This window comes from Kitasatospora sp. NPDC089913 (genome assembly GCF_044748625.1).
GTDB lineage: Bacteria > Actinomycetota > Actinomycetes > Streptomycetales > Streptomycetaceae > Kitasatospora.
The window spans coordinates 351761-408913 of record NZ_JBIVGI010000002.1; the positions used below are offsets into that span (position 1 = coordinate 351761).

At 75.0% G+C, this 57153-nt stretch carries 45 protein-coding genes and 1 pseudogene (2 of these 46 only partly in view); 15 read left to right on the plus strand and 31 right to left on the minus strand.

From position 1 onward, the window contains the following. A protein-coding gene (locus ACIPYS_RS05670) for a hypothetical protein (protein WP_400743519.1) crosses the window boundary here: on the plus strand, positions 1-435 show its 3' portion. 111 nt of this gene lie to the left of the window's left edge; 435 of the gene's 546 nt are visible here — the last part of the coding sequence; the start codon falls outside the window, past its left edge; its stop codon occupies positions 433-435. Positions 436-575: 140 nt separating this feature from the next. On the opposite strand, the gene ACIPYS_RS05675 is transcribed toward ACIPYS_RS05670, so the two are convergent. The 5 genes from ACIPYS_RS05675 to ACIPYS_RS05695 are packed head-to-tail and all read right to left on the minus strand — an operon-like array spanning position 576 to position 8937. Continuing rightward, a complete protein-coding gene (locus tag ACIPYS_RS05675) occupies positions 576-3974 on the minus strand; it encodes a hypothetical protein (protein ID WP_400743522.1) in 3399 nt (1132 codons plus the stop codon). A gap of 29 nt (positions 3975-4003) precedes the next feature. Beyond that, positions 4004-4654: an FHA domain-containing protein gene (locus ACIPYS_RS05680; RefSeq protein ID WP_400743525.1), complete on the minus strand. Its 651-nt coding sequence runs from the start codon at positions 4652-4654 to the stop codon at positions 4004-4006. Then, positions 4642-5415 carry a 4Fe-4S cluster-binding domain-containing protein gene (locus ACIPYS_RS05685; protein WP_400743528.1) on the minus strand — a complete coding sequence of 258 codons (774 nt, stop codon included), beginning with the start codon at positions 5413-5415 and terminating at the stop codon, positions 4642-4644. The genes ACIPYS_RS05680 and ACIPYS_RS05685 overlap by 13 nt, the downstream gene beginning before the upstream one ends. Beyond that, the gene (locus tag ACIPYS_RS05690) at positions 5412-7541 is read right to left on the minus strand and encodes an AAA family ATPase (RefSeq protein ID WP_400743531.1); all 2130 of its coding nucleotides are present in this window, start codon (positions 7539-7541) and stop codon (positions 5412-5414) included. Before ACIPYS_RS05690 ends, ACIPYS_RS05685 begins: the two co-directional genes overlap by 4 nt. Continuing rightward, entirely contained in the window at positions 7531-8937 is a 1407-nt protein-coding gene (locus ACIPYS_RS05695) for a hypothetical protein (RefSeq protein ID WP_400743534.1), read from the minus strand. Before ACIPYS_RS05695 ends, ACIPYS_RS05690 begins: the two co-directional genes overlap by 11 nt. Before the next feature lie 296 nt (positions 8938-9233). Here ACIPYS_RS05695 and ACIPYS_RS05700 point away from each other — a divergent pair, with 296 nt between their 5' ends. The 3 genes from ACIPYS_RS05700 (at position 9234) to ACIPYS_RS05710 (ending at position 11618) form a co-directional block, all read left to right on the plus strand. Beyond that, on the plus strand, positions 9234-9938 hold the full coding sequence (locus ACIPYS_RS05700) for a hypothetical protein (protein WP_400743537.1): 705 nt from the start codon (positions 9234-9236) through the stop codon (positions 9936-9938). A 4-nt stretch (positions 9939-9942) separates the two neighbouring features. Continuing rightward, the gene (locus tag ACIPYS_RS05705; protein WP_093863289.1) at positions 9943-10617 is read left to right on the plus strand and encodes an RES family NAD+ phosphorylase; all 675 of its coding nucleotides are present in this window, start codon (positions 9943-9945) and stop codon (positions 10615-10617) included. Positions 10618-10724: 107 nt separating this feature from the next. Continuing rightward, entirely contained in the window at positions 10725-11618 is an 894-nt protein-coding gene (locus tag ACIPYS_RS05710) for an alpha/beta fold hydrolase (protein WP_400743986.1), read from the plus strand. A gap of 205 nt (positions 11619-11823) precedes the next feature. Here the strand turns inward: ACIPYS_RS05710 and ACIPYS_RS05715 are convergent, their stop codons facing one another. Together ACIPYS_RS05715 and ACIPYS_RS05720 are read right to left on the minus strand one after the other, a co-directional pair. Then, on the minus strand, positions 11824-12999 hold the full coding sequence (locus ACIPYS_RS05715; protein ID WP_400743542.1) for a PQQ-binding-like beta-propeller repeat protein: 1176 nt from the start codon (positions 12997-12999) through the stop codon (positions 11824-11826). A 155-nt stretch (positions 13000-13154) separates the two neighbouring features. After that, on the minus strand, positions 13155-13955 hold the full coding sequence (locus ACIPYS_RS05720; RefSeq protein WP_400743545.1) for a siderophore-interacting protein: 801 nt from the start codon (positions 13953-13955) through the stop codon (positions 13155-13157). 424 nt (positions 13956-14379) lie between these two features. Here ACIPYS_RS05720 and ACIPYS_RS05725 point away from each other — a divergent pair, with 424 nt between their 5' ends. Further along, positions 14380-15219: a TioE family transcriptional regulator gene (locus ACIPYS_RS05725; protein ID WP_400743546.1), complete on the plus strand. Its 840-nt coding sequence runs from the start codon at positions 14380-14382 to the stop codon at positions 15217-15219. Here ACIPYS_RS05725 and ACIPYS_RS05730 read toward each other — a convergent pair. Then, entirely contained in the window at positions 15120-15860 is a 741-nt protein-coding gene (locus ACIPYS_RS05730) for a hypothetical protein (RefSeq protein ID WP_231978011.1), read from the minus strand. The two genes, ACIPYS_RS05725 and ACIPYS_RS05730, sit on opposite strands and share 100 nt — an antisense overlap. Before the next feature lie 147 nt (positions 15861-16007). On the opposite strand from ACIPYS_RS05730, the gene ACIPYS_RS05735 reads away from it, so the two are divergent. After that, entirely contained in the window at positions 16008-16793 is a 786-nt protein-coding gene (locus ACIPYS_RS05735; protein WP_400743548.1) for an ATP-grasp domain-containing protein, read from the plus strand. A 28-nt stretch (positions 16794-16821) separates the two neighbouring features. Here the strand turns inward: ACIPYS_RS05735 and ACIPYS_RS05740 are convergent, their stop codons facing one another. Further along, positions 16822-17364, minus strand: a complete 543-nt coding sequence (locus ACIPYS_RS05740) for an MOSC domain-containing protein (RefSeq protein WP_093863283.1) — start codon at positions 17362-17364, stop codon at positions 16822-16824. A gap of 80 nt (positions 17365-17444) precedes the next feature. Between ACIPYS_RS05740 and ACIPYS_RS05745 the strand changes: the two genes are divergently transcribed. From ACIPYS_RS05745 to ACIPYS_RS05755, 3 genes are all read left to right on the plus strand, one after another. Then, positions 17445-18062: a hypothetical protein gene (locus ACIPYS_RS05745; RefSeq protein WP_400743551.1), complete on the plus strand. Its 618-nt coding sequence runs from the start codon at positions 17445-17447 to the stop codon at positions 18060-18062. A gap of 205 nt (positions 18063-18267) precedes the next feature. After that, the gene (locus ACIPYS_RS05750; protein ID WP_400743554.1) at positions 18268-18639 is read left to right on the plus strand and encodes a hypothetical protein; all 372 of its coding nucleotides are present in this window, start codon (positions 18268-18270) and stop codon (positions 18637-18639) included. 136 nt (positions 18640-18775) lie between these two features. Continuing rightward, entirely contained in the window at positions 18776-19459 is a 684-nt protein-coding gene (locus tag ACIPYS_RS05755) for a hypothetical protein (RefSeq protein ID WP_400743557.1), read from the plus strand. 179 nt (positions 19460-19638) lie between these two features. Here ACIPYS_RS05755 and ACIPYS_RS05760 read toward each other — a convergent pair whose 3' ends face one another. Then, positions 19639-20172: a MarR family winged helix-turn-helix transcriptional regulator gene (locus tag ACIPYS_RS05760; RefSeq protein ID WP_400743559.1), complete on the minus strand. Its 534-nt coding sequence runs from the start codon at positions 20170-20172 to the stop codon at positions 19639-19641. Positions 20173-20270: 98 nt separating this feature from the next. Here ACIPYS_RS05760 and ACIPYS_RS05765 point away from each other — a divergent pair, with 98 nt between their 5' ends. Beyond that, positions 20271-21149: an NAD-dependent epimerase/dehydratase family protein gene (locus ACIPYS_RS05765; RefSeq protein WP_400743562.1), complete on the plus strand. Its 879-nt coding sequence runs from the start codon at positions 20271-20273 to the stop codon at positions 21147-21149. Between the two features lie 113 nt (positions 21150-21262). Here the strand turns inward: ACIPYS_RS05765 and ACIPYS_RS05770 are convergent, their stop codons facing one another. The 6 genes from ACIPYS_RS05770 to ACIPYS_RS05795 form a co-directional block, all read right to left on the minus strand. Beyond that, positions 21263-21802, minus strand: a complete 540-nt coding sequence (locus ACIPYS_RS05770; protein ID WP_093863277.1) for a GNAT family N-acetyltransferase — start codon at positions 21800-21802, stop codon at positions 21263-21265. A gap of 65 nt (positions 21803-21867) precedes the next feature. Next, complete coding sequence (locus ACIPYS_RS05775) at positions 21868-22440, minus strand: hypothetical protein (RefSeq protein WP_093863276.1); 573 nt, start codon at positions 22438-22440, stop codon at positions 21868-21870. Positions 22441-22571: 131 nt separating this feature from the next. Then, positions 22572-23981 carry a hypothetical protein gene (locus tag ACIPYS_RS05780; RefSeq protein WP_400743566.1) on the minus strand — a complete coding sequence of 470 codons (1410 nt, stop codon included), beginning with the start codon at positions 23979-23981 and terminating at the stop codon, positions 22572-22574. Continuing rightward, complete coding sequence (locus ACIPYS_RS05785) at positions 23978-24787, minus strand: ATP-binding cassette domain-containing protein (protein ID WP_400743569.1); 810 nt, start codon at positions 24785-24787, stop codon at positions 23978-23980. Before ACIPYS_RS05785 ends, ACIPYS_RS05780 begins: the two co-directional genes overlap by 4 nt. Before the next feature lie 56 nt (positions 24788-24843). Then, positions 24844-25665, minus strand: a complete 822-nt coding sequence (locus ACIPYS_RS05790) for a zf-HC2 domain-containing protein (protein WP_400743572.1) — start codon at positions 25663-25665, stop codon at positions 24844-24846. Beyond that, on the minus strand, positions 25662-26165 hold the full coding sequence (locus ACIPYS_RS05795; RefSeq protein WP_400743989.1) for an RNA polymerase sigma factor: 504 nt from the start codon (positions 26163-26165) through the stop codon (positions 25662-25664). The genes ACIPYS_RS05790 and ACIPYS_RS05795 overlap by 4 nt, the downstream gene beginning before the upstream one ends. A 375-nt stretch (positions 26166-26540) precedes the next feature. Here ACIPYS_RS05795 and ACIPYS_RS05800 point away from each other — a divergent pair, with 375 nt between their 5' ends. Further along, the gene (locus tag ACIPYS_RS05800; protein ID WP_400743575.1) at positions 26541-27158 is read left to right on the plus strand and encodes a hypothetical protein; all 618 of its coding nucleotides are present in this window, start codon (positions 26541-26543) and stop codon (positions 27156-27158) included. A gap of 112 nt (positions 27159-27270) precedes the next feature. On the opposite strand, the gene ACIPYS_RS05805 is transcribed toward ACIPYS_RS05800, so the two are convergent. Both ACIPYS_RS05805 and ACIPYS_RS05810 read right to left on the minus strand, forming a co-directional pair. Continuing rightward, entirely contained in the window at positions 27271-27885 is a 615-nt protein-coding gene (locus ACIPYS_RS05805; protein ID WP_400743578.1) for a YdeI family protein, read from the minus strand. Positions 27886-28204: 319 nt separating this feature from the next. Further along, complete coding sequence (locus tag ACIPYS_RS05810; RefSeq protein WP_400743581.1) at positions 28205-29035, minus strand: isocitrate lyase/phosphoenolpyruvate mutase family protein; 831 nt, start codon at positions 29033-29035, stop codon at positions 28205-28207. A gap of 131 nt (positions 29036-29166) precedes the next feature. Here ACIPYS_RS05810 and ACIPYS_RS05815 point away from each other — a divergent pair, with 131 nt between their 5' ends. Together ACIPYS_RS05815 and ACIPYS_RS05820 are read left to right on the plus strand one after the other, a co-directional pair. Beyond that, on the plus strand, positions 29167-30153 hold the full coding sequence (locus ACIPYS_RS05815; protein WP_400743584.1) for a LysR family transcriptional regulator: 987 nt from the start codon (positions 29167-29169) through the stop codon (positions 30151-30153). 278 nt (positions 30154-30431) lie between these two features. Continuing rightward, positions 30432-30965 carry a DUF6985 domain-containing protein gene (locus tag ACIPYS_RS05820; RefSeq protein WP_400743587.1) on the plus strand — a complete coding sequence of 178 codons (534 nt, stop codon included), beginning with the start codon at positions 30432-30434 and terminating at the stop codon, positions 30963-30965. A 642-nt stretch (positions 30966-31607) separates the two neighbouring features. On the opposite strand, the gene ACIPYS_RS05825 is transcribed toward ACIPYS_RS05820, so the two are convergent. Genes ACIPYS_RS05825 through ACIPYS_RS05835 form a run of 3 tightly spaced genes read right to left on the minus strand, consistent with a single transcriptional unit; the run spans position 31608 to position 32501 of the window. Continuing rightward, complete coding sequence (locus ACIPYS_RS05825) at positions 31608-32045, minus strand: NUDIX domain-containing protein (protein ID WP_400743590.1); 438 nt, start codon at positions 32043-32045, stop codon at positions 31608-31610. 19 nt (positions 32046-32064) lie between these two features. Next, a complete protein-coding gene (locus ACIPYS_RS05830) occupies positions 32065-32268 on the minus strand; it encodes a hypothetical protein (RefSeq protein WP_400743597.1) in 204 nt (67 codons plus the stop codon). Next, on the minus strand, positions 32265-32501 hold the full coding sequence (locus ACIPYS_RS05835; RefSeq protein ID WP_400743600.1) for a hypothetical protein: 237 nt from the start codon (positions 32499-32501) through the stop codon (positions 32265-32267). The genes ACIPYS_RS05830 and ACIPYS_RS05835 overlap by 4 nt, the downstream gene beginning before the upstream one ends. Before the next feature lie 124 nt (positions 32502-32625). Between ACIPYS_RS05835 and ACIPYS_RS05840 the strand changes: the two genes are divergently transcribed. After that, positions 32626-33459, plus strand: a complete 834-nt coding sequence (locus ACIPYS_RS05840; RefSeq protein ID WP_400743603.1) for a helix-turn-helix domain-containing protein — start codon at positions 32626-32628, stop codon at positions 33457-33459. After that, complete coding sequence (locus ACIPYS_RS05845) at positions 33449-33655, plus strand: DUF397 domain-containing protein (RefSeq protein ID WP_400743606.1); 207 nt, start codon at positions 33449-33451, stop codon at positions 33653-33655. The genes ACIPYS_RS05840 and ACIPYS_RS05845 overlap by 11 nt, the downstream gene beginning before the upstream one ends. Before the next feature lie 53 nt (positions 33656-33708). Here ACIPYS_RS05845 and ACIPYS_RS05850 read toward each other — a convergent pair whose 3' ends face one another. From ACIPYS_RS05850 to ACIPYS_RS05895, 10 genes and pseudogenes are all read right to left on the minus strand, one after another. Beyond that, complete coding sequence (locus ACIPYS_RS05850) at positions 33709-34590, minus strand: metallophosphoesterase (RefSeq protein ID WP_093863266.1); 882 nt, start codon at positions 34588-34590, stop codon at positions 33709-33711. Then, positions 34587-36407 (minus strand): dipeptide ABC transporter ATP-binding protein, encoded by a 1821-nt coding sequence (locus ACIPYS_RS05855; protein ID WP_400743610.1) that lies wholly within the window; start codon positions 36405-36407, stop codon positions 34587-34589. The genes ACIPYS_RS05850 and ACIPYS_RS05855 overlap by 4 nt, the downstream gene beginning before the upstream one ends. Next, a complete protein-coding gene (locus tag ACIPYS_RS05860) occupies positions 36404-37297 on the minus strand; it encodes an ABC transporter permease (protein WP_400743613.1) in 894 nt (297 codons plus the stop codon). The genes ACIPYS_RS05855 and ACIPYS_RS05860 overlap by 4 nt, the downstream gene beginning before the upstream one ends. Before the next feature lie 6 nt (positions 37298-37303). Next, positions 37304-38299 carry an ABC transporter permease gene (locus ACIPYS_RS05865; RefSeq protein WP_400743616.1) on the minus strand — a complete coding sequence of 332 codons (996 nt, stop codon included), beginning with the start codon at positions 38297-38299 and terminating at the stop codon, positions 37304-37306. Beyond that, a complete protein-coding gene (locus tag ACIPYS_RS05870; protein ID WP_400743619.1) occupies positions 38296-39972 on the minus strand; it encodes an ABC transporter substrate-binding protein in 1677 nt (558 codons plus the stop codon). The genes ACIPYS_RS05865 and ACIPYS_RS05870 overlap by 4 nt, the downstream gene beginning before the upstream one ends. A gap of 294 nt (positions 39973-40266) precedes the next feature. Continuing rightward, positions 40267-40677: a nuclear transport factor 2 family protein gene (locus ACIPYS_RS05875; RefSeq protein ID WP_093863262.1), complete on the minus strand. Its 411-nt coding sequence runs from the start codon at positions 40675-40677 to the stop codon at positions 40267-40269. Positions 40678-40776: 99 nt separating this feature from the next. Beyond that, a complete protein-coding gene (locus ACIPYS_RS05880; RefSeq protein ID WP_030398551.1) occupies positions 40777-41196 on the minus strand; it encodes an ester cyclase in 420 nt (139 codons plus the stop codon). A gap of 81 nt (positions 41197-41277) precedes the next feature. Continuing rightward, positions 41278-42048, minus strand: a complete 771-nt coding sequence (locus ACIPYS_RS05885; RefSeq protein ID WP_093863261.1) for an SDR family NAD(P)-dependent oxidoreductase — start codon at positions 42046-42048, stop codon at positions 41278-41280. A 49-nt stretch (positions 42049-42097) separates the two neighbouring features. Beyond that, positions 42098-48115: pseudogene (locus ACIPYS_RS05890) on the minus strand (SDR family NAD(P)-dependent oxidoreductase); the annotation flags it as partial. A gap of 113 nt (positions 48116-48228) precedes the next feature. Continuing rightward, positions 48229-57153: the 3' portion of a type I polyketide synthase gene (locus tag ACIPYS_RS05895; protein ID WP_400743624.1), read on the minus strand. 4383 nt of this gene lie beyond the right edge of the window; the window shows 8925 of its 13308 coding nt (coding positions 4384-13308); its start codon lies off the right edge, out of view; it ends in the stop codon at positions 48229-48231.

Below are 57153 nucleotides of genomic sequence, written 5' to 3' on the forward strand. Positions count from 1 at the left end.
GCGAGCGGCCCCGCCGCCACCGCCCCCGCCGCTTCCGGAGCCGCCGCGTCGAACGCCGACCAGACCGTCATCCTGGCCACCGCCGGCCTGAGCCGGGGCCAGAGCTGGTCCTCACCGGACGGCAGCACCGTGCTGTACCAGCAGTACGACGGCCACGTGGTGCTGTACAAGAACGGTGTCGCCATCTGGACGGCCGTCGGCACCTACGGCCTCGGCTCCTACTTCTACGTCCAGGCCGACGGCAACCTCACCGCCTACGACGCCGCCTGGCGCCCCCTGTGGGAGAGCCGCACCGCCAACCACCCCGGCGCCTACCTCGCCATCCAGAACGGCGGCAACCTGGTCGTGTACTCGGGCAGCAGGCCCCTGTGGTGGTCCAACTACCCGCCGCTCAACCCCGAGCCCGAGTGCCGCCCCGGCCGTCTCTGCCCGTAGCCCGGAACGGCCGCGTGCCGGTGCCCCGCCCGGGCCATGGGTCCCGGGCGGGGCACCGGCACGGGGCCGGCGCGGGGCCGGCGCGGGGCCGGCGCGGGGCCGGCGCGGGGCCGGCGCGGGAAGTCGGACCGGCCGACTTCCTAATCGCGGATCCGGCGGGAGGTCCAGACGGCCAGGTAGCACGCGAGCGGGAGCATCACCAGGACCGCCGCCCAGAAGGACGCGTGGCCCCAGACCTCGGCGAGCGAGCGGAACCACGGACCCAGGACGGGGATGCGCAGCGCCTCCAACGGGCCGAGCGGCGGGGGCCAGGCGCCGAGGACGGCCGTGCCGACCGCCGCGACCGCCAGCAGGCGGCGGGCCGCGCCCGGGACGACCGCCGAGGCGACGAGGGCGAGGAAGGCCAGCAGGAGGAGGTAGTCGGCCTGGTAGGCCGCGCCGACCTGGCCGGTTCCCCAGGACTCCGGGCTCGGGTGGTGGTCACGGTGGACCACCGCCAGCCGGACCTCGACCGCCGCCCAGAGCACCAGGGTGAGCACCAGCGTCCCGCCGAGCCAGAACAGCAGCCGGTCCCGGTGGCCGTCCCGGCCGGGCCGCCAGCCCCGGGCCGCCGCGGTGCCGTTGCCCCGGGCGCGGCGGCGAGCGGTGAGGTTGCGGCGGTCTCCGGCCGCCCGTCCCGCGGCCTCGTGCGCCGGGGTGAGCAGCCAGCGCACCGAGCGGCCGTTGACGAACAGCACCAGCACGGGCGTCACCGTCGCGGCCACACCGGCCCAGCTCGCCGTGCCGCCCTCGAACACGACCACCCGGTCGATCACCGCTTGCGGCGGCCGCAGCACGGTCATCGGCGGCCCGAGGTGCAGATAGCCGATGGCGAAGGAGGCGGCGGCGGCGAGGAAGAGGATCCGGCGCCCGATCCTGGCCGGGAACGCGGCCACCGCGACGGCGGCGACCAGGGCGGCGCCGAGCTGACCGGCCGTCGCGCGCGCGGCGGCCTCCCCCGCCGTCCGCAGCGGGCCGCCGAACGCGCCGCCGGGGGCCACGGCCCCGCCCACCCCGGCGTCGACGGAGATCCGCCAGACCGCGCCCGCCCAGAGGGTGAGGGCGAGGCAGAGGAACAGCAGCACGCCGGCGACCGCGCGCCGGGGCAGCGCGCCCTGGGCGCCGCTCCACCAGGCGCGCAGGTCCGCCTTCCACGCCCCCCGGTTCCGGCCCCGGCGCGCGCCGCCGGAACGGACGCTCCGTACCTGGAGCACGGCTGCCGCCGCGAGCACGCCCCGGCCGTCGGCCGTCGCCGGGTCGGCGGTGAGCGCCCGGCGGCGCAGCTCCGCCCAGTTGCGGCGGAACCGCTCCCGGCCGCCGCCGCGCACCCGTGCCGCCACCGCGCCCGCCCCGTCGGCGACCGCGGTCACGGTCGAGTGGACCGGCGCAGGCAGGGCGCCCAGCGGGCCGGGCAGGGCGGAGAGACGGCGGACCAGGGCGCGCCGCTGCCCGTCCGGTTGCAGGGTGAGCAGCAGGATCCAGCGGCGGGCGGCCTTGCGTTCGGCGGCGGTGAGGCGGCCGTCGCCGTCGGAAGTGCCGTGGGGGTTGCCGTTGCGGCCGCCGAGGGTGCGGGCCTCGCGTTCGACCCGGTTCAGCACGGCGGCCGCCTCGGTGAGCCCGAGCAGCCGGGCGCACGCCCGCTCCGGGCAGGCCTGGTGGCCGCAGTGGAAGCGCGCGGCGAGCCCGAGCAGCCCGGCCGCGACCAGCTCGTCGACCACGGTCAACGCGTCCGGCCGCTCGGCCAGTTCCACCAGCCCGGCCGCGTCCACCCGGCGGTCCCGCGCGTACGGGACCGCCTCGGGGGTGAACGCGGCACCGAGGGCCAGCACGGCCCGGGACGCCGCCGCCGACTTCCCGGCGGAGGTGCCGCGTTCGACGTCCTCGAGGTAGTGCAGATCGAGGACGGTGTCCTTGACCTCGTCCCGGAGCCAGTCGCGCAGCCGCCGCGCGCCACCGCTGACCAGCCAGGCCGCCGCGTCCGCGGAGCGCTTGAGCAACGCCTCGGCGAGCGCCGCCGGTTCGCGGAAGTCCTCGCCCCGGAAGGCGATCGGACGGTGCTTGGGCCCGGACGGCGGGGTCGGTCCGGGCGGCGGCTGGACGACCCGGCTGCGGACCACCTCCGGGCTCTCCCCCTTCAGCCAGGCCCGGACCTGCGGCGCCGTCCACCGGTCGGCCGGGTCCTTGGTGAACAGGCCCTGGAGCAACAGCCGGTGGCGCTCCCCGGGAACGGCGGTGAGGTCCACCTCGTCGTCCATCACCAGCCGGAACTGCAGGGCCTCGTCGCTGACCAGGCCGCCGTCCGCGCGCCGGTAGCGGCTCGCGCCCGTGAACACCTCGTAGAGGATGGTGCCGAGCGCCCACCACGGCCCGGCCGGGTCGTTGCTCCCCGCCAGTTGTTCCGGTGCCATGTAGGCGACGGTGACCTGCATGTCGGTGGAGAAGCGACGGCTCGCGGTGAGCTTGGCGACGCCGCCGAAGTCGGCCACCACGAACTCGTCGGCGGAGCCGCCGTTCCGGCCGCCCCGGCGGACCAGGATGTTGGCGGGCTTGAAGTCGACCGGGTTGCGCTTGATCGTCACCTGCCAGAACTCGAGCAGGTCGACGAGTTCGCGGACGATCCGCTCGGTCTCGCCGCGACGGCCGAGACGGCCCTGCGAGCGCAGCGCGGCCACGTGGTCGGCGAGGGTGAGGGGGAGGTACTCCATCGCCAGCCAGTCGCAGAGCGCGCCCGCGTGCTCGACCTGGCCGTGGCCGAGGATCTCGGGGACGTGGCGGCGGAACAGCGGGTCGCCGGCGAGGTGGGCGAGGAGTTCGGTGTCCGCCCGCACACCCGGGTTGCCGACCTTCACGGCCGCGTCGGCGCCGGTCGCCCCGCTGCTGGCGCCGGTCCCGCGGCTCTTCCTGCCGGCGCCGCTGCCGCGTCCTCCGCCGCCGCCACGGGCGTCGGCGCGGCGGGCGTGCCAGACGGTGCCCTCGCTGCCGGAGCCGACCCGGCCGACGGGGTGGTAGCGGTCGGTGAGGGCGGCGGGGAAGTCGCCGGGACCGGCGGGCGGGACGGTGGACGGCGGGGTGGCGGCAGGCGTAGTGGCGGTGGGCGGAGCAACGACGGGCGGAGTAACGGCGGGCGACGGTTCGGCCGGGGTGCTGGGCGGGACCGGGCCGCCCGGGCGCTGGACGCGGGTGCGCGCGCCGGGAACGGTGCCCGACGCGGCGGGACCGCCGGGGTCGGTCCTCGGACGTTGCACCCGGGTGCGCGGACTCTCGGCGGCACCGGGCTCGGCCTTCGGACGCTGCACCCGCGTGCGCGGACTCTCGGCGGCACCGGGCTCGGCCTTCGGACGCTGCACCCGCGTGCGCGGACTCTCCGTGGCGGCACCACCGGTCCCGTCCGACGGCGGTTCCTGCCCCTGCGCCTGGCTCTGCGCCTGCCCCTGCCCCTTGGCCCGGCCGGGCCGCTGGACGCGGGTGGGCGGGCCGGGCTCCGGCGGTGTCTCGGCCATCGCGCCGTTCTCCTCCTCACGGCCCCGGCTCACCGGGGCGCGCCGAACTCGTCGATCTCGACCACCTGGACGTCCAGGTCCAGCGCGAACCTCAACCGGTGCCCCGGTCCGATCCGGGTCGGTCCCTCGATCCGGCGGCCGTCGACGAAGGTGCCGTTGGTCGACCGCAGGTCCTCCACGTACAGCGCGCCGTCGATCCAGCGCAGCCGGGCGTGGTGCCGGGAGAGCTGGTCGAGGCCGGCCAGGCCGGGGATCGCCGCGCAGTCGGGCTCGTCGCGGCCGATCGCCAGTCCGCCGCCGCCGCGCCGGTGTTCGGCGGCGACCGGCAGCAGCACCCCGGCGACGAGCAGGGCCAGCCGGACCACCGGCGGCCGGGCGGGGCGCGGCTGCCGCCCCTGCTGCTGCCCCTGGTGCGGTCGCGGGCCGGGAGCACGCCGCGGCTCGGCCGGGCGCGCCGGCCGGGTCACCGCCTCCGGATCGGTGCCCGGCCCGGGGCCGGGACGAACCGGAGCCCCGGCCGGCGGAGCATCGGTCGGCGGGGCGTCGACCGGCGGGGCGTCCTCCACCGGTTCGTAGCGTTCCAGTTGCTGGAACATGTGCACCTGGCAGTACCCCCGGTTGGCGGAGGGCGGGCACTCCCCCGGGGCTCCCACCGGGCAGCGGTAGATCACGGTCGCCACGAGGTCTCCCGGAGGGTCACGCCGCGTCGGACCAGGTCCCGTTCGATCCGGCCCAGGTCACCGGGGCGCGGCACCCCGATCACCCGGACCTCGCCCTCGCTCACCCGCACCTGGAGCTCGGGCCGTTCCGGCCGGTGGTCCAGGTAGGGCGCGTACCGCTCCCGCCCGAGCGGCGTGCGGGTGGTCAGCCGCTGGTTGGCCGAGCCGCGCCAGGCCAGCCGGGTGGGCAGGCCCGCCCGGTAGCGGCCGGTGATCACCGCGTCCGCGCCCTCCAGCGCGGCGGCGGTGGCCGGGTCGGCGGCCAGCTCCTCCGGTTCCCAGCCCGTGTACACCAGCAGGTCGGCCGGGCGTCCGGCGCGGCGGCGCCCGGCGTCGGCGGCGGCGAGCAGCGCGGCGAGGGCGGCCGGCTGCTCCAGCGGTTCACCGCCGCTGACGGTGAGACCGTCGAGGCCGTCGTCGAGCGCCGACCGCCACAGGGCGGCGAACCGCTCGACGGTCAACTCCCGTCCGCCGGCGGCCGTCCAGGTGTGCCGGGACATGCATCCGGCGCAGGCCAGCGTGCAGCCCTGGAACCAGACGCCGAGCCGTCGGCCGGGCCCGAGCGAGGTCACCGGCCGGTAGACCTGTGCGACGAGGGCCGCGACGTCGGCGGCGGTCGCGACGCCGCCGGCGGTCGCGACGTCGGCGGCGGTCGGGACGCCGGCAACGACCGCGGCGCCGCCGGCGGCCGGGACGCCACCGGCCGGGCTCGGCCCTGTCACCGCTCGACCTCCAGCCGGTAGCCCTCGCCGTCCCCGTCGCCCTCGATCGCGACCACCCGGAGCCGCTCGCCCCGCCGGGGCGGGGTCCGGAAGACCTCTCCGGCGAGCGGGTTGACCAGCGCCGACTCGACGGCGGTCAGCACCCCCCGGCCACCGTGGTCCAGCCGCCTGTTCGCCTCGACCCGCAGCACCTCCCACGCGTCGTCGGCGAGCGTCAACTCGGCGCCGTGGGCCTCCAGGACGCGGCCCGCGACGGAGGCGATGGCCTTGTCGAGGATCTGCGGCACCCACTTCTCCTGCATGAAGTCCATCGGGATGAAGTTGTCACCGAAGCGGTTGCGCAGTTCGGGCCGCTTGATGGTGTCGTTGAAGAAGATGTCGAAGGCTTCCCGCAGGCTCCGGCGGACGATCGTCGGATCGTCGTGGCGGCTCAGTCGGCGCCGGCCGGTTCGGGGAGCGGTCCCGGTGGCGCCGCTGCTCCCGGCACCGTCGGCGACGGCACCCGCAACGCCGTCCGTCGTACCCGCGGCGCCGTCCGCCTCGCCGGCGCCCGCACCGCCCTTCGGCAACTCGTCCTCCACGGAGGCCGCGACGCCGAGGTTCGAGGTGAAGATCAGCACGCACTCGGTGAAGTACACGGTGGCGCCCCGGCCGTCGGTGAGCCGGCCGTCCTCCAGGATCTGGAGGAAGAGGTCGAACAGCCGGGGGTTCGCCTTGTCGATCTCGTCGAAGAGCAGCACGCTCATCGGGTTCGCCCGGACGGCGTTGGTGAGTTCACCGCCGGCGTCGTGACCGACGAAGCCGGGCGGGGCGCCGATCAGCCGGTCCCGGGCGTGCTCCTCGGCGAACTCGCTCATGTCGAAACGGATCGGCCGGGCGTCCTTGCCGAGGATCATCTCGGCCACGCCCTTGGCGAGTTCGGTCTTTCCGACACCGGTCGGACCGGAGAGGAACAGGGTGCCGCGCGGCCGGCTCGGCGAGCTGGACGCCTGGGCGCCGTTCAGCCCGGCCGCCGAGCGCATGAAGATCTCCAGGGTGCGGCGCACCGCGTACGGCTGGCCGATCACCTTGCCGTTGAGGAACTCCTCGCCCGCGGCGATGCGTTCACGCAGTTCGGCGGTGGCCCACGGATTGTCGAGCACGCCGATCCGGTAGAGGCGGGCGGCCTCGTCCAGCCGCTGCACCGGCAGGTTCCGGTCCAGGGCCATCCGGCCGATCGCCATCACCTCCGAACTGCCCATGCCGTGCGAGGAGTCGGCGAGCGCCTTGGCGGCCGCCGCGGTCTCGGCCCCGGTGAGGGCCGGTCCGCCGGTCGCCGCCTGGTAGCGGGACAGCCCGCCGACCACGTGCCGGGCGACGGCGAGCCGCTGGTCGTGCGGCGGCTGCGGGACGCTGATCACCCGCACCGCCCGGCTGCCGACCGCGAACTCCCGGGGCAGCTCCTCCTGCCGTTCCACCACCCAGAACACCGTGTTGTACGGGGTGACGGCGCTCGCGCCCTGCACCGGCCGGGCGGTGTGGCCCAGTTCCTCGGCGGCCGCGAACAGCCGGGCGGCCTCCCCGGCGACGGGTGCCTGCGGCGAACCGAGCCGGCCGGAGTAGGGCACGACCAGGCCGATCGGCGGGCCGGGGTGGTGCACGACACCCACCATGGCGTCGCGCAGCCGGTCCAGCATCTCCGGCTCGTCCTCGTCGTCGCCGCCGTCCGCGCCCCGACCGTCCCGGCCGCGCCGCCATTTCTCGTCCTGTTCGGCGAACTCCCGCAGCACCGCGGGCATCTGGTCGACGGTCGCGCTCAGCCGCAGCAGCGTGATCCGCTCGTGAACCTGGTCGAGGAAGGCGAGCGCGCCGTAACCCCGGGCGGCGCAGAGCGACTCGATCACCCCGCCGAGGCTGTACGGCGCGAGGGTGGCACTGCTGCCGGCCGCGTGGTCGTCGGGCAGCAGGTACTGGTCCCGGACGTTCCCGGTCAGCAGTACCTGCGGGTGGACGGTGAGCGCCATGTCCAGCTCGCGGATCCAACTCGGTGTCACGGGGCCGGGGTCGGCCTCGGTGGCACCGGAGCCGGGCGGCGGCGCGTCCTTGCGCAGGCCGTCCGGCCCGTTCCCCTGCTGCTCAGCGCTCACGGCCACGCTCCTGCGGCTTGCGGACGGCGGCGGCCGCGCCGGTCCCGGCGCGCTTGCCGCGGCGGCGGCGCGGGGTCGCGGCGGACGGCGGCCACGACCCGCCGGGGACGAGGCCCGCGGCCATCGCACCCGGCGCCATCGCGGACGTCCGCTCCAGCCGCACGCCCTGGAGCCGGACGCCCTCCTCGATCGCGGGCAACTGCTCCTCGCAGAACCACTGCTGGACGCTCTCGTCCTGCTCCTCGTCCTGCCAGGCGTCACCGGTCCCGGCGTCCTCCCGGCGGACCACCGCCGTGGACAGGGTCGCCCGGTCCGGGGCCAGCACCAGGCGCAGCCCGTACCCGGCGGCCGGCGGCTCGCCGCCGTCCTCGGCCCGGCCGTCACCGGACTGTCCGGTCCGCTCCGGGTCCGGGTCGCCGAACGGCACCACCACCTCGCCCTCGGCGGCGAGCAGGTCCTCGAAGTCCTCGCCGACCAGGTAGTCCCGCTCGCGCAGCACCTCGGCGAGCGCCGCCGCCACCGGTACCCGGTTGCGGCGGGCGTCGGCCCGCGCGACGGCCTTCTCGACGGCGGGCCGCAGGAAGGCCGGGTCCTCGGCGGCGGCGAGGTCGGCGAGCAGCCGGTCCCGCTCGGACGGATCCGCCTCCCGCGCCAACTCGGAGAGCGCGGAACGCAGTTCGGCCCGCTCCTCGTCCCGGGCACGGCGCGCCACCGAATGCTGGACCAGCGCGGCCAGGTCGGTGAGCGTGGCCCGGACATCGGGGACGGTGGCGGCGGCCCCGAGGGCGCGGACCAGGCCCGCCACCCGTTCCAGGTCGGCCGGGTCGCAGCGGGGCACGTCGCGGTCCAGGACCGCCTGGGCCTCGGCCAGCGCACCGGCCCGGACCCGCTCGACGCGCTCGGCCTGCTCGGCCCGGGCCCGCTCGGCGGCCTCGGCCCCGGCCTCGGCGTCCGCCTTCGCTTCCGCGGCACCGCGGCGCTTCTCGGCGCGGGTCGGCCGCGCACGCTCCGGTTCGGCCACCGCCTCCGGCAGCACCGCCGACCACACGTCCCGCACCGCCTCGGCCAGTTCCACGGCGGCCCGCGCGTTCGCCGCCCGCGCCCGCTCGACCGCCCGCGTCAGCTCGGCCTCGTCCGCCCCGGCCCCGACGGTCACCGTCTCCACCGTGACCCGGGCCGTGCGGTACGCGCGCCGCAGCTGCCCGGCCTCCCCGCGCAGCCCCTGGGCCTGCTCGTTCAGCTCGCCCAGCCGGGCCCGCAGCTCGGCCCGCCGCGCCTCGGCCCGGCGCAGGTTCTCGGCCCGCTGCGCCTCGGCGGCCAGGCGGGCGCGCAACTGCCGCCGGCGCTCGGCCTCCTGGTCGACATAGGACCACCCGTATCCCGCGGAACTGCTCACCGGCCGCCCTCCGAGCGCGATTCGTGTACCTGCGGGGCGCACCGACCGGGCGCCGGCACCGGTCCGGTTCTCACCCCCCGCGCGCACCGGGGCCGGTACGGGTCGTGTACGGGACATCTCGACCGCGCGCGAACCGGCACCACCCCCGACGTGCTGCTGAGGGCCCATCATGCCGCAGATCGGCGAGAGGCGTTCCGCCTTTGCGAATCCGGGATCACCGCCCGCGAGCGGCGCCGGCACGCTACATTGGCGCACGGCCGACGGACACGGGACACCGGAGTGGAGGGCGAGGGGCGATGGCGCTGACCGACGTCCTCGACGTCCTGCGCGAGCACTGGGACGAGGTCCGGGAGTATCTCGACGAGTCCGCCAGGGCCGCCGTCGTGGCGCTGCTGGACGCGCCGTCCGCCGATCCGGAGCGGACCGCCCGGAGGATCGTGCGGCTGGTGCTGGCGGCCCTCCCGGACGGGCACCCGGTGCGTGCCGCGCTCGACGACTCGGTGCGCTACTCACGGGCCGTCAGGGTCGAATCGGCGAACCGTGACGCCGTCCTCCAGGTGCTCGGCCTGGTTCGCGGGCGGGCGGACGGCGGGCGGCAGGCGGACGCCGGGCGGCCCGGGATGCCCCCCGAGCCCGAGGCCGATGCCCTGCCCGGCCCGCCCGACGACGCCGACGACTGGCTGCTCGCCGCGGACTCCGTCAGCGCCGCCGACTACCGGTCCGGCGGGCACGACCCCGCCGATCCCGACCTGATCCGGCTGACCGACCGCCAGGGCACCGTCCGCCTGCCGTCGTTCCAGTTCGACGGCGCCTCCGGCCGTCCGCTGCCCGTCGTGGTCGCCGTCAACCGCCTGCTCGACGCCGACGACGACCCGTGGGGGGTGGCCGACTGGTGGCTCGGCGCCAACGCCTGGCTGGACGCCGTCCCCGCCCGACTGCTGGGCACGCCGGGCGAGCACGGTCTGCTCGCCGCCGCCCGCGCCGAGATCGCGGAGTGGTGACCGCATGCCCGACGTGAAGGTCCCCGGCCCGGCCGCGCGCGCCACCCCGCACCTCGAGGTGCTGCCCGCCGGCACCGTGCTGCACCGGGTGCACCCGGCCGCCTACCCGGCCACCTCGTTCAACCCGCACCCCTCCGACAGCCACTACGAGGGCGGCCGGTTCTGCTCCTACCAGGGCGACGGCAGCCATCTGCCGTACCTGTACGCGGGGTTCTCGCAGCGCACGGCCGTGATGGAGACGCTGGTCCGGAGCATTCCCTTCGACGAGAGCGGCTGGCGCCGGATCAGGCGCGCCTCGGTCCGGGGACGGGTGCTCTCGCGGATCGAGACCACCTGCGACATCACACTGGTCGGCCTGATGACGCTGGACCAGCTCGCGGCCGTCCACCAGGACGAGTGGCTGATCCACTCCACCCCGGACGAGTACCCGCGCACCCGCCGCTGGGCCGCCTGGATCCGCGGCCGGGCACCGGAGGCGCTCGGCCTGCACTGGCCGTCCAAGCGGGACCTGGGCGGCAGTTCCTGCATCCTCTACGAACACGAGGACGCCGCCGCCCTGGTGAAGCCGGCCGACGTCGCCCCCGTCCCGCTGGACACCGCCGAGGGCGCCGCGCTGCTCAACCAGTTGCTCGCCCCCGCCCGCACCCGCGTCGAACCGCCGCGACGGCAGGGCTCGTAGCCGATCCGCCGGACGGCCGTTCCTCGTTCGACGAGCGCGTTCACGCGCTCCGAACAGGCTCTTCCCACCACTCGGAACGGCGTTCCCCGCTCCCCGGCGGCCGCGTACTGTGCACGGATCCACGTGATCGTTCCACCAGGGGGAGACAGAACGGCCACGCACGTCACCACAGCGGGCACCACCACGGCCTCGGTGCGTTCCGCCGACGGCACCACCATCGGCTACCGCACCACCGGCTCCGGTCCCGGGCTCCTGCTGGTGCCCGGGGCGTTCGCGCTCGCGGCCGACTTCGACGGTCTGGCGGCGGAGTTGGCGGACCGCTCCAGGTGCACACCGTCGAGCGGCGGGGGCGGGGGACGAGCGGCCCCCAGGGTGACGCCTACAGCGCGGCCGCCGAGTGCGCGGACATCGAGGCCGTCCGCGCGGCCACCGGGGCGCGGTTCGTGTTCGGCCACAGCTTCGGCGGCTTCCTCACCCTGGAGGCCGCGTCGGCCGGCTCCGCCTTCGAGCGGATCGCCGTCTACGAGCCCGGTGTGTCGGTCGACGGCTCCATCCCCTTCGACTGGGCCGGGCGCTGCCGCCGCGAACTCGACGCCGGGAAGCCGGCCGAGGCGTTCCTGACCTTCGTCCGCGGCGTCAACCCCGGGACCAGCGGCAAGGCACCGCGCTGGCTGCTGCGGCTGATCCTCCCGCTCGCCCTCAAGAAGCCCGAGCGGCTGCAGAAGCACGCGCTGCTGCCCGCCGCGATCCGCGAGCACGCCGAGATCGCCGCCCGGGACAGCACCTTCCGGGAGTACGGACGGCTCGACCGGCCCGTGCTGCTGATGGCGGGCAAGGAGGCCCGCAGCACCGGGGCGGGCCGGGCGGCGGCGGCCGTGCACGAGGTGCTGCCCGGCTCCCGGCTGCTGCTCCCCCGGCTGGACCACTTCGGGCCCGAGACGGATCCCGCGGCCGTCGCCCCGGCGTTGGCGGACTTCTTCCTGGGGTCCTCCGCCGGGTAGCGGTCGGGCCGGGCGGCGGTCGGGCCGCACAGCGGTCGCCGGCCGGGCAGGGTCGGGCCGCACAGCGGTCGCCGGCCGAGGACCGCTGCCGGGCGACCTCACCACCGCACAAGTGGGTCGACCGCATGCGTGCGCTCGACCCCGGGCGGGCGGTGGCCTGCCCCGTGCACGCGCGGGGCAGACCAAGTGCGGGCGGGTCGCGCCGTCAGGCGGCCGGGAGGGTGCCGAGGGCCTGGATGCCGGTGCGGCCGGCCCGGAAGACGGCGGGGCCGACGGCGGCCAGGGCGATCCGGGTGTACTCGGTGTCGGCGGCGAGGCGGTCCGGTTCGTCACGCCAGTGGAGCCGGCCCGTGGCGAGGTCGTGGGCGAAGACGCGGTAGTCGTTCGTCCCGATGTAGACCACGCCGCCCGCCGCTGCCGCCGTGCTCATGCCCCGGCCCAGGCCCCTGGGGACGGTGGCGGTCCAACGGGTGTCGCCCGAAGCCGCGTCCAGGGCGGTCAGATCGCTGCCGCTCAACAGGCACACCGTCCCGTCGGCCACCGCGAGTTCGCCCAGGGCACGGCGCTGCGCGCGCCGCCACAGCGGCCGGCCCGAGGCCGCGTCCAGGGCGTGCACGGTCGACCCTCCCGTCGCGGGGTCGTTGCTCACCGTGTGGAGGAAGCCCCGGTGCGCGGTCGGCGCGAAGTCGACCGGGCCGACCGCGTCCTGCGCCCAGCGCTGCGCACCGCTCTGCGTGTCGAAGGCGAACAGTCCGCCCGTCCGGCCGGGGACGTACACGGTGTCGCCGGCCACGAGCGGCAACGGCGAGACGTTCGCCGGAGTGCTCCAGCGGACCTCGCCGGTGGCCAGGTCGTGACAGCGGAGGGCGTTCCCGTACCCCGTCAGGACGCGGTCGCCGACGACCACGACGCCCTGTTCCGCCGGAAGGTCCCGCCAGTCCGGGACCGGGACCTCCCAACGCACCTGCCCCGACGCCGCGTCGAGGGCCCGGACGCCGGTCGCGGAGTTCACGCAGACCGTGCCGTTCCCGGCGGCGAGCGGCCAGCCGCCCGGGGAGTCGGCGGCGTCGGCGGTGGTCACCGCCCGGCTCCAGCGGACGGTGCCGGTGTGCGGGTCGTGGGCCCGGACGGCGCCGTCGTACCCCGACACGTAGAGGCTCTCGCGCGGCCCCGAGGGAAGGACCATCCGCCCACCGGTGGCGGCCGTGCTCCAGATCCGGGGGCCGCGCACGGGCACCCGGTCCGCCCACCACCGGACGCCGGCCGGGACGGCGAGGGCGCCGAGGCCGCCGACGGTGCTGAGCAGCAATCGGCGGCGGTGGATCGCGGGCCGGGCGCCGACGGGGGTCGCGGGCTCGGCGGGGTGCGGGTCAGGGGTCACGTCGGAGGTCACCTCCGGTAGGACTTCGTGCACCGACCGGACGGTTCCCGTCCGTGCGGAGGTCGGCCCTTTCGGGCAGAGCGCCCGGGGGCCGGGCCCCCCGGGCGCGCGGTGCCGGGCACCGGGCACCCGATGCCGGACACCGGGTGCCGGGGTCAGTCGGCGTCCGACTCCGCCGGTTCGTCGGCGCGCTGGTCCTCGGTGGTGCCGAGGCGCCAGTACCCCATGAAGCAGACGGCGCGCCGGTCGTAGCCGCGCTCGCCGACCAGGTGGCGGCGGAGTTCGCGGACGGCCGCCGCCTCCCCCGCGATCCACGCGTACGGCGTGCCGGAGGGCAGTTCGGCGGCGCGGACGGCGGCGGGCAGGGCGGGGGTGCCCGGCGTGCGCCGGTGCAGCCAGGTGATCGAGGTGCCGGGCCGGTCGGCGGGCAGGTAGTCGTGCTCCGACGGCCCCTCGACCTCGGCGAACACCCGGACCGGCAGGCCGGCGGGCAGTTCGTCGAGGATCGCGGCCACGGCGGGCAGGGTGGACTCGTCCCCCGCCAGCAGCACCCAGTCCGCCCCTTCGGGCAGTCGGAACTCGACGCCGCCGGCCTCCTCGACCGCCGGCCCGCAGACGACCACCCGGTCACCGGGCGCCGCCGTCTCCGCCCAGCGGGAGCCGGGGCCGTGGTCGCCGTTGACGGCGATGTCGATGTCGACCTCGTCGGGGTCGTGGCGCTGCGCGCGGACGGTGTAGGTGCGCAGCACCGGGCGGACGGCCGGGTCCATCGTGCGCCAGTGCTGGTACCAGGCGAAGTCGTCCTCGCCCTCGGGCATCAGGGGTTCGCTCTGTCCGGGGAGCGGCAGCAGGAGCTTCACCCGCTGGTCGAGCCCGCCGTTGACGAATCCGGCGAGGCTGGGGCCGCCCAGGGTGATGCGGGCCATGTGCCGGGTGATCCTGGCGGTCCGGACCACCTCGAGCGGGAAGAGCAGGAATCGCGCGGGGGCGGTGGTGCTGGTCAGGGCCGTCTCCTCTCACCTGAATTTAGGTAAGGCTAACCTATCTGAGAGGCCGTTCGCCCCCGTCCGTCCGCGCGGATTCGGTGGAATGACGCGGCGCCGCCGAGGAGTGCGGAGGCACCGGCGGCGTACAGGAGCGCGCCGCCGGCGCGGCGGGACGGCCGCGCCCCCCGGCGACGAGGAGGTAGTCCTCGCCGCCGACCAGCGCGGCCACGATGCGGTCGGCGCCGTTCCAGCTCATGTCCACCACTCCCCCTCGCCGCTGCACTGCCCTGCCCCGCGCTCACCACCTCAAGCGTATCTTTGATGTGCCCGTTGAAACTTTGCTGCTCTCGGCCCGAGGAATCGGCTGTAAAGTTTCAAAGTGCCATCAGAACCGATGAAGAGACTGCGCCCGGTCGACCTGGGACGCGAGCACGGCCTCTCCGCGCAGGCCGTCCGCAACTACGAGCAGGACGGCTTCCTTCCGGCCGCCGAACGGACGCCCACCGGGTACCGGATCTACACCGGGCTGCACGCGGCGGCGCTGCGCACCTTCCTCGCCCTCGTCCGCGCCTACGGGCACGCGACCGCCGGCGCGGTCATGAACGCCGTCCACGCGGGCCGCACCGACGACGCCCTGACCGCACTCGACCACGGCCATGCCCAACTGCTCCGCGACCGGGAGACGCTCGCCTCGGTCCGCGGGGCGGTCGAGCACCTGGCGGAGGCCGACGGCCCCGCGCCCGGGGACGACGCCGGCGGGAACGGGAGCGGGACCGGGAACAGGAGTGGGACCGCGAGCGGCACCGGCCCGTTCCCGCTCAGCATCGGCGAAGTGGCGCACCGCCTCCGGCTCACCCCGGCCACCCTGCGCACCTGGGAGGCGGCCGGCATCCTGCTCCCCGCCCGCGACCGCGCGACCGGCCACCGCCTCTTCCACCCGGTCGACGTCCGCGACGCACAACTCGCCCACCTGCTGCGGCGCGGCGGCTACCGACTGCCGCACATCGCGGCCGTCGTCGGCCAGATCCGCACCGCGGGCGGCACCGGCGCACTCTCCGCCGCACTGGCCGACTGGCAGGAACGGCTCACCGTCAGGGGCCTGGCCATGCTGAGCGCGGCCGCCCACCTGGACACCTATCTGACGGCGGCCGCCGACCCCGACGGCCGCGCCGGCCCCGGCCGGGCCGACCCCGGCCACGCCTGTCCCGGCGGGCAGTCCGGCCCCGGCAGGTAGGGGGCGAACTGCTCGCCCACCAGCGCCGCCACCGCCGACGCGTCCCGGGTGCCGTCGACCTCGACGACCGGGATCCCCAGGCGGCGGGCGGCGCGGACGGCGTCCTCCGCCACCAGGCGGTCACGGGCGACCCGGTTGGCCTGGGCCCGCGCCGGGTCGCCGACCGCGACACCGAGCGCTCCCGCCCTCGGCAGGCACCGGATCTGGTGCTGCCGGAACTCCTCGGTGGGGACGAGCACGACCATCCGCCGGGGCGAGTCCAGCAGCGGCGCGACCGCCTCCGGGCGCAGACCCCAGCCCTCGGCGATCGCGGGCCGGGCGGTGAACAGCGCGCGCAGGTCGTCCAGCACCCAGGCGAACCGGGCCGGGAACCCTGCCAGGGTCTCGGCCGCCATCTCCTCCGGCGTCCGCTCCACCCACCGCCGGTCGGCGGTCGGCTCCACCACCGGAGCCCCCTCGGCCACTCGTTCCGCGATCCACCGGTCCCGGTGGCCCCGGGCATCGTGGAAGTCGTAGTGGTAGACGGTCAACCCGTGCTCCACCGCCAGGAGTTCGGCAATCGTGCTCTTGCCCGCCCACTGGCCGCCGCCGATCCACAGCATCCGGCGCAGACTGCCGTGCGGGTCCTGGTCGTCCCCCATGGGAACCCTCCCCTCCCGGGCCGGCGCCGACCGCCGCCCAGGCTTCGATTGTCCTGGCGCGGAGCGAAGAATCGCAGGACCGCCCCGGGCGACCGGGCGCAGCCGGGCGGGAAAACCGCTGGCCGGAGCCGCCGCCGGTGGGCCACGATGCGTGCCATGACCCCGCTCCTGCTGCTCGCACCCCGGATCAACGAGACCGGTCTGCACCTGCTCACCCACGCCCGTCGGCGTGGGCTCCGGGCGCACACCGCCGTCCGCTGGGAGGTCCCGGCGGAGCTCGCCGGGCTGCGCCCCGCGCACCTGTACGGCGGGCCGCTGTTCGCCGACGTGGCGGCGGGAGCGCTGGGTGTCGCGCCGCTGGAGCCGCCGGCGGACTGGCTCGCCGGGCTTCCGCATGAGCTGACGGCCCGTCAGGTGACCTGCGTCGCGCTGGCCGAGGCCCGCCGGCTGCGTCGGCCCGCCTTCCTCAAGCCGCCCACCGACAAGCTGTTCGCCGCCCGGGTGTACCCCGACGGCAGCGGACTGCCCGGCCCGGACGCCCTGGACGACGACACCCCGGTGCTGGTCAGCGACATCGTCGCGTTCGCGGTCGAGTACCGCCTGTTCGTCCTGGACGGCGCGGTGCGGGCGGCGAGCCGGTACGCCGCGGACGGCGGGCTCGCGGTGTCGCCGGAGGTTCCGCCGGACGCGCTCGCGTTCGCGGCGGACGTGCTGGCGGCGGGCGGTCTGCCGAGCGCCGTCGTGGTCGACGTCGGCCGCCTCGCCGACGGCACCTGGGCGGTCGTGGAGGCCAACCCGGCCTGGGCCAGCGGTGGTTACGCCTGCGACCCGGAGGCGGTGCTGGACGTGGTGCTGCGCGCCGCCGGTCCGGCGGACGCACTGGCGCCCGGCGACGCCGCGTTCGCCCGGGCGGCGCCGGAGGTCGTCCGCTGAGCAGTGCTCCTCGGCCGTCCGGGGAGCCTCAGACGCGGTCGAGCGGGCGGTGCGGCGGGGGCGGCAGTTCGGCCTCGACCGTGTCACCGGGGTGGATCGTGCCGCCCGCGCGGACCACGCCCATGATCCCGGCCCTGCGGACGATGTTGCCCTCCTCGTCGCGGCCCACGACCTGCTTCAGCAGGCCGTCCCGGAACGCGTCGATCTGCAGGCACGGGTTGCGCAGCCCGGTGACCTCGACCACCGCATCGGCGCCGATCCGCAGCAGGGCGCCGACCGGCAGGCCGAGCAGGTCGATCCCGCACGTGGTGACGTTCTCGCCCAGCTCGCCGGGCGCCACCGCGAACCCCTGCTCGGCCACCTCGGCGAACAACTCCTCGTGGATGAGGTGGACTTGCCGAAGATTCGGCTGCGTAGGGTCCTGCGCGACGCGGGAGCGGTGCTTGACGGTCACCCCCGCGTGCACGTCGCCCGCCACGCCGTGCCCGGCGACCAGGGTGATGCTCGCCCGGTTCGGCTTGGTGAAGGTGTACTCGCCGCTGCTGCTGACCGCCGTGACCGTTCCGCTCATCCGTGCGCTTCCTCCTGTGCGGGACCAAGATCCCCACCTACCCTAGACCTGCCCGTCGACAGTCCGGAGGTGCGGGGTTGATGGCCGGTTCCACCGAGAGGCCGCAGGACGGCGCCGCGCGTTCGGTCGAGGCGCGGCTGCGGGCCGCGCTCGACAGCGGCGACCACGACGAGCTGCGCGCCCTGTACGAGCGGTTGGGACGCCCCCGGGTGGAGGTTCCCGGGCTGGCTGAGGAAGTCCGGACGGCCGTCGTGCACGCCTACGCACCGGTCTGCGGCCCGTACACCGACCCGCGCTGGCGGGCGGAGGCGCTGTGCACCGAGCCGCCCGCCCCCGTCGACTCCGCCGAACGGCTCGGCCGGGCCCGGGCGGCGCTCGCCGCCCTCGGGGTGAACCCGTGGGAACCGATGCCCTGCGGGCTCTACTACGACAACGGCTACGGCAACTTCGACGTGATCCTCCACGACAACGAGCTCGACGACCCCGACCACCCGGGCGAGCTGTTCGTCTCGCAGCTCGGACTGTTCGTGAACGGCGACGAGTGGGACGACCGCTACCGGACGGCCCTCACCGAGGCCGGATTCCACTGGGTGGACGAACGGGCCGGCGGAGTGACGGTCACCGGTCTGCAGGTCCGCTACTTCGGCGAGTGGCAGGAACTCTGCGTCGACCACCTGCTGTTCCAGTGGCAGGGCTAGGGGTTGTCTGACAATTCCCGCCGCGCGCACGACGCCGGGCATCCTCCCCCAGCCTTCGGCCGGGAGGTACCCCCACCTGGACGCACTGCCGAATCGTCCAAGTACGTCCAGTACTTCGACGCCCGCCACGGGGGCGATCGGGGTCGTCCTGTCCTGAGTACCCGTACTCAGGACAGGACCGGAGATCCGGGAACACGATGGTCGGATGCAGAAGCCGGTCGTCGACCTTCTCACAGCCCTTCCCGTGGCCGCAGTCGAGGCGGGACTGATCCTTCTGGCGTGCCTCCTGCCCGCGCTCGAGCGGTGGGGAGCGCGGGAACCACGGAAGCCCTGGCCGAACAGGGCTTTCACCAGTGGGCTGGTGGGTGCCGCGCTCCTTCCCGACGTGGGTGCCTACGCATCCTTCCGCGCGCATCTCCCGATCACCACAGTGACCCAGTGCCTGACGGCCCTACTGCCGAACCTCGTCCTCGCCGTCGGCATCGTGATGAGCCTCAAGGACAGGATTCTGCGCATTCGCCGCGATCGCCGGGACGGCTCCCGGAAAGCGATGCGCAAGTCGATGTCCGGTTCGTAACCGGGTTGAGTGAGGTTGGCGGGTCGGGCGTCCACGCAAGGGGCAGGGGCCGGTGGGCGGCGGTGACGGCTGCCGGTTCGGTCCGCTCGTGTCGGAGGCCTTGTCGGCCGAACCTCCGAGGGGCACGCTGTGTGCCATGGGGGGTACGTGGGGGCGCCGGGCTCGTCCCGCTCTGCAGGCCCTGGGGCGGTTCGTGATCGCGGCCGTGGCTCCGGTCGCCGCTGTGGTGGCCGGCTCGTGGGTGACGGCCGCGGTCTTCCGGTACACCGCCGACGAACTGTTCTATCTGGCCATGACGGTCATCGGAGTGGCCGCCCTGGTGGTCCACGGCGCAGTCCTCTCCTACGGCTCCGATCGGGAGTCCGTCCCACGGGGCGTCATGGCGGCCGCCGGGACCGCTGTGCTGCTGGGAGCGTCCGTCTACGGCGTGGTCACCCCTGGCTGGACCGACGTGCAGGTGAGGCACGAGCGCGGGGTGGCGGTCACCGGCGTCGTGGAGCGGCAGTGGAGCAAGGGCGACGACAGCGGTGGTCCCCTGCCCGGCCGCAGCTACTACCTCACCGCCCGCGCACCCGACGGGACCCGCTGGACCCTGGAGACCGACCCCCGCGACAAACGCCTCGAGGTCGGCCGCCCGGTGCTCTTCACCTACGACCCCCGCCACGAGGTCCGCCCCGCCTTCGGCCCCGTCCCCGACGCACCGCCCTGGACCGTACGAACGGCCGCCCTCTACCTGCTCTGCGCCGGATCCCTCACCGCCGCGACCGCCTGCGCACTCCCCGCGTCCCGCAGCCCGAAGCAACAGCCCCGGAGCACCTGACCGCCGATCGAGCCCAGCTGCCGATCGGCCACTGGCGTCGTAGTGCCGGAGCGCGGTCACCGAGAGGCCGCTGGCCTGCGAGAACTGCCCGATCGGCAGCAGGTTTCTCCTGTCCACGGCCCCGACTATGCCGTCTCGTGCCACCCGAGAGTCAAGGCCCCCCGGGGCCGTCCCCGCGTTCAGTGCGGATCGTCGGCGTGGTCGCCGAGGGTGAGGAGGACACGGCGGAGCAGGTCGGTGAGCTGCTCGCGTTCGGCGGTGGTGAGGCCGGCGAGCTGGCGCTCCTCGCCGGCGAGGTGGTGCTCGACGAGGCGGTCGGTGAGGTCGCGGCCGGTGTCGGTCAGGGAGATCAGGACCCGGCGGCGGTGGGCGGGGTCGACGGCCCGGTCCACCAGGCCTTTCTCGACGAGGTGGTCGATGCGGTTGGTGAGCGCGGCGGAGCTGACCATCGCGGCGGCGCTGAGTTCGCCGGCGGTGAGGACGTTCGGCGGGCCGGAGCGGAGCAGGGTGGCCAGGACGTCGAACTCCCAGGGCTCCACGCCGTGGGCGGCGAGGTTCTCCTTGATGCCGCGTTCCAGCAGCCGGGAGGCGCGGGAGAGGCGGCCGATCACGGCCATGGGCGAGGTGTCGAGGTCGGGGCGGACCGCGTGCCACTGGGCGGTGATGCGGTCGACACCGTCGTACTGCGGCTGCTGTTCCGTCGCGTCCGTCATGCGTCGGAGTCTAACATTTCGACATGGAAGTGTTTGACATCGCGGATCAAGGCCCCCTATAGTTTCGACATCGAAATGTTCGACACAGGGGGATTGTCATGAAGGTCCTGCTCACGGGTGCCACGGGCTACATCGGCTCCGCCCTCACCGAGCACCTCACCGCCGCCGGCCACCAGGTCGTCGCGCTCACCCGCGGCGCCGAGCCGCAGCCCGGCCGCGGCTGGCACGCCCAGCTGGTCGGCGACACCGCCGACCCGGCCTCGCTGGCCGGGGCGGTGACCCCCGACATCGAGGCCGTGATCCACCTCGCCCCGCCGAGCGGCGACGCCGAGGTCGACACCGCCGTCGTCGAGGCGCTCGCCGCCCCGCTGCGCGGCACCGGCCGCCCGTTCGTCTACACCAGCGGCGTCTGGGTGCTCGGCGCCACCGGGCAGGCCCAGGAGGTCGGCGAGGAGGCCCCGGTCGACCCGATCGACATCGTCGGCCACCGCCCCCGGATCGAGCGGCGGGTGCTCGACGAGGCCGCCGAGGGCGTGCGCGCGGTCGTCGTCCGGCCCGGCATCGTGTACGGGCGCGGCGGCGGCATCCCCGCGATCCTGGTCGACCGGGCCCGCACCCAGGGGACGCCCGAGTACTACGGCGAGGAGGGCGTGCGCTGGCCGACCGTGCACGTCGACGACCTGGCCGAGCTGTTCCTCGCGGCGGTCGAGCGGGCCGGGGCCGGGACCGTCTGGCACGGCGTGGGCGAGTCGGCCGTCCCGGTGCGGGAGATCGCCCGGGCCGCCGGCCGGGCGGCCGGTGCGGCCGGCGACCCGAAGGCCGTGCCGGTCGCGCAGGCCGCCGAGGTGTTCGGCCCGCTGTTCGCGGACGCGCTCGCCCTCGACCAGAGCGTCGGCGGCGCCGCCGCCCGCACCGCGCTCGGCTGGAAGCCGGACCGGCCGGGCGTGGTGGCCGAGCTGGAGTCGGGCTCGTACTGACGGTTCATACGGACGGTTCAGACGGACGACTCCTCCTGACGGCGCCGCGGGGACGCGCCGTCACGGCCCGCCGGTCACCCGACCGGCGGGCCGGTGAGGCTGCGGCAGGCGGGTCAGGACGTGACCGGCCGGGCCAGCCGGAAGAGGACATTGGGGCGCAGCGGCCCCTCGGGCGCGTCGAGGTCGTCGAAGTCACACGCCGGGTCGCGGGTCATGCCGAGCCGGGTCATCACCGCCTGGGAGCGGAGGTTGGTCGCGGTGGTGACGGCGAGGATCTCCGGGAGCTCCAGGGTGTCGAAGCCGAAGGCGAGGACGGCACGGGCGGCCTCGGTGGCGTAGCCGTGGCCCCAGGCGGAACGGGCGAGCCGCCAGCCGATCTCCACACCGGTGAACGGCGCCTCGTAGTCGACGTCGTCCAGTCCGGCGAATCCGACGAACTCGTCGGTCTCCCGGACCTCGACCGCCCACCAGCCGTAACCGCGCCGGTCGATGGCGGCCTCGAAGCGCGCCACGGACTCGTCGCTGCGCGCCCGGCTGAGCGGCTCGCCCAGGTGCTGCCGGACCTCGGGGTCGGCGTTCATCGCCGCCCAGGGTTCGAGGTCGGACTCCCGCCAGCGGCGGATCAGGAGACGGTCGGTGTGCAGATCGGTCATGACGCCCACCCAATGTGATCCTCGGCCGGACGGCAAGCACGTTTCGGCCCGCCGTCGACACCGGATCAGCGCCTCGGCCCGCCCAGCGCGTACACGGCGGTGCCGACGGCGGCCGCCACCAGCGCGGCCCAGGTGGCGACGGGCGTGCCGGGCGGCAGCAGCGGCCAGGTCAGCACCTGGGCGAGGGTCCCCGGCCCGGGCGGGAGGACGAAGGCGAGCGCGAGCCACGCGAACGGCGGCAGCCACGCGCAGGAGCGGCCGCACCAGGCCGCGCCGAGCGCGGCCAGCCCGGTCAGCCCGGCGCTGTCCCGGGCCACGAGGGCGAGGTCGGTCGACAGGCCGGTGCCCGCCCGCGTCGCCAGCAGCACCACCGCCGCGAGCACCGCGCCGCCGAGCAGGTGCGCGGCCCGGCGGGGCGGCCAGCGGACCGCGGCCGTGCGGTCCAGCCCGAGGTCCGGCCCGGCGAGGCCGACGGCCAACGCCGTCGCCCCGGCCACGAGGACCACTACGGACAGCCGCGGGTCGTCCGCCCCGCCGACGGCCCGGGCCAGGGCGGACACCGCCAGGGCCCCGGCCAGCAGGGCGGCGAGCGCGGCCGGCACCTGCCGCGAGCGCGCGTACAGCGTCAGCCACCTCATCGCGTCAACCACCTCATCGCGTCAACCACCCCATCGGATCAGCCACTTCATCGGATCAGCCACTTCATCGCTTCGGCACCGCATCAGGTCGGCCACCTCATCGGGTCGGCCACCTCATCGGGTCGGCCACCTCATCGGGTCGGCACCCCCGTCAGGGCGGCGAGCGGGTCGCCCGTGCAGCCGACCGCGGCCTCGTGCAGGGCGAGCATCCGGCGCCGCTGCTCCGCCTCCGGCAGGGCACGGAAGCGCTCCCAGACGGGGGCGGCCAGCTCCAGTTGGTCGCCGGGCCGGTGCATGGTGCCGTCGAGCGGACGGAGGTCCCCGAACACCCAGGCCGCGGCGACACTCTGGGCGGCGGCGTCGTCCACGGTGCCGCTCTCGACGGCGCTGCGCGGCCGGCAGACCGGCGCGATGCCCTGCGCGACCAGGGCCCTGGTCAGCTGCCCGTCGACGGCGTCGCCGATCACCGGATCGTCGAAGTCCAGCAGCACCGAGTCCGCCATCCGCTCCGGCGGGTCGCCGAGGCCGCGCGGCTCCCTGGCCTCGGCGATCGTGGTGGGAGCGCGGTCGCCGAGCGCGTCCCGCAGCAGCCGCAGGGCCTCCCGGCCGGTACCGGCCAGCTCGTCGAGCCGCGACTGCCGCAACGCCGTCACGCACACCGGCCCGTCGCACACCAGGTCGGCCGCGGCCCGGTCGACCACGTAGGTGTCCCGGGGAGCGGCCGGGAACACGGCCAGGGCCAGCGCACAGCCCGCCAGCAGCGGGGCGAGGGCGAGCAGCCGGGCGCGGCGGGTGGCGGCGGCGAGCAGCGCCAGGCCGGTCACCGCCATGCCGAGCAGCCACAGGGCCTGCCCGAGATGGACGGGGGCGGCGACGGTGAGCAGCGTGTCGCGGACGGGCGCCGTGACCGGGGAGAGCAGCGAGAGCCGGTTGGGCACGGCGGAGGTCGGGATCGCCGCGTCCGTGGTCGGCCGGAGCACGCTGGTGAGCAGGAACCCGCCGACGGCCAGCACCGGCGGGGTGAGCACGGAGGGCAGGGCCCGGGCGACGCCCATGCCCAGCACCGACCCGGCGGCGAGCGCGAGCGCCCCGACCAGCGAGATCGGCAGCCAGCCCGCCGAGCTGAACCGAGTGTCGCCGGTGAGCACCCGTACCCCGCCCACGAGCAGCAGCAGCCCGTACCCGGTCACGAGCGCGAGGACGATCGGGCCGGCCTGGGCGAGCGCCCGTTGCCGGGCCGGCCTCGGGGTTCCGGCGAGCAGTTCGGCGGTCCGCGAGCGGTGGTCGCGCAGCCCCTGGAGCGCGCCGAGCCCCAGGGCCAGCGGCCACAGGAACACCAGCAGGTGACGGGTCCACAGCGCCATCGAGGTCCACTGCGCCGTCCACCGGGTGGTGCCCGAGGCCCACGGCCCGGGGACGAGGGAGAGGAACGCGAGCGCGGCCGTCAGGACCGCCGCACCGGCCCAGGGGGCGACGGAGCGGCGCAGTTCGGTGCGCAGGAGTCGGCGGGCCGACCGGGCGGGGAGGTTCACCGGGCTCACCAGGCACCTCGCGTCCGTCGCGCCGGATCGACCAGCAGGGCCGAGTAGCCGCGTTCCAGTGGACTGTCCCCCTCGTGCTCGGGCCCGCCCGCCGCGGCCAGCGCGTCCGGGGTGCCGTGGAAGACCAGCCGGCCCTCGGCGAGCAGCAGCACGTCGGTGCACGCGGCCGCGACGTCCTCCACCAGGTGGGTGGAGACCACCACGCAGGCCTCCGTGCCCAGTTCCTGGAGCAGTTCGCGCAACCGCAGCCGCTGCGCCGGGTCCAGGCCGACGGTCGGTTCGTCCAGCAGCAGGACCGCCGGGTCGTTGACGATCGCCTGGGCGATGCCCGCCCGCCGCACCATGCCGCCGGACAGGGCCTTCATCCGGTCGTCGGCGCGGTCGGCGAGGCCGACCCGCTCCACGGCGCGCTGGGTGGCGGCCGGGATCTCCGCCGACGGGACCTCCTTCAGCCAGGCCATGTACTCGACGAACTCGCGGACGGTGAACCGCTTGTAGTAGCCGAACTCCTGCGGCAGGTAGCCGATCCGGCGGCGCAGCGCGCGGTACTCGCCCGGCCCGCGGACGGTCTCGCCGAGCAGTTCCAGCTCGCCGCCGGCGGGGCGCAGCACGGTGGCCAGGGCCCGGACGAGGGTGGTCTTGCCCGCCCCGTTGGGGCCGAGCAGACCGTGCACACCGGTGCCGAGGGACAGGTCGAGCCCGTCGACGGCGAGGCGTCTGCGGCCGGCCCGGACCCGGAGTCCGGTCGCCCGGATCTCGTGGGCGTAGGTGGTGGGGGCCAGTTCGGCCCTGGTGACGGCACGCATGGTGCGCGTCCTCCTGTCTGTACGAGGCGGTGGGGTGGGGGGTGACGTGGGACGGGTCAGCCGTGCTCGCCCGGCGCCGTCCAGGCGCCGCGCCGGGCGGCCAGCACCGCCACGCCGAGTGCGAGCACCGGGCCCCAGACCGGCAGGCCGTCCGCCCCCAGCACGGCGGCGGTCCGGCCGGCGGCCAGGGTCGGCGCCACCACCACCGCGAGCCAGCCGACGGCCACCACGAGGGCGGCCCGGGTCACCCCGACCAGGGCGCCGAGCGCCAGCGTCGTCGAGGTGAACGCCAGGCAGGGCAGCAGCCACTGCGCCGCCGTCACGCCCGTCGCCCAGCCGCCCAGCAGCAGCGCGGGCAGCACCACGGCGAGCACGGCGGCGGTGCGCCGCAGCAGCAGCGGCAGTCCGGCGCGCGGGGTGGCGGCGGTCAGCTCGTACGCCGGGTCGAGGCCGCGCGACCAGGCGGCCGCGACCCCGCCGACCGGCAGCACGGGGGCCAGTACCAGCAGCAGGGAGACCCGGTCCGGCCCCGGCTCCGGGTTCACCCGGTCCAGCAGCAGCGCGAGCGCGGTGACGACCAGCACCATGGCCAGCCACGGCGCCATGGCGGGCGTCGTCCAGGTGGCCAGCCGGGCCGCGAGGCGGCGCGGGGGTGCGGGGGCGGCCACGGCCAGCTGCGGTTCCAGCTCCGACCAGACGGCGGCGGTGAGCGCCGCAACGGCGGGCACCGCGGTGCCGACGGCGGCCGACAGCCGGTCCCGGCAGGCCGGGCAGGTCTCGAGATGGGCTTCGACGGCCCACAGCTCGTCGGCGGCGAGGGGGGCGCCGTCGCCCACGTAGCCGACGAGCAGCCGGTCCGAGGGGTGTTCGACGGTCATGCCAGTGCCTCCCGCATCGCGGTCCGGGCCCGGCGGGCACGGGTCTTGACCGTGCCCTCGGGCAGTCCGAGGACGACGGCCGTCTCCCGGACGGACAGTCCGTCGAGCACCATGGCCCGCAGCACGTCCCTGAGTTCGGGCGCGAGGCGGCCCAGCGCGTCCCCGACGTCGCCGCCGACGGTGGCGAGCAGCGCCTCGTCCTCGGCGGCGGGCGCCACCGGGTGCGGGGCGGCGGCCAAGGGCGGCTCGGCGTGGTGGGCCCGGCGCCGGAACGCGTCGACCAGGCGGCGGGCCGCGATCGTCCACAGCCAGCCGACGGCCGAGCCGCCTTCGACGCTCCCGGTGAAGGAGCCCGCCGCCCGCCATACCGCGAGATAGGTCTCCTGCATCACCTCGGCGACCATCTGCTCGTCGGCGCAGCGCCGCCGCAGCCGCACCGCCAGCCACGGCGACGTGCGCCGGTACAGCTCCTCGAAGGCGACCCGGTCCCCCCGGGCCACCCGTCGGAGCAGCTGCTCCTCGTCCAGTTCCTGCGGCGGTGCTGCCGCTCTTGCGCGTCTCACACCTGGTAGACGGGCGGCCGGGCCTGCGGGTTTTCCTTTCGGAGTGATACCGGTCACACGGGGGGAGTGGGAAGTCGGCGACACCGACTTCCCACTCCTCCGGACCCCGACCGGCCTGCGGGCCGAGGTGGGTGGCGCCGGTCCCGGCCGGGAAGGCACGAGGCCTGCCGAGGAGGAGGAGGAGGGGGAGGAGAAGCGTTCGCCCGGACCGGTGCCGTCCGCCGGCTCTCCGGGCGGCACAGCTCACGGACGCGCAGGCTGTCGGTCCGGGGGCAGACGAAACCTGTTGACGCGGTGGGCAGAATGCCTGCCATGGGGACAGACATCACCGGCTACCTCGAATACCGGGCGCCGCAGGACGATCAGGAGCCCGTCTGGCACGCCTCGCACGACCTCCACTCCCTCAGCGTGGGTCGCGACTACGACGCGTTCGGCTGCCTCTTCGGGGTCCGCAACTACGCGAACTTCCGCCCCTTGGCGGCGGGCCGGGGCCTGCCCGCCGACGCTTCGGCCGGGGTGAGCGCACGGTTCGCGCAACTGACCGAGTGGTACGGCGAGAGTGGCTTCCACGGCACCACGTGGATCACGTGGGCCGAGGTGAAGGCGGTCGACTGGGACGAACCCGCGGAGAAGCCCGACGCCAGGCTCCACGAATTCCGCCGGACCCCGGAGGGGCTCGCACTCACCGGCAAATCCGGCTTCAGCCCGTCCTTGGCCGAGGCCGTGGGGCTACGGCCGGGCGAGGTCCGGGAGTGGCCCGAGGGAAGTGAGTGGCTCGTCGGGGACATCCTCTACAGATCCGTCACCGTCCGCCGGAGGGACGCCATCAGCGAGACCGGCCAGTGGCAACCCGCCTGGGACGCCATGACGGAACTCGCCGCACGGTACGGTGACGACAACGTGCGGCTCGTCGTGTGGTTCGACGACTGAGCAGGCTGCCGCGGTGGCGCCACGACGCGACGACGACGGTGGCACGTAGGCGGTGACGGCCTTCCCGCACCGCGCGGCCGGACCGACCCGCAGCGGACGCACCGTCGCCCGGTCACGCCGTCGGGGAGCCCTCCGGCCTGGCCCGCTGCGGGTGGAACGTCTCGTGCCGGGCCAGCATCGCCACGCACTCGGCGATCTTCCGGGTGCGTGTCCCGGCCTGCTTGACGGCGTCGACCCGGTTGATGAGGGCGAACCGGTTGGTCCTGGTGAGCACCTCGAACATCGCCTGCGCCGCCGGGTCGGCGGCGATCGCGGCCAGCAGGTCGGCCGGCACCTCCGCCTCCGACGACGGCGCGTAGGCGGCCGCCCACCTCCCGTCGGCCTTCGCGGCGTCCACCGCGGCGCGGCCGGCAGGCAGCATCAGACCGGCCGCCTCCAACCGGGCCACGTTGGCGACGTTGCGCCGGGACCAGACGCTGCGGGCCCGGCGCGGGGTGAAGCGCCTCCAGGAACTCTCCTCGTCGCGCTTGCGGGCCTGCCCGTCGATCCAGCCGAAGCACAGTGCCTCGTCGACCGCCTGCTGCCAGGTCAGCGCGGTGACGCGGCCGCCCTTCCTGGTCAGAGCGAGCCAGACGCCGGGAGAGGCCGTGTGGTTGTCCAGCAGCCACGCGCGCAGCGCAGCGCCGTCAGCAACGATCAATTCATCCAGCTCGGTTCCGGTCACCACCGCAGGTTAGTGCCGCGACCCGGCCGCTGCGGCCTGCCAGGGCGACGCGTCGAGGCCGGACGGCTGTTCCTCCGTGCCGCCACAGGCCGGCCACGACTGCGGCAGGGCAGGGAGTGGGAAGTCGCCGACACCGACTTCCCACTCCCTGCCCTGCCCTGCGGATCATGCGACTGCTGCGTGACCGCCGGCGGGCCGACCACCGGTGGCGAGGCAGCGGTGGAGGGCCGACCCACGGGCTTCGGCACGCAGACCTACGGGCGCCGCACCGAGGTCGGGCCTACGGCCGACCGCCCCCCGTGGCCGCGCTCTTGACCGCGTCTCAGTCCGACGACTCGGCCAGGAGCAGCGCGTTGAGGGTGGCGTAGTCGAATCCGCCCTCCAGCGTGCTCGTCGTACCCGTCTCCAGAAGTTCGCGAGCCGCCCGGCGGACCAGGCCGTACGCCGCCTCGGCGATGAAGGACCCCGCGCTGACCCGGGCGGCTCCCGCCTTCGCGAGTTCGGACACCGGGAGCGTGCCGGGGCCGGCCAGAACGTTCACCGGGAGGGGCTGGGAGCTCACGAGCGTCCTGACCGTCGCGGCGTCCGGTGCGCCGAGGACGAAGATGCCGTCCGCGCCGGCCGTCGCGTAGGCACGGGCGCGGGTCAGGGTTTCGTCCAGCCAGGCCGTGCGGTCACCGGGCGGCAGGCGGTGCGTGTCGATGCGGGCGTTGATGAACAGCGGGACGCCGGTCTCGTCCGCGGCGCGGCGGGCAGCCGAGATGCGTTCGACCTGCTCGGCGACCGGGCGCAGGGTGTCTTCCAGGTTGATGCCCACGGCTCCGGCGGCGAGCACGCCCCGGACGGTCTCGGCCACGCCGGGCGCATCGGTCGCGTAGCCGCGTTCGATGTCGGCCGTGACCGGAACGTCGACGACGGCTGTGATCCGCGCGATCGCGCCGAGCGCCTGGTCGCGGGTCATGTGCCCGCCGTCGCCGCACCCGAGCGACCAGGCGACCCCGGCACTCGTGGTCGCGATCGCAGCGGCACCCGCGGCCGCGACTGTCCGGGCGGAAGCACCGTCCCACGCGTTGGGCAGGACCAACGGCACACCTGGTACGTGCAGGGAACGGAACCTCTGTGCCACATCGAGAAGTGTTGCCATGAACGACATTGCACCACGAAGGGTCGGACGGCCGACCGGAACCGCGGGGCCTTCCGCACCAGCGCCCGTCCCGCCGCCACCGCCTACGACATCGGGCCGACCGAGTCAAGTGCATGTTTCTCACTCGTATAGTGACCGGCATGCAACTGGACCTGAACCTGCTCACGGCCCTGGACGCGCTGCTGGAGGAGGGCAGCGTGGCCGGAGCCGCGGACCGGCTCCACGTCACGGCGCCGGCGATGAGCCGCTCGCTGGGGCGGATCCGCAAAGCCACCGGTGACCAGATCCTGGTGCGCACGGGACGCCACATGACACCCACCCCCCGTGCACTGGCGATGCGCACGGAGGTCCATGTCCTGGTCCAGCAGGCCCACCAGTTGCTGTCCGCCCGTACGGACCTCGACCTGGCGGGGCTGGAGCGGGTGTTCACCGTCCGCTTGCACGACGCCCTGACCACCGCCTGCGGGAGCGCCCTCGTCGCCGCGGTGCACCGCCAGGCGCCGAAGGTGCGAATACGCCTCACGGTCGAGCCGGGCCACGACAGCCCCGAGCTGCGTCGCGGCGAGGTCGATGTGGCCTCCAGTGCGGGACCACCGCCCCAGCCCGACATCCGGCACCGCCTCATCGGCCAGGACAGGATCATCCTCGCCCTCCGGGCGGGGCATCCGCTCACCGAAGGGCCGGTGACCGTCGAGAGGTACGCGGCCGCCGATCACGTGACCGTCTCCCGGCGCGGAGAGCTGCGCGACCGGGTCGACGATGTCGTCGCCGCCCTCGGCCACGAGCGCCGTGTCGTCGTCGCCGCCCCCGCGACGGACACCGCGCTGCAACTCGCCCGCGACACCGACGTCGTGGTCACCGTCCCCGAAGCGGTCACCCGCTCGGCCCGCGAGCAACTGGGCCTCACCGTGCTGCCGTTGCCGTTCGAGCTGCCTCCCGTACAGCTCTATCTGCTCTGGCACCAGCGCTACGACGACGACCCCGCCCACACCTGGCTGCTCAACCTGGCGACCCAGACCCTCCAGGACCTGTTCGCCGCTCCCGATGCTTTTGAGCAGAGGCGTTCCGTCAGGGCTTCGGCACCGGTCGCCACGAACGGGACGGCGGCGACGGCTGGGGGACTGTAGAGGAAACGCACGGCCAGGGCGGACAGCCAGGGTCCCCGACAGAGTCCGGCCCACCACATAGGCCGCAACGCCGGAGTGGGAAGTCGACGGAACCGACTTCCCACTCCGGGTCACGGACCTCCGGTCCGACCTCGTTGTGGCGGGCCACCGGGTGGCCCGCCACAACGAAGCAGACAGAGGTGGCGGCGCTCTCGCAGGATTGACCGCCCACCAGCCCCGCAGAACTGCTCCCGGGGTAGTAAGTTCAGGGCTCTCGTTGCCAGCCGTAGGGTGCACACATGGAGATCCCCGGCCTCGGCCCCGTAACCCTCGATGCGGACTTCGGCGACTACGTGAGTACGCCGCTTCCCGTCCCCGTCTTCGGGGACGCCCAGTGCCGGTTCGTGGTCTCCGGCTATGACGACGACGACGCGAAGGTCGACTTCGAGTCGGCCATCAGCGCGTTTCTGGGGCTGGACGAGTCGGCTCTGAGGTCCGCATCAGAGCCGGTCTTCCAGTACTACTTGGACGTGAAGGCCGAGGTGGGCGGCGATGAGGACTTCGTGGCCATCGCCGGCCCGGACGACGTCTGGTCGCATGTCAGGCTCGGAGCTGGTGAGGTGTCGGTCCAGCGGGAGGACGCCCACGGCGACCGGCAGGTATATGTCTCCGTGGAGTGCGAGTGTGCTTGGGAGCCCGAGCACGGCCTCCAGATCGTCTTCCGCCGGGGTGCCTCGGTGTCGAAGGTGGGCCCGTTCGACAGTCACCTCACCAACGCCTCCACATTCGACCGTGCGGATCTCGCTGATGTCGTCTACTACCGGTTCGCCTGATGTCCCCTGACGATGCTCGGCCGCACCGTTTCTCCTTCGCCGGGAGCTCGCGTCGTCGGCGGGTCCGGTAGGGGCGGCCCACCTCGTTGCGAGGGCAAGTGGTCGGGATCGAAATCGTCCAGCCTCTTCACCTGCGGAGAATGTGCGGTGCGGATCCGTATCGTGGTGCCCTCGGACTCTCGGTCGGACACCTGCAGCTGCGGCAGGGACCCCGGATACTCCTCGTGGGACCAGTTCTGGTCCCGAGCCTGCTCGGCGAGCTCCTCCCGGCGACGGCCGACAGGCCGAACGGCTTCCGAGGTGCCCAGAAGGCCGGTGGTCGCGGGCCGGTGGCCGCAGGCCAGTTGGGTAGGCGATCACCGAGTGGGAAGTCGATGCCGTCGACTTCCCACTCCCCCGCACTCGTGCCGACCTGCGGGGCGAACCCGTCCACCGCACCTCGAACGGGGCGCCGCGATACGGGCACCGAGAGCCCACCGGCTCTCCGTCGTAGGCATGCGGGTGGGAGGGTTCGGCGTCGGTTCCCGACCGGCTTCCCGGTCGGGAGCCGACGTATTGGGCCCAGTTCCACGGAGCTGGGCTCGGAGCGGGAAGTCGGCCGCACCGACTTCCCACTCCCCGCAGCACGCACCGGCGCCCGGGCTATTCGGCGGGGGTGCCGCGGAGGAGGAGGGGGAGGTGGGTGCCTCGGGTGAGGGCGTCGAGGGCGTGGGCGGTGCGGCGGTGGTGGTCGGGGTGCATGGCGTCGGCGAGGCGGGTGTGGTGGACCCAGTGGACGCCGGTGACGGTGTGCGGGGGTCGGTGGCGGGCGGTGGTGGATTCCTGGGCGGGATTGAGGCGGCCGCCCCAGTGGACGAGGTGGAGGGCCTGGGGGTGGGTGTCGGTGTGGTCGGTGGCGAGGATGCGCAGGAGGGGGAGGACGAGGCCGGTCTGGGTCTCGGTGTGGCGGCGGGCGGCGTGGTGGGGGAGTTCGTCGGTCTCGGCGGGGCCGCCGGGGAGAGTGAGGCCCGGGGTGCGGGTGGTCGCGATCAGGAGGACGGCGCCGTCGCGGTTGAGGACGAGGGCGTGGTGGTGCGGCACGGTGGGGCTCCTGGGGTGATCAGTCGTCCGGCTTGTCGGGGGTGAGCCAGGTAAGGCAGGCGGGGAGTCCGGCGCTGATGCCGGTGGCGAGGATCAGGCCGAAGATGAGGAGTCGGGGTGCGAGGGGTCCGTGGCGGATGGGCCAGCAGACGAGGGTGGCCGCGAGGGCGCTGAGGGCGGGGACGCCGAGGGCGGCGAGGACGAGTTTGGTGGAGCGGTTCACGCCGGGTCGGAGGTGCGGGGCCGGCTGGGGTGCTGGACGGTGAGGAAGCGGGGGTTGGGGAGGGCCTGGACGTGGGCGGGCTTGGTGGTCCACTCGCAGCCGCCGGCCTCGTGGCGGAGGTAGACAAGCCCGGCGAGGGTGTCCATGTACACGGCTTCGAGGGGCTTGCCGGAGGTGTCGCGGTGCGCGAGGTCACGGACGACCTCGCCGACGGCAGGGGTGTAGACGGGCATGGGGGGCTCCAGTGGTTGCGCTGTGCATTGGGATCACTACGACCCGTATCCATGGTGGAGCTGGAGAGGCTACGATCGGAAGGACTTCAACTCTCTAGTTCACACTGCTTTAAGTGGGGCGATCTTGAAGCGCATCACACTTGACCCGACATCATCTCCGCTTGCCGCCTTCGCCGTTCAACTTCGACGATTGCGGGAGGCTCGAGGACTGACGCAGGTCGAACTCGGCGAGCTAGTTCGATACTCGAGCGTCTACATCTCGAACGTGGAGACAGCGAAACAGGCCCCCAGCTTAAAGTTCGTCCAGCGGGCCGACGAAGCCCTGGCAGCCGGTGGAGCACTGGAGCTGCTGTGGTGGAGCTGGAAGAACGGAGCTCTGATCCCGGGATTCCCGGAGTACACCACCAAGGAGCGCGAAGCGATCTGCATACGGCTCTTCGAGACAGGCATGGTGCCGGGCGTCCTTCAGCACCCGGACTACTCGTCTGCCTACGAGGCTGCCATCGTCCGCCGAGGCGAGGCCACTCGTGCCCAGGCGGATGAGCGCCTGCGAGTCCTCGCTGTGCGGCAGAAGTTGTTGGAGCGAACCCTGACTGTCCATGCCGTGCTGGACGAAGGCGTCCTACGGCGTCCCATCGGCGGCGTTGCTGTCATGATGCGGCAACTCACCTACCTGGCGGAGCTGTCGACCCGACCGAACGTCGTCCTGCAGATCGCTCCGTACAACCTGGGCGAGGAACGCCCCCTCTCGCACGCGGTCACCCTCCTGACTCTCCCGAACCGTGCAATGGTCGGCTACACCGAAACACTTCAACGGGGCTACCTGGAGCAGGATGCCGAAGCCGTCGCGGGCTGGGCAAGAAAGTACGATCGCCTCCAGGTGGACGCACTTCCCCGGGCGGACAGCCTGACCATGATTCATGAGGTACGGAAGGAACTTGAACGCCATGCACGTTGATCTGTCAGGCGCCAGTTGGCGCAAGAGTTCGCACAGCAACGGTGGGGGCGGGTGCATCGAGGTTGCCGATGGCTACACCGGTGTGATGCCAGTTCGCGACTCCAAGGACCCTCAGGGCCCCTCTCTGCTCTTCCCCTCCGACGCCTGGAGGGCCTTCGTCGCCGCTGTGCAGGCGGGCGAGTTCGGCGCCGTCTGACCCGAACGCGCCGCGGGCCCCCGACCGTACTCCCGGTCGGGGGCCCACTGTTGTCAGAGCCGCACTGCGGGGCCGACCAACGGGCGTTCAGCACGAACAGGAGCCGGAGCGGGGAGAATTCGGCGCAGCGGCGTCGGCACGCCGCCCCGGCGGGACCACTCGTGCGGATACCCGAGCGACACCTCGTGGAACGGGACGCCGTCCGCCCGGACGGTGCGTGGGATGTGCAGATGCCCGTACACCACCGCCGCAGCGTTGAACCGGCGGTGCCAGTCGGCGGTCTGCTCGGTGCCGCACCACAGCGCGAACTCCGGGTGGCGCAACAAATACGTCTCCTCCCGCCGGAGCGGGAAGTGGTTGACCAGCACCGTGGGCAGCGCCGGATCGAGCGCGGCCAGGCGGCGTTCGGTGACCGCCACCCTGGCCTGGCACCAGCTCTCCCGGTCCGGGAACGGGTCGGCGTGGAGGAAGAGTTCGTCGGTGCAGACCACTCCGGCGGCGTGCGCGGCGGCCAGCGCGGCGTCCTTCGTCGTGGTGCCGCGCGGGCGGAAGGTGTAGTCGTACAGCAGGAACAGCGGCGCTACGGCGACCGGACCGTCCGGTCCCGGCCACAGCGCGTACGGGTCCTCCGGGGTCAACACGCCGATCCCCCGGCAGAGTTCGACCAGCGCCCGATAGCGGGCGTCGCCGCGCAGCCGGACCGGGTCGTCCGGGAGGGTCCAGAGTTCGTGGTTGCCCGGCGCCCAGATCACCCGGGCGAAGCGGGCGGCGAGGAGTTCGAGGGCGGCGCCGATCTCGTCGAAGCGTTCGGCGACGTCGCCCGCCACGATCAGCCAGTCCTCGTCGGTGGCCGGGCGGAGGGCGTCGAGCACGGCACGGTTCCCGGCGTGGCTCACGTGCAGGTCGGCGACGGCGAGCAGGTTCGGCCCGTTCACCGGCCGGCCCCGACCGGCGCGGTGGCGGCCAGCAGCCGGCGGGTGTAAGGGTCTTCGGGCTCGGCGAAGAGCCGGTCGACGGTGGCGGTCTCGACGAGGCGGCCGTCCTTCATCACCGCGACCCGGTCGGCGAGGTGCTGGACCACGCCGAGGTCGTGCGAGATGAACAGCAGGGCGAGGCCCAGCTCGCGACGCAGGTCGGCGAGCAGGTCGAGGATCTGCGCCTGCACCGAGAGGTCGAGCGCGGACACCGGTTCGTCGCACACCAGCAGGGCCGGTGCCGGGGCCAGCGCCCGGGCGATGGCGACGCGTTGGCGCTGGCCGCCGGAGAGTTCGGTCGGACGGCGGGCCAGCAGGGTGGCGGGCAGGCCGACCTGGTCGAGCAGTTCGGTGACGCGCTTCAGCCGTTCCTGACCGCGCGGGACGCCGGTGCGGGCGACCGCCTCGGCGACCAGGCGTTCGACGGTGAAGCGCGGGTCGAAGGAGCCGAGCGGGTCCTGCTGGACGGCCTGGATGCGCAGCCGGTCGGCCCGGCGGCGGCGTTCGGTGAGCGCGCTCCAGGGACGGCCGCCGAGGAGGACGGTGCCGGTGTCGGGGCGTTCCAGGCCGAGCACGATCCGGGCCGTGGTGGTCTTGCCGGAGCCCGACTCGCCGACCAGGCCGAGCGTTTCGCCCGCGTGGAGCCGGAAGGAGACGTCGCGGACGACGGGGCGGCCGGCGAAGGACCGGCAGATCCGGTCGACATCGAGGAGGGGGGCGCGGTCGGGGCCGTCGACAGCGGTCGGGGCCGGGTCGGGCTCGCGGACGGAGAGCACCGAGGCACCGGCCGTGGTCGGGTGCCAGCACCGCGAGCCGAGCGCGTCGACCGGCGGCAGGGTGCTGCGGCAGGTGTCGTCGGCCGCGGCGCAGCGGGCCGCGTAGGGGCAGCCGCCGGGGGCGGGAGCAGGCCGCCCGGCCGGTTCCGGGGCGAGCCGGGTGCCCCGGGTGCGGGCGCCGGGGACGGCGGCGAGCAGGGCCCGGGTGTAGGGGTGGCGCGGTTCGGCGAGCAGGCGTTCGGCGGGGCCGGTCTCGACGATCCGGCCGCCGAACATCACCGCCACCCGGTCCGCGAGCCGACCGACCACCGACAGGTCGTGGCTGATCAGCAGCAGGGCGGTGCCCCGGCCGCGGAGTTCGTCGAGCAGGTCGAGGACCTGGGCCTGCACGGTGACGTCCAGGGCCGTGGTCGGCTCGTCGGCGATCAGCAGGTCCGGTTCGGCGGCGAGCGCCGAGGCGATCAGCGCGCGCTGGCGCAGGCCGCCGGAGAGCTGGTGCGCGTACTGGCCCGCGCGGCGTTCCGGTTCGGGGACACCGGTGCGTTCGAGCAGGGAGCGCACGCGGGCGGGGAGTTCGGCGCGGGGCGCGAGGCCGTGGACGCGCAGCGGTTCGGCGATCTCGGCGCCGACGGTGCGCAGCGGGTCGAGCGAGACCAGGGCGTCCTGGAGGACCAGGCCGATCCGCCGCCCGCGCACCTCCCGCCACCGGGCCTCGGTCAGGGTGGTGAGGTCGAGGCCGTCGAAGGCCAGGCGACGGGCGGAGACGGTGGCGGGGACGCGGCCGCCGGCGCCGGTGAGGCCGACCAGGGTGCGGGCGGTGACGCTCTTGCCGGAGCCGGACTCGCCGACCACGGCCAGGCACTCGCCGCGGTCGAGGGTGAAGGAGACGTCCTGGACGGCGCGCACCGGGCCGAAGCCCACGTCGAGGCCCTCGACGGCGAGCAGCGGCGGGGAGGGCTCAGGGACGGCAGGGGTGTCCGAGGCGGCGGCGGGGCGCGTCATGCGTCGGTCCTCCGGGTGAAGCGGGCCTGGGCGCGGCGGCCGAGGACGTTGACGACCAGGGCCGTCGCGGTGATCGCGGCGCCGGGGAAGACGCCGACCCACCAGGCGGTGGCGAGGAAGCGCCGCCCCTGGGAGAGCATCGCGCCCCACTCGGGGCTGGGCGGCTGCGGGCCGAGGCCGAGGAAGCTGAGCCCGGCGGCGGCGATCAGCGCGGTGCCGAAGCCGACGGTGGCGAGCACCAGCATCGGGCCGACGGCGTTCGGCAGCACGTGCCGGACGATCAGCAGCGGGCGCGGCAGACCTAGTCCGACTGCCGCCTCCACGTACCCGGAGCGGCGGACGACCAGGGTCTCGGCGCGCACGATCCGGGCGTAGCCGGGGACGAAGGCGATCGCGATGGCCAGCATCACGTTGAGCGAGCCGGTGCCGAGCACGGTCACGGCGAGCAGGGCGAGCAGGATCGGCGGCAGCGAGAGCAGCACGTCGGCGAGGCGCATCAGCACCTGGTCCGCCCAGCGGCCGCCGAGCGCGGCGGCGAGGCCGAGCAGGGTGCCGCCGGTGATCGCGAAGGCGGTGGCGCCGAGGCCGAGCAGCAGCGAGGGCCGGGTGCCGTGCAGGACGCGGGCGAACAGGTCCCGGCCCAGCTGGTCGGTGCCGAACCAGTGTTCGGCACTGGGCGGGGTGAGCGCCGCGACCGGGTGGGTCTCGATGGGCGAGGCTGAGCTGAGCAGGCCGGGGGCGAGCGCGGCGAGCAGCAGCAGGGCGAGTGCGGCCAGGGCGAGGAGGAGGGTAAGCGGGGGCCGTCGACGGGCGGGCGCGGCCGGGGCCTGCGGCGCCTTGAGCAGCACGGCGTCGGCGCCGGGGGCCGGTTCAACAGTGGTGTGTGCCATGGCGGTTCAGTCGGTCCTCAGCCGTGGGTCGATGACGAGGTAGAGCAGGTCGACGAGGGCGGAGATCACCACGAAGACCAGCGCGGAGAGCAGCACCAGCCCGATCACCAGCGGCAGGTCCTTGTTGGTGGTCGCCTGGAGGGTCAGCGCGCCGATGCCGGGCCGGCCGAACACGGACTCGACCAGCACCGCCCCGCCGAGCAGCGATCCGGTCAGCCAGCCGGTGAGGGTGACCACCGGCACCGCCGCGTGCCGAAGCCCGTGCCGCAGCACGACGGCGGCCGAACCCACGCCCCGGGAACGGGCGGTGAGCACGAACGGCTTGCCGAGCGCCGTCTCGAGTCCCTCCCGCAGCACCTGTGCGAGCATCCCGGCGACGGGCAGGGCCAGTGTCACGGCGGGCAGGACCAGCGCGGCGAAGCCGTCGTCCCCGGCGACCGGGAAGACCCGCAGCTGGAAGGAGAACGCGGTGAGCAGCAGGATCCCGATCCAGTAGGACGGGCTGGAGACGGCGAGCAGTTCGGCGAGCGAGCTGAGCGCGCGGAGGGCGGGCCGCCGTCCGGCCGTGCCGACCGCCGCGATCAGGGCCAGCAGGACGGCCAGGCCGAGCGCGGCCGCCCCGAGCTGGACGGTCGGGCCGAGCTGCTCGCCGATCAGGCCGGCGACCGGGCGCTGCAGCTGGTAGGACTCGCCGAGGTCGCCGGTGAGCAGGTGACCGAGGTAGGTGAGGTACTGCACGGGCACCGGCCGGTCCAGGCCGTACTGCTCCTGGATCGCGGCCTTGACCTCGGGGGTGGCGGCGGTGCCGGGGCCGAGCATCACGGTGACCGGGTCCCCGGGGACCAGTTGGAGCGCGGCGAAGGCGACGGTGGCGGCGCCGAGCAGGACGGCGGCCGCGCCGAGAAGCCGCCGCGCGGCGGCCCGCAGCAGGCGCGGGGCGCCGCCGCGGGCCGGTGCCGGCGTGACCGCCGGCTCCGCGAACCCGGTGGTTCCGGTGCTCACTTGGCGATCCAGGCACCGTGGAAGGCGAGCCAGGTGTTGGGGTCGGCGGTGAGCCCGCGGACCTTGGCGGCGGTGCCGACGACGGCGGTGCGCACGTACAGCGGGACGATCAGGCCGAGCTCGATCGCGCGCTGCTGGGTCTTGGTGTAGACGTCCTGGCGGACGGCCTTGTCGAAGGTGCCCTTGCCGGTGGTGGTCCACTGGTCGAGCTGGGCGTCCTCGTAGAAGGTGGCGTTCTGGCCGCCGGTGGAGGGCTTGCTGGCGCTGTTGAAGTAGAGCCGCAGCACGTCCGGGTCGAAGCGGGCCCAGCTGTAGTCGGCGATGTGCTCCTTGCCGCCGTAGACGTTGGCGATGTAGGTGCCGATGTCGAGGCGGGGGCGGGTGATCTCGACGCCGATCTTCTTCAGGTCGGCCTGGATCGCCTGGCCGAGGGTCTCGCGCTGCTCGCGCACGTACTCGGCGGGCGGCAGCGGCCACTCCAGGGAGAGCCGCTTGCCGTCCTTGGTGCGGTAGCCCTCGCCGTCACGGGCCGTCCAGCCGGCCTCGTCGAGCGCCTTCTCGGCGGCCGCCCTGTCGTAGGGCCAGGACTTCTCGAGCGACTTGTCGTAGTACGGGGTGCTGGGCGCGATCGGGCTCCAGGCCCGCTTGTAGACGCCGAAGTAGACGGACTGGATGTCGGTGTCGAGGTCGATGCCGCGCTGCACGGCCTTGCGGACCTTCGGGTCGTCCAGCGGCGCCTTGGTGGTGTTGAGCACCAGCGCGTAGTTGGCGCCGGGCGCGTCGGTGGCGATGGTGCGCAGCTTCGGGTCGCCCTGGACGGTGCGCACGTCGGCCGGCGGGATCGGCTCGGCGACCTGGACCTGTCCGCTGCTGAGCGCGCCGACCCGGACCGAGTCCTCGGTGAGGAAGCGGATGGTGAGCTTCTCCAGGTAGGCCGGGCCCTGGTGGTTGGCGCTCGGCGGCGCCCAGTTGTAGTCCGGGTTGCGGGTGAAGACGGCGCTCTGGCCCTTGGTGTAGCCGGTGAACACGAACGGGCCGGTGCCGACGTCGGCCGGGCCGCCGGCGCCGAGCTTGGCGCCGTTCTCCTTGATGGCCTTGGGCGAGTAGAAGCCGAGGTAGGCGGTGCTGGCGGCCTGGAGGAAGGGCGCGAACGGCTCGCTGAACGACACCTTGACCGTGTGCGGGTCGACCACCTCGGTGCCGGTGTAGGGGCCGAGCAGGCTGGCCGCGTACTGGGACTTGGTCTCCTTGGCGACGATCCGGTCGAAGTTGGCCTTGACCGCCTCGGCGTCGAACACCGTGCCGTCGGTGAACTTGACGTCCTCGCGCAGGTGGAAGGTGTAGCTCTTGAGGTCCGGCGCGATCTCCCAGGACTTGGCCAGCCAGGGCTGGAACTCGCCCTTGTCGTCCTGGTGGACGAGCGAGTCGAAGACGTTGCGCTGGATGGCGCCGGTGATGTCCTGCTGGCTGACGTGGATGTCGAAGGAGATCGGCTCGACGTCGGTGGCGTAGGTCAGGGCGCCGCCCTGGACCGGCTTCTCGTCGATTCCGGCACCCGCGCCGGCCGTCGCGGGCGCACCGGAGCCGGTGCCGGAGCTGCAGCCCGTCAGGAGCAGGGCCCCGGCAGTGAGGGCGGCGAGCAGCGGAAGGGGCCGGGGCCCGGTGATGGCCATGCTGGCGACTCCGTCGGGTACGAGGGGTGGCTGGGAGGAATACCGCGAAGCTATCGGCGGGCCGGGGGCGGCGAACCCCTACCGGACCCCTAGCGCACCCTTAGGACGTAACCACCGGTGAGGCCCGGTGAGGCCCGGCGGACACAGACCGGCGGACACAGACCGGCGGACACAGACCGGCGGACACAGACCGGCGGACACAGACCGGCGGACACAGACCGGCGGACACAGACCGGCGGGTGCGCCCGGACCGTCGTCCGGGCGCACCCGCCGGGTGGTGGTGGTACCGGGGGATCAGTCGCGGTGGTGGCGCTGGCGCGGGTAGCGGGGCACGGAGCGGCGGTGGGCGATCCGCCAGCCGTCCGGGGTGCGGGTGTAGACGTCGAAGTAGTCGCCGTTGTGGACGCTGCCGTCCGGCAGGATCGCCAGGTAGCGGCTGCGGCCGCGGACGGTGCCGTCCTCGTCGACGGTGAACACCGAGTCCAGGGTCTGGTGGTCCGGGTGGTCCGGGCCGAGGTCGCGGGCGAACACCCGGATCTTCTCCAGGCCGGTGAACACCGCGCCGGTACGGGTGAGTTCGATCACCCCGTCCTCGGCGAACACCCCGGCCAGCGCCGGTGCGTCGGCGTTGTCGAAGGCGTGCGAGAAACGGGCGAGCAGCTGGCGCAGCTCCTCGGCGTCGGCCGGGGTCGGGCCGGTCGTCATGGGCGGTCTCCTGAGGGTGGTGGTGGCCGGGTGGAACGGACGGCGGGCCCGGCCGCGGGGAAGCGGAAACGGCCGGGCCCGCCCGGGGAGGTGGCCGGGTCAGACGATGGCCGGGGCCAGCTGCTGGACGATGCCCAGGCGGTCCGGGAGCACGTTGTAACGGACGACCTTGTTGTCCCGCACCGTCAGCCAGCTGATGCTGTGGCCCACGAAGGACCGGCCGGTGGCCGGCACGCCGAAGATCGGCCCGACGTGGGTGCCCTCGATCCGCCAGAACGCGATCACCCGGTCCCCCTCGGCCACCAGGTCCTCCACGGTGGCCTTCACGTCGCGGACGTTCTGCCACAGCCAGCGCAGGTGCTCCTCGAAGTCCGCCCGGGTGCCGCTGCCGCCCGGGCCGACCCGGGTCTCGTCGGCGGCGTCCTCGGCGACCAGCTCCTCCAGCAGCTCGACCCGCTGCCCGGTGACCAGCTCGTGGTAGTACCGCTCGACCAGGGCCTTGTTCGCCTCGATGCTCATGGCTTCTCGCTCTCTTCGGTGGACGGAAAAACGGGACGGAACGGAAAATCGGTGGTGGTGGGGCGCGCGGGTCGGCGCGGTTCAGCGGGGCGGCGCCGCCGGCGGCGGGAGCAGGATGCCGCCGTTGGCGCTCAGCCCGCCGTCGACGGGGACGGTGACCCCGGTGACGTACGAGGCCGCCGGGGAGGCCAGGAACCAGACCACCTCGGCCTGTTCGCGTGCCTCCGCCCAGCGCTGGGCCGGGATCCGGCGGGTGATGAAGGCCGAGAACTCCGGGTCGGCGACCTGTCCTGCGGTCAGACCGGTTTTCGTGCCGCCGGGCGCGATCGCGTTGATCCGGATGTTCTGGGCCGCGTAGTCGATGGCGGTGGCGCGGACCAGGTTGATCACCGCGGCCTTGGTCGCGTTGTACGCCCAGGTTCCCGGGTCGCCGCGCAGGCCGGAGACGGAGGAGGTGGCGACGATCGCCCCGCCGCCGGCCTCCCGCAGCGCCGGTGCGGCGGCCCGGATCCCGAGCACCACACTGCGCACATTGATCTCGAACAGGCGATCGAAGCGCTCGACCGCGCCCGGGGCCTCCAGCGGACCGCCGCCGCCCGTGCCCGCGTTGAGGACCGCCGCGTCCAGCCGTCCCCAGCGCTCCTGGGCGAGGGCGACCGCACGGAGGTTGGTCTCCTCGGACGACACGTCACCGGCCAGGGTCGCGATGCCGTCGACGGCGGCGAGCGCGTCCAGGCCCGCCTTGTCGACGTCCACGGCGACCACGCGATGGCCGCGCTCGGCGAACAGCCGGGCCGTCGCCTCGCCGATGCCCGACGCCGCGCCGGTCACCAGTACTACGGGGTGGGTCATTCCTGTTTCCTTCCTCTGGGCGGGTAGTGCGGGAGAGGTGGCCGGCGGCTCAGGACGTGCGCCGCTCGATCCCCTCGATCCCCTCGATCCAGCGGCGGACGGCGTCCGCGGTCGACGGGGTGTGGTGCTCCAGCACGGTGAAGTGGTCACCGGTGATGTCCTGGACCTCGTGCGGCACGGGCCAGTACGCCCGCCAGTCCTCGCGTTCCGTGCTGTCGACGACCATGCCGCGCAGCGGGGTGTCCGCCCGCAGCGCCAGGACCGGCGCCGTGACCGGGCCCGGCTGCCAGCCCGCGAACACGTTGTTGTAACCGCCCATGGCGGTGAGGCTCGCGTCGCTCCAGACCATGTCGTACTGCTCGATCCGGTCGATCATGCCGCCGAGCATCGAGTGCAGCCACCACTCCCCCATCCCCTCGCGCGCCGCGGCGTCGATCGGGTACGAGTCGACCAGGACCAGCCCGGCCACCGACCGGCCGCGCGCCTCCAGCCGCTCGGTGACGGCGTGCGCGACGCAGCCGCCCATCGAGCGGCCGACGACCACGAACGGACGGTCTTCGTCGAGGAGTTCGAGCACGGCATCGGTCTGCATGGCGAGGTAGGTGTCGAGGTCGTCGGGCAGCAGCTCGGACGGGTCCCAGCCCGGGGAGGGGACGACGAAGACGTCCCGCTCGCCCTCGAAGGCGTGCCCGAGCCGGGCGTACTCGTGCGGGCCGGAGATCGCGCTCAGCGCCGGGAAGGCGACCACGGCCAGCCCGCCGTCCCCGGAGGCGAGCCGGATCGGCTTGAGCGCGCGCTCGGCCCGTTCCTCGACGCCGAAGCGGTCCCGCAGGCCGGAGGCGACGCCGATCAGCGCCGAGGCCTCCGGGAAGCCGCCCCGGGCCGCGAGGCGGCGGTAGAGCGTGGACAGCGGGTTCCGCGGATCGTCGACCGCCCGGGCGCCGGCACCCCCGGCCGGTGCGGCGGGGACCGCCGGGTCCACCGTCGAGCTCGCGATCAACTCCGCCAGGTGAGTGGCGAGTTCGTTCGGGTCCGGGTGGTCGAACGTCACCGTCGGCGGCAGCCGCAGACCGGTGACGGCGGTGATCCGGTTGCGCAGCTCGACCGCGCTCAGCGAGTCCAGGCCCAGGTCGTTGAACGCCTTCCCGGACGGCACCGCGGCCGGCTCGCTGCCGAGCACGGCCGCGACCTCGGTGCGGACCAGCTCCAGGGCCGCCGCGACCCGCTCCTCCTCGCCCAGCGCCAGCAGCCGGGGCAGCAGGCTCGGCGCCGCGGCGGCCGGGGTCGCCGCACTCGCGGCGCGCCGGGCGGCCGGGACCAGGCCGCGCAGCAGCGGCGGCACCTCGCCCTGCGCCCGGACGGCGGCGAGGTCGAGCGGGACGGCGGCCAGGAAGCCGGCTCCGACCCGCTCGGCGGCGTCGAACAGGGCCGTCCCGCGCTCGGTCGGGATCGGCCGCAGTCCGGCGCGGGCGGCCCGGCGCAGGTCCGCCTCGGTGAGGTGCCCGGTGATGCCGCTGGTCTCGGCCCACTGCCCCCAGGCCAGCGACTGGGCGGGCAGACCGATGCTGCGCCGGTGGGCGGCGAGCGCGTCCAGGTAGGTGTTCGCGGCCGCGTAGCTGCCCTGCCCGGGGCCGCCGAGCACGGCGGCGACGGAGGAGTAGAGCACGAACGCCGCCAGGTCGTGGCCGCGCGTCAGCTCGTGCAGGTGGCGGGCGCCGTCGGCCTTGGGGGCCCAGACGGCAGCCAGCCGCTCGGGCGTGAGCGTGCTCAGCACGCCGTCGTCGACCACACCGGCCGTGTGGACGACGGCGGTCAGCGGGTGCGCCGACGGGACGGCCGCGATCGCGGCGGCGAGCGCCTCGCGGTCGGCGGTGTCGGCGGCCGTGATCGTCACGTCCGCACCGAGGGAGGCGAGTTCGGCCCGCAGTTCGCCCGCGCCGGGCGCCTCCGCGCCACGACGGGACAGCAGCAGCAGATGACGCACCCCGCGCTCGGCCACCAGGTGCCGGGCCAGCAGCGCGCCGAGGGTCCCGGTACCACCGGTGATCAGCACCGTGCCCTCCGGGTCCCACACCCGCGCCGAGGTCTCGACCTCGGGAACGGCCACCCGGACCAGACGCGGCACCCGCGCCCGGCCCTCGCGCAGGGCCAACTGCGGTTCGCCGCCGGCCACCGCCGCCGCCAGCGCGGCCTGCGACGCCCCGGTGCCGTCGGTGTCGACCAGCACGATCCGGCCCGGACTCTCCGACTGCGCCGAACGCACCAGACCCCACACCGGGGCGGCGGTCAGGTCCGGCGTCTCCGAACCGTCGACCGCCACGGCCTGCCGCGTCAGCACCACCAGCGGCGTTCCGGCACCGTCGTCCTGCGCCAGCCACTCCTGGAGGGCGGCGAGCGTCTCCACCGCGTCCCCGTCGACGGGCAGCACCTCCCCCAGCGGCCCGGCCGCGCCCGTGAGCGCCACCTCCGGCCAGTCGAGCCCGAACAGCGCGTCCCGCCCGACGCCGCCCGCCGGGGCCAGCTGCTCGGCGGAGACCAGCCGGGCCCGGAGCGCCTCCACCGAGGCGACCGGCGCGCCGTCGGTGTCCGCGACGTCGACGGCCAGCACCTCCGGCTCGGTGTAGCGGAGCCGGACCCGCAGCGCGCTCGCCCCGCCGGCGTACAGCCGCACCCCGCTGTAGGCGAACGGGAGGCGGCTCACCCCGGGCGGGCTGTCCACCAGCCGCTGGTGCACGGTGAGGTGGACCGCCGCGTCCATCAGCGCGGGGTGCAGGCCGAACCGGGCGGCCTCCCCGGCCTGGGCCTCGGGCAGCGCCACCTCGGCGTAGAAGGTGTCGCCGTCCCGCCAGGCGGCCCGCAGCCCCCGGAAGGCGGGCCCGTAGGCGAGTCCCCCGGCGGCCAGCTCCTCGTAGAGGTGCTCGATGTCCAGCGCCTCCGCTCCGGTCGGCGGCCACTGCTCCAGGCTGACCACCGGAGCGGCGGCGGGAGCGCCCAGCAGGGTGCCGCTCGCGTGCCGGGTCCAGGTGTCGTCGACGGCCGAAGGGCCTCCGGCCGGCCGCGAGTGCACAGCCACCGGGCGCGCGCCGACCGCGTCCGGCGCGCCGACGATCACCCGCAGGTGCAGCGCGCCGTTCTCGGGCAGCAGGAACGGCGCTTCGACCACCAGCTCGTCCAGGGTGCTCGCGCCGACCTCGTCGCCCGCCCGGACCACCGACTCCAGCAGCGCGGTGCCCGGGACGACCACCGTCCCCTGCACCGCGTGGTCGGCGAGCCAGGGGTGGGTGGCGAGCGAGAGGCTGCCGGTGAGCACCGCGCCCTCGCCGTCGGGCAGCGCGACCACTGCGCCGAGCAGCGGGTGACCGGTGGGCGTCAGGCCGAGGCCCCCGGGGTCGCCGGTCCGGGCGGCGGGCTCCAGCCAGTAGCGGCGGCGCTGGAAGGGGTAGGTGGGCAGCACGACGGACGGACGGGCGGCGCCCAGCAGGGCGGTCCAGTCGACCCGGTGGCCCCGGACGTGGATCCGGGCGAGCGCCGTGAGCGCCGTGCGCTGCTCGGGGCGCTCGCGGCGCAGCACGGCCGTGGCGGTCAGGTCCGGGTCGGCGGCGGTGTCGAGGATGCCTTCGACGAGGCCGGTGAGGGTGCCGTCGGGGCCGAGTTCGACGAAGGTCGTGGCGCCCTCGGCGGCCAGGGTGGTGACCACGTCGGCGAACCGCACGGCCCCCCGGACCTGGCGCACCCAGTACTCCGGATCGGTGATCTCCTCGGCGGTCGCGACCCCGCCCGTCACGTTGGAGACCACGGGAAGCGTCGGCCGGTGGAAGGTGAGCGTCCTCGCGACGGCCAGGAAATCGTCCAGCATGCCGTCCATGTGCGCCGAGTGGAACGCGTGGCTCACCCGCAGGCGACGGGTACGACGGTCCGCGAAGCGCTCCCGGACCGCCTCCACCGCAGCCTCGTCGCCCGAAACCACCACCGAGCGGGGCCCGTTGACGGCCGCAATGTCCGCGCCGTCCACCAGAACGGCCCGCACCTCTTCCTCGGTCGCCTCCAGCGCGACCATCGCCCCGCCACCGGGCAGGGCCTGCATCAGCCGCGCACGGGCACCCACCAGCACCGCCGCGTCCTCCAGCGACAGCACCCCCGCCACGTGCGCCGCCGCCAGCTCACCGATCGAATGGCCCGCCACGAAGTCCGGCCGCACCCCCCACGACTCCAACAGGCGGAACAGGGCCACCTCCACCGCGAACAACGCCGGCTGCGTCCACCCGGTCCGGTCCAGCCCCTCGCCGGACTCGATCACCTCCGCCAACGGCAGACCCAGAGCGTCGGCCACCGCATCGAAAGCCCCGGCGAAAACAGGCTGCGACGCATACAACTCCCGCCCCATACCAGCCCGCTGGGAACCCTGGCCCGAGAACAGGAACGCCAGACCACCCGAACCCGCCACACCCCGCACCACGTCCGCACCCTCGGGATCACGCAGCAACGCCGCGTCCCCCAGCACCACCGCCCGCTCCTCCAACGCCGCGCGTGTGGCGACCAGGGACCTGGCGAGCTCCAGCGGATCGGTGACGAGAGCCAACTCCGCCACCCGGTTGCCCTGTTCGCGCAGCGCCTCGGGCGAACGCGCCGACACCACGAACGGCAGCAGCGCACCGTCCACCGTCGGCACCACAGTCGTCGCCGTCGTGGACTCCTCCACCGGCGCCTGCTCGACGATCACGTGCGCGTTGGTGCCGCTCGCACCGAACGCGGAGACGCCGACCCGGCGCGGACCGTCCACGGCCGGCCAGTCCCGGGCTTCGGTCAGCAGTTCCACGGCGCCCGCCGACCAGTTGACGAAGGGGGTCGGCTCCTCGATGTGCAGGGTCTTCGGCAGCACGCCGTGGCGGATCGCCTGCACCGACTTGATCACGCCCGCCACACCGGCCGCCGCCTGGGTGTGACCGATGTTGGACTTCAACGAGCCCAGCAGGAGCGGCCGTTCGGCATCCCGTTCGCGGCCGTAGGTGGCCAGGATCGCCTGCGCCTCGATCGGGTCGCCGAGCCGGGTGCCGGTGCCGTGCGCCTCGACGGCCTGGACGTCGGCGGCGGACAGCCGGGCGTCGGCCAGGGCGGCGCGGATCACCCGCTGCTGGGCCGGGCCGTTGGGGGCGGTGAGGCCGTTGGAGGCGCCGTCCTGGTTGACCGCGCTGCCCCGCAGCACCGCCAGCACCTCGTGACCGTTGCGGCGCGCGTCCGAGAGCCGCTCCACCAGCAGCAGACCCACGCCCTCCGCCCAGCCCGTCCCGTCCGCACCCGCCGCGAACGCCTTGCACCGCCCGTCGGCGGACAGGCCGCGCTGCCGGGAGAACTCCACGAAACCCTGCGCCGTCGACATCACGCTGACCCCGCCGGCCAGGGCGAGGTCCGACTCGCCGGAGCGCAGCGACTGCGCGGCCAGGTGCAGCGCCACCAGCGAGGAGGAGCAGGCCGTGTTGACGGTCACCGCCGGGCCCTCGAAGCCGAAGGTGTAGGAGATCCGGCCGGAGGCCACGCTGTCCAGCCCGCCGATCCCGAGATAGCCCTCCAACTCGCCCGGGGCGTCGTGCAGTCGGGGTGTGTAGTCGGTCCCGGCCAGGCCCGCGAAGACCGCCGTCCGACTGCCGCGCAGCGCCGTCGGGTCGATGCCGGCCCGCTCGAACGCCTCCCAGGCGGTCTCCAGCAGCAGCCGGTGCTGCGGGTCGGTGGCGAGGGCCTCGCGGGGCGAGATGCCGAAGAACTCGGCGTCGAACTCGGCGGTGGTGTCCAGGAATCCGCCGTGCCGGGTGTAGGAGGTGCCGGGGTGGTCGGGGTCCGGGTCGTAGAGGGCGTCGAGGTCCCAGCCCCGGTCGGCCGGGAACCCGGTGATGGCGTCGCCGCCGTCGGCCACCAGCTGCCAGAGGTCCTCGGGCGAGGCGATGCCGCCGGGCAGGCGGCAGGCCATGCCGACGATCGCGATCGGTTCGCGCTTCGCCCGCTCCACCTCCTCCAGACGGCGGTTGGCCTGGCGCGCGTCGGCCAGGGCGCGCTTCAGATAGTCGCGGAGCTTCTGGTCGTTGGACATCGGTGCCTCTCGCAGGTGCGGTCGTACGGGTGCTGGCGGGTGGGGGCCCGACGGCCGCCGCGAGGGGCGGCCGTCGGGGAAGGCGGACGGCAGAGGGGTCAGGCGGACGGGGAGGCGTCGCGGTCCATCAGGGCGAACAGCTCCTCGTCCGTAGCGTTCTCCAGGTCCAGGTCGTCGAGGTCCCCGCCGTCCTCCGCGTCGGCCCCGTCGCTCCGGCCGGTGTCCCAGCGGTCCACCAGCGCCTTCAGCCGGGCGAGCACCGAGGCCCGCTCCCCCTCGGGTCCCGCCGGTCCGGCCAGGGACCGTTCCAGGGCGGCCAGGGCCGCGTCCGGGTCGGGCTCCGCACCCACCGGCACCCGCTCGGGGTCCGGGAGTTCGGTGAGCAGGTGGGCGGCGACGGCGGCCGGGGTCGGGTGGTCGAAGACCAGCGTCGCGGGCAGCTCCAGACCGGTGCCGGCGCCGATCCGGTTGCGCAGTTCGACGGCGGTGAGCGAGGTCAGCCCCAGTTCGCGGAAGGCCCGGTCGGCGGCGACGGCGGCGATTCCGGCGTGGCCGAGCACGGCCGCGGCCTCCCGGCGGACCAGGTCGAGCAGCACCGCCTCCCGCGCCTCCGGACCGTCCGCGCCCTCCAGCCTGAGCAGCCAGGGCGCGGGCCCGGCGGCCGCGCCGCCGGTGCCGGTCGCGGCTGCCACCGATCCGGCCACCGTCGTATTGGTGACGGTCGCGTCCAGCCAGTAGCGCTGCCGCCGGAACGGATAGGTGGGCAGGGCCACCGGTCGCGGACCGGTCCCGGCGAAGACGGCCGACCAGTCGAACGCCACGCCCCGCACCCACAGTTCGGCGGCGGAGAGCAGGAACCGGTCCGGCCCGCCGTGGTCGCGGCGGAGCGTGCCCGCCACCACCGAGCGCTTTCCGGCGCCGACGGAGGCGAGGGTGTCCTCGATCGGCACGGTCAGCACGCCGTGCGGGGACACCTCGACGAACACGGTGTGGCCGTCCTCGGCGAGGCGCCGGGTGGCCTCCTCGAAACGGACCGTCTCGCGCAGGTTGGTCACCCAGTACTCCGCGTCCAGCCCGGCCGTGTCGAACCAGTCGCCGGTGACGGTGGACAGCAGCGGCACGGTGCCGGTGCGCGGCCGGACCGGGGCCAGCAGCTCCACCAGCTCCTCCCGCAGGCCGTCCACCTGGGCGGAGTGCGAGGCGTAGTCGACCGGGATCGTGCGGGCCCGGACGCCCTCCGCCCGGTAGGCGTCGACCAGTTCGGCCAGCGCCGCCGGCTCGCCGGAGACCACGGTCGCCGCCGGGCCGTTGACCACGGCTATCGAGAGCCGGTCGCCGCGGTCGGCGATCCGCTCCGCCACCCGGGCGGCGGGCAGGGCCACCGAGGCCATGCCGCCGGCGCCGGCCAGCGCCAGGATCGCCCGGCTGCGCAGGGCCACCACCCGGGCGCCGTCGGCGAGCGAGAGGCCGCCCGCGACCACCGCGGCCGCGATCTCGCCCTGACTGTGGCCGACCACGGCGTCCGGCCGCACCCCGTGCGACCGCCACAGCTCGGCCAGCGAGACCATCACCGCCCACAGCACCGGCTGGACGACGTCCACCCGGTCCAGTCCGGGGGCGCCGGGGGCACCGCGCAGCACGTCCGGCAGCGACCAGTCCGTGTGCGGGGCCAGCGCGGCCGCGCACTCCTCGATCCTGGCGGCGAACACCGGCGCGGTGTCGAGGAGTTCGACGGCCATGCCGGCCCACTGCGAGCCCTGGCCGGGGAAGACGAACACCGTGCGGCCGCTGACGTCGGCGGTGCCGGTGACCAGGGCGGCGGCCGGGTCCCCGGCGGCGAGCGCCCGCAGGGCCTCCGGATCGCCGACGGCGACGGCCCGTTCCTCCAGCGCGCCGCGGGCGGTGGCGAGGGCGTGCGCGACGTCGAGGTCCCGGCCGTCGGGCGCCGGGAGCAGCTCCGCCACCTGGGCGGCCTGGGCGAGCAGCGCGGCCGGGGTCCGGGCGGAGACCAGGTAGGGCAGCGGGCCGGGCGCGTCGGCGTCGTCGGTGGCCTCGGCGGCGACCGGCGCCGGGTCCGGGGCCTGCTCGATGATCACGTGGGCGTTGGTGCCGGACACCCCGAAGGAGGACACGGCCGCGCGGCGCGGCCGCCCCAGCTCCGGCCAGTCCCGCTGCTCGGTGAGCAGCTCGACGGCGCCCGCCGACCAGTCCACGTACGGCGAGGGCTCGTCCACGTGCAGGGTGCGCGGCAGCACCCCGTGCCGGATCGCCTGGACCATCTTGATCACGCCCGCCGCACCGGCCGCGGCCTGGGTGTGGCCGATGTTGGACTTCAACGAGCCGAGCCAGAGCGGCTGTTCGGCCGGTCGCTGCTGCCCGTAGGTGGCGATCACGGCCTGGGCCTCGATCGGGTCGCCGAGGGTGGTGCCGGTGCCGTGGCCCTCGACCGCGTCCACGTCGGCCGCACCGAGCCCGGCCCGCTCCAGCGCCTGGCGGATCACCCGCTGCTGAGCGGGACCGCTGGGCGCGGTCAGGCCGTTGGAGGCGCCGTCCTGGTTGACGGCGCTGCCGCGGACCACCGCGAGCACCGGGTGACCGTTGCGGCGCGCGTCGGAGAGCCGCTCGACCAGCAGCAGCCCGACGCCCTCGCCCCAGCCGGTGCCGTCCGCGGCGTTCGCGTACGCCTTGCAGCGGCCGTCGGCCGACAGGGCCCGCTGCCGGGAGAACTCGACGAAGGTGGTCGGGGTGGACATCACGGCCACCCCGCCGGCGAGCGCGAGGTCGCACTCGCCGGAGCGCAGCGACTGGGCGGCCAGGTGCAGCGCCACCAGCGAGGAGGAGCAGGCGGTGTCCACGGTCACCGCCGGGCCCTCGAAGCCGAAGGAGTAGGAGATCCGGCCGGAGGCCACGCTTCCGGCGGTGCCGTTGCCGAGCCAGCCCTCCAGTTCGGCCGGCACCTCGCGGACCCGCGGCGCGTAGTCGTGGTACATCACGCCCGCGAAGACACCGGTCCGGCTGCCGCGCAGGGCCGTCGGGTCGATGCCCGCGCTCTCCAGCGCCTCCCAGGTGGTCTCGAGCAGCAGCCGCTGCTGCGGGTCGGTGGCGAGGGCCTCGCGCGGCGAGATGCCGAAGAACTCGGCGTCGAACTCGGCCGGCCGGTCGAGGAACCCGCCGTGCCGGGTGTAGGAGGTGCCGGGCTTGTCGGGGTCCGGGTCGTAGAGCGCGTCGAGGTCCCAGCCGCGGTCGTCCGGGAAGTCGGTGACGGCGTCCCGGCCCTCGCTCACCAGCCGCCACAGGTCGTCCGGGGTGGCCACGCCGCCGGGCAGGCGGCAGGCCATGCCGACGATGACGACCGGGTCGTCCTCGACGGCGGTGGCGATGCCGACGGCGGGGGCGGTCCCGGCAGCGGCGGCGGGGCTCACCTCGGCGGTGGCGCCGACCAGTTCGGCCCGCAGGTGCTCGGCGAGCGCGGTCGGGCTGGGGTGGTCGAAGACCAGGGTGGCCGGCAGCCGCAGGCCGGTGGCGGCCGCGACCCGGTTGCGCAGCTCGACGGCGGACAGCGAGTCCACGCCGATGCTGGTGAACGACCGCCGGGCGCCGACCGCTTCGGCCTCGGTGCCGAGCACGGCGGACACCTCGGCGCGGACCAGCCGGAGCAGCTCGGCCTGCCGCTCGGCGTCGTCGGGCAGGGCGGCGAGCCGCTGGGCGAGCGCGGCCCGGCCGTCCGTGCCGGGGGCTGCGGCGGCGGTGCCGGGCAGTGCGGCGCCGGCGGTTCGCCGGGCGGGCCGGACCAGGCCGCGCAGCAGCGGCGGCACCTCGTGCCGGGTCCGGTCCTGCTGCGCCCGCACGGCCGCGAGGTCGAGCGGGGCCGGTACCAGGGCCGCCCGGTCGCCCAGCCGCTGGGCGGCGTCGAACAGGCGCATGCCCTCGGCGGAGCCGATCGGCCGGATGCCGAACCGGGCCAGCCGGGCGTGGTCGGTGGCGCTGAGGTGCTCGGTGATGCCGCTGGTCTCGGCCCACTGCCCCCAGGCCAGGGACTGGGCGGGCAGGCCGATCGCGCGCCGGTGGGCGGCGAGCGCGTCCAGGTAGGTGTTCGCGGCCGCGTAGCTCGCCTGCCCCGGGCTGCCGAGAGTGGCGGCGACGGAGGAGTAGAGGACGAAGGCGGCCAGGTCGTGGGACCGGGTGAGTTCGTGCAGGTGGCGGGCGCCGTCGGCCTTGGGGGCCCGGACGGCGGCCAGGCGCTCGGGGGTGAGGGCGGTCAGCACGCCGTCGTCGAGGACGCCGGCGGTGTGGATCACGGCGGTCAGCGGGTGGGCGGAGGGGACGGCCGCGATGGCGGCGGCGAGGGCCTCGCGGTCGGCGGTGTCGGCGGCCGTGACGGTCACCGTGGCGCCGAGGGCGGTGAGTTCGGTGTGCAGCTCGGCCGCGCCGGGCGCGTCGATGCCGCGGCGGGAGAGCAGCAGCAGGTGGCGGGCGCCGCGCTCGGTGACCAGGTGCCGGGCCAGCAGGGCGCCGAGGGTCCCGGTGCCTCCGGTGATCAGCACCGTGCCCTCCGGGTCCCAGGCCCGGGCCTCGACGTCGGAGGCGGCCACCCGGGCCAGCCGCGGCACCCGCGCCCGGCCCTCGCGCAGGGCGAGCTGCGGTTCGCCGCCGGCCACGGCCGCCGCGAGTACGGCTTCCGAGGCCCCGGTGCCGTCGGTGTCGACCAGCACGATCCGGCCCGGACTCTCCGACTGCGCCGACCGCACCAGACCCCACACCGGGGCGGCGGTCAGGTCCGGCGTCTCCGAACCGTCGACCGCCACGGCCTGCCGCGTCAGCACCACCAGCGGCGCTCCGGCACCGTCGTCCTGCGCCAGCCACTCCTGGAGGGCGACCAGGGTCCCGGTCACGTCCCCGTCCACCCGCAGCACCTCGCCCGGCAGCGCGTCGGCCGCGTCAGCGACCGCCACCTCCGGCCACTCGACGGCGAACAGGGTGTCCCGGCCCACGGCGGGCCCGGCGCCCGGGCCGTCGGTGGGAACCGGCCGGGTGACCAGCGATTCGACGGTGATCACGGGCCGACCGGCCGGATCGGTGGCTTCCAGGCGGTAGGAGTCGGCTCCGGTCGCGGTGACCAGGACCCGCAGCTCGGTCGCGGCGGCGGCGTGCAGGGTGACGCCCCGGTAGGCGAACGGCAGCCGGCGGGTGCGGGCGGCGGCCGGGTCGCCGTCGGCGGGGTCGCGCTCCGCGCCGTCGAGGGCGGGCAGCTGGGCGGCGGCGTCCAGCAGCGCGGGGTGCAGGCCGAACCGGGCGGCGTCCCCGGCCAGGGGCTGCGGCAGGACGGCGTGCGCGTGCAGCGTCGCGCCGTCCCGCCAGACCTCGCGCAGCCCGCGGAAGGCCGGACCGTAGTCCAGCCCGACGGCGGCCAGCAGCTCGTACGCCTCCTCGGGGGTGAGGTGTTCGGCGCCGTCGGCGGGCGCCCGGACGGTGGGCGCGGCCGCGCCGGACCGGTCGGCGGACAGCAGACCGCTCGCGTGCCGGGTCCAGGCGCCGTCCCCGGCGGCCTCCGACGGCCGGGAGTGGATCGTCACCGGACGCCCGCCGGCCCCGTCCGGCGCGCCGACCGCCACGTGCAGCTGCAGGGTGCCGCGCTCGGTCAGCACGAGCGGGGCCTCGACCACCAGCTCGTCCAGGGTACTCGCGCCCACCTCGTCGCCCGCCCGGATCGCCAGCTCGACCAGGGCCGCACCGGGCGCCAGGACGGTGCCCAGCGCCACGTGGTCGGCGAGCCAGGGGTGGGTGGCGAGCGAGAGGCTGCCGGTGAGCAGCACACCCGCCGAGTCGGCCGGGGTGACGGCCGCGCCGAGCACGGCGTGCTCGACGGCCGTCAGGCCGAGTCCGCGCGCGTCGGCGGCGGTCCGGGCGGCGGGCTCCAGCCAGTAGCGGCGGCGCTGGAACGGATAGGTCGGCAGGGCGAGCCTCGGGCGGTGCCCGCCGCCGAACAGGGCGGTCCAGTCGACCCGGTGGCCCTGGACGTGGATCCGGGCGAGCGCCGTCAGCGCCGTCCGCTGCTCGGGGCGCTCGCGGCGCAGGACCGGGACGGCGGTGACGGTGTCGTCCAGAACGGCGCCGACGAGGCCGGTGAGGGTGCCGTCGGGGCCGAGTTCGACGAAGGTCGTAGCGCCCTCGGCGGCCAGGGTGGTGACCACGTCGGCGAAGCGCACGGCCCCGCGGACCTGGCGCACCCAGTACTCCGGATCGGTGATCTCCTCCGAACTCGCCACCCGGCCGGTGAGGTTGGAGACCACCGGGATCTCGGGGCGACGGAAGGTCAGGGACTCGGCGACGGCGAGGAACTCGTCCAGCATGCCGTCCATGTGCGCCGAGTGGAACGCGTGACTGACCCGAAGGCGGCGGGTACGGCGGTCCGCGAAGCGCTCCCTGACACTCTCGACGGCCGCCTCGTCACCCGAAACCACCACCGAGCGGGGCCCGTTGACGGCCGCGACGTCCACACCGTCCACCAGCACGGCCCGCACCTCTTCCTCGGTCGCCTCCAGCGCGACCATCGCCCCGCCACCGGGCAGGGCCTGCATCAACCGCGCACGGGCACCCACCAGCACCGCCGCGTCCTCCAGCGACAGCACCCCCGCCACGTGCGCCGCCGCCAGCTCACCGATCGAATGACCCGCCACGAAGTCCGGCCGCACGCCCCACGACTCCAACAGGCGGAACAGCGCCACCTCCACCGCGAACAACGCCGGCTGCGTCCACCCCGTGCCGTCCAGCCCCTCGCCGGACTCGATCACCTCCGCCAACGGCAGACCCAGGGCCTCGGCCACCGCATCGAAAGCCCCCGCGAAGACCGGCTGCGACGCATACAACTCCCGCCCCATACCCACCCGCTGGGAACCCTGGCCCGAGAACAGGAACGCCAGACCACCCGAACCCGCCACACCCCGCACCACGTCCGCGCCCTCGGGATCACGCAGCAACGCCGCGTCCCCCAGCACCACCGCCCGCTCCTCCAACGCCGCGCGGCCCACGGCCAGCGACTGGGCGAGCTCCGCCGGATCGGCGGTGAGCGCCAACTCGGCCACCCGGTTGCCCTGTTCGCGCAGCGCCTCGGGCGAACGCGCCGACACCACGAACGGCAGCAGCGCACCGTCCACCGTCGGCACCACAGTCGTCGCCGTCGTGGACTCCTCCACCGGCGCCTGCTCGACGATCACGTGCGCGTTGGTGCCGGAGACACCGAACGCGGACACCGCGGCCCGGCGCGGACGCTCCAGCGCCGGCCACTCCCGCTGCTCCGTGAGCAGCTCCACCGTGCCCGCCGACCAGTCCACGTGCGGAGACGGCGCATCCACGTGCAGAGTGCGCGGCAGCACCCCGTGCCGGATCGCCAGCACCGACTTGATCACACCCGCCACACCCGCCGCAGCCTGGGTGTGACCGATGTTCGACTTCACCGAACCCAGCCACAACGGCCGTTCCGGCGAACGCTCCTGCCCGTAGGTCGCGATCAGCGCCTGCGCCTCGATCGGGTCGCCCAGAGTGGTGCCCGTGCCGTGCGCCTCCACCACGTCGACCTCGTCGGGCGCCAGGCCCGCGTTTGCCAGTGCCGCCCGGATCACCCGCTGCTGCGAAGGACCGCTGGGCGCGGTGAGGCCGTTGGAGGCACCGTCCTGGTTGACCGCACTACCGCGCAGCACCGCCAGCACCTCGTGACCGTGGCGCCGCGCGTCCGACAGCCGCTCCACCAGCAGCAGACCCACACCCTCCGCCCAGCCCGTCCCGTCCGCACCCGCCGCGAACGCCTTGCAGCGCCCGTCGGGCGACATCGCGCGCTGGCGGGAGAACTCGACGAAGGTGGTCGGGGTGGTCATCAGCAGCACGCCGCCGGCGACGGCGAGGTCAGACTCGCCGGAGCGCAGCGACTGCGCGGCCAGGTGCAGCGCCACCAGCGAGGAGGAGCAGGCCGTGTCGACGGTCACCGCCGGGCCCTCGAACCCGAAGGTGTAGGAGATCCGGCCCGAGGCCACGCTGCCCGCGTTGCCGATGCCGAGGTAGGCCTCCAGCTCCGCCGGGACCTGCTGGGCGCCGCTCGCGTAGTCGCGGCCGGAGATGCCGGCGAAGACTCCGGTCCGGCTGCCGCGCAGGGCGGTCGGGTCGAGGCCGGCCCGCTCGAAGAGCTCCCAGGTGGTCTCCAGCAGCAGCCGCTGCTGGGGGTCGATCGCGGGGGCCTCGCGCGGCGGGACGCCGAAGAACTCGGCGTCGAACTCGCCGATGCCGTCGAGGAATCCGCCGTGCCGGGAGTAGGAGGTGCCGGGCCGGTCGGGGTCGTCGGGCGCGTACAGGGCGTCGAGGTCCCAGCCCCGGTCGGCCGGGAACTCGGTCAGTGCGTCGACGCCGTCGGCCACCAGCCGCCAGAGGTCCTCCGGCGAGGCGACACCGCCCGGGTAGCGGCAGGCCATGCCGACGATGACGATCGGATCGGTGTCCACAGCCGTGCCGGGGGCCGGGGCGGCCGTCCGGTCGGCCCGGGAGCCGGCCTGCGGGTCGGCGTCGGCCGCGCCCCACAGCTCGTCCGCCAGCCAGTCCGCGAGCGCGGCGGGCGTCGGGTGGTCGAAGACCGCGGTCGCGGGCAGGCGGCGGCCGGTGACCGCACCGAGGCGGTTGCGGAACTCGACGGCCGTCAGCGAGTCGAAGCCCTGCTGCTGGAAGGCCCGGGCCGGGTCGACGGCGTCCGCCGAGCGGTGCCGCTGCACGGCCGCGGCCTCGGCCCGGACGACGCCGAGCAGGCTGCGGCGGCGCTCGGCGGCGGGCAGCGCGCCGAGCCGGACGACGAGGTCGGCCCCGGTGGACACGTCTCCGCCGTCCCGGTGGGCCGGACCGTCCGCGCCGTCGCGGGGCAGCAGTTCGGCCACCAGGCGCTGGTCCCGGCCCCGGAAGAGCGCCGCCCAGTCGACGTCGGCGACCACGAGGTGGCTCTCGCCCAGGTCCAGTGCGGCACCGAGCAGTTCGACGGCCTGCGCGGG

What these genes read in the sequence shown, in the direction of transcription:
- ACIPYS_RS05675 (WP_400743522.1), bottom strand. Translation starts at nt 3,974, where the DNA reads ATGGCCGAGACACCGCCGGAGCCCGGCCCGCCCACCCGCGTCCAGCGG.
- ACIPYS_RS05700 (WP_400743537.1), top strand. Translation starts at nt 9,234, where the DNA reads ATGGCGCTGACCGACGTCCTCGACGTCCTGCGCGAGCACTGGGACGAG.
- ACIPYS_RS05705 (WP_093863289.1), top strand. Translation starts at nt 9,943, where the DNA reads ATGCCCGACGTGAAGGTCCCCGGCCCGGCCGCGCGCGCCACCCCGCAC.
- ACIPYS_RS05725 (WP_400743546.1), top strand. Translation starts at nt 14,380, where the DNA reads ATGAAGAGACTGCGCCCGGTCGACCTGGGACGCGAGCACGGCCTCTCC.
- ACIPYS_RS05730 (WP_231978011.1), bottom strand. Translation starts at nt 15,860, where the DNA reads ATGGGGGACGACCAGGACCCGCACGGCAGTCTGCGCCGGATGCTGTGG.
- ACIPYS_RS05735 (WP_400743548.1), top strand. Translation starts at nt 16,008, where the DNA reads ATGCGTGCCATGACCCCGCTCCTGCTGCTCGCACCCCGGATCAACGAG.
- ACIPYS_RS05740 (WP_093863283.1), bottom strand. Translation starts at nt 17,364, where the DNA reads ATGAGCGGAACGGTCACGGCGGTCAGCAGCAGCGGCGAGTACACCTTC.
- ACIPYS_RS05745 (WP_400743551.1), top strand. Translation starts at nt 17,445, where the DNA reads ATGGCCGGTTCCACCGAGAGGCCGCAGGACGGCGCCGCGCGTTCGGTC.
- ACIPYS_RS05750 (WP_400743554.1), top strand. Translation starts at nt 18,268, where the DNA reads ATGCAGAAGCCGGTCGTCGACCTTCTCACAGCCCTTCCCGTGGCCGCA.
- ACIPYS_RS05755 (WP_400743557.1), top strand. Translation starts at nt 18,776, where the DNA reads ATGGGGGGTACGTGGGGGCGCCGGGCTCGTCCCGCTCTGCAGGCCCTG.
- ACIPYS_RS05760 (WP_400743559.1), bottom strand. Translation starts at nt 20,172, where the DNA reads ATGACGGACGCGACGGAACAGCAGCCGCAGTACGACGGTGTCGACCGC.
- ACIPYS_RS05765 (WP_400743562.1), top strand. Translation starts at nt 20,271, where the DNA reads ATGAAGGTCCTGCTCACGGGTGCCACGGGCTACATCGGCTCCGCCCTC.
- ACIPYS_RS05770 (WP_093863277.1), bottom strand. Translation starts at nt 21,802, where the DNA reads ATGACCGATCTGCACACCGACCGTCTCCTGATCCGCCGCTGGCGGGAG.
- ACIPYS_RS05775 (WP_093863276.1), bottom strand. Translation starts at nt 22,440, where the DNA reads ATGAGGTGGCTGACGCTGTACGCGCGCTCGCGGCAGGTGCCGGCCGCG.
- ACIPYS_RS05785 (WP_400743569.1), bottom strand. Translation starts at nt 24,787, where the DNA reads ATGCGTGCCGTCACCAGGGCCGAACTGGCCCCCACCACCTACGCCCAC.
- ACIPYS_RS05790 (WP_400743572.1), bottom strand. Translation starts at nt 25,665, where the DNA reads ATGACCGTCGAACACCCCTCGGACCGGCTGCTCGTCGGCTACGTGGGC.
- ACIPYS_RS05800 (WP_400743575.1), top strand. Translation starts at nt 26,541, where the DNA reads ATGGGGACAGACATCACCGGCTACCTCGAATACCGGGCGCCGCAGGAC.
- ACIPYS_RS05810 (WP_400743581.1), bottom strand. Translation starts at nt 29,035, where the DNA reads ATGTCGTTCATGGCAACACTTCTCGATGTGGCACAGAGGTTCCGTTCC.
- ACIPYS_RS05815 (WP_400743584.1), top strand. Translation starts at nt 29,167, where the DNA reads ATGCAACTGGACCTGAACCTGCTCACGGCCCTGGACGCGCTGCTGGAG.
- ACIPYS_RS05820 (WP_400743587.1), top strand. Translation starts at nt 30,432, where the DNA reads ATGGAGATCCCCGGCCTCGGCCCCGTAACCCTCGATGCGGACTTCGGC.
- ACIPYS_RS05835 (WP_400743600.1), bottom strand. Translation starts at nt 32,501, where the DNA reads ATGCCCGTCTACACCCCTGCCGTCGGCGAGGTCGTCCGTGACCTCGCG.
- ACIPYS_RS05845 (WP_400743606.1), top strand. Translation starts at nt 33,449, where the DNA reads ATGCACGTTGATCTGTCAGGCGCCAGTTGGCGCAAGAGTTCGCACAGC.
- ACIPYS_RS05855 (WP_400743610.1), bottom strand. Translation starts at nt 36,407, where the DNA reads ATGACGCGCCCCGCCGCCGCCTCGGACACCCCTGCCGTCCCTGAGCCC.
- ACIPYS_RS05860 (WP_400743613.1), bottom strand. Translation starts at nt 37,297, where the DNA reads ATGGCACACACCACTGTTGAACCGGCCCCCGGCGCCGACGCCGTGCTG.
- ACIPYS_RS05870 (WP_400743619.1), bottom strand. Translation starts at nt 39,972, where the DNA reads ATGGCCATCACCGGGCCCCGGCCCCTTCCGCTGCTCGCCGCCCTCACT.
- ACIPYS_RS05875 (WP_093863262.1), bottom strand. Translation starts at nt 40,677, where the DNA reads ATGACGACCGGCCCGACCCCGGCCGACGCCGAGGAGCTGCGCCAGCTG.
- ACIPYS_RS05880 (WP_030398551.1), bottom strand. Translation starts at nt 41,196, where the DNA reads ATGAGCATCGAGGCGAACAAGGCCCTGGTCGAGCGGTACTACCACGAG.
- ACIPYS_RS05885 (WP_093863261.1), bottom strand. Translation starts at nt 42,048, where the DNA reads ATGACCCACCCCGTAGTACTGGTGACCGGCGCGGCGTCGGGCATCGGC.